Raw genomic sequence first — 56596 nt, 5'->3', positions numbered from 1 at the left:
TCGCCATCATCGGCGCGACGACCTGGGTGTAGAGGAGGACCCCGATCGCGGCCGTGATCAGGCCGTAGATCCATGCGCCGATCTTGTTGCGGCTCGTCAGAGAGAAGAGGAGGCCCACGACCGGTGCTCCCAGGCCGAGTATCGCGGCGGCGAAGGCGAAGACGACGGCCAGTTGGGCGTTCACCGGCTCGGCGCCCGCCAGCGAGAAGCCGAACCAGAACGCCACCATCGCCAGGAACGGCGTGCCCGCGAACCAGACGATGCCCAGGGCGGCGAGTTTTCCGCCGTTCCTTTGGTCGGCGCCGTCCCACGTCACGGTCAGCAGTATTCGTCCCCGATCGTCGGCGGTGAAGCACGGAAACTTCACGGTTCCAGGGATGCTCAGCGAACAGCGGGGGAGATCCACGAGGCGCAGGAGGGCTCCAACTGCCCGACGGTGAGATCCAGATGGCGGTGCCTCGCCGTTGGCCGCCCGATGCGATCGAACGCGGTCCGCATCGGGCGGGCGTCTCATGGGCGGTCGCCGCCACGCGCCCGGCCGGCGGGCAGCAGGTAGACCAGCAGTGTCGCCACGATCGCGGTGATGAGGGTGAAGATCGAGGACATCGCCAACGCGTGCGCGGCAGCCCCGACCTTGCCTTCCGCAGCGGGACGGAAGGAACTGAAGAACACGAGTCCGATGATCGCGACCCCGAGTGCGCCGCCGACCTGCTGGGAGGTGGAGAGCACCCCGGAGGCGAGGCCGACGTCGTCCGGGTCGATTCGGCTCAGGACCGCGTTGAGCGACGGCGTGATCAGCAGGCCGCCGCCGACGCTCTGCAGCATGAGGGTCGGGATGATCAGACCGGGTGTCAGTTGGAGCCCTGACGTCAGAACGATCACGGTCGACGCGTAGCCGACGGCGAGCACGATCGCCCCGATCTCCAGCACGCGGCGGCCGTACTTCGGCACCAGCCTGCTCGCGATCACGCTGAAGACGAAGAACGTCAGCGCCGCAGGGGTGTACACCAGGCCGGCCCCGAGCGCCGACATGTCCAACCCGTCTTGCAGTGCGATGGACAGCACGAGGTAGTACGAGGTGAGGACGGCGTAGATGGCGAGCACGAGGACGATGCCGACGGAGAAGGACCGCGTCGCGAAAAGGGAGAGCCTCAGGAGGGGATCGCCGCCTCGGTTGCCGATCCAGCGCTCGACGTGGGCGAAAACGGCGAAGGCCGCGACGCTCGCGGCGAGGCTGGCCCACGTCCACCACGGCCAGCCTGCCTCGTGACCCTGAATGAGCGGGAAGACGACCAGGAACAACGCGACGGTGAGAACCGTGACTCCCGGGATGTCGATGCCGCGTGCGCGCGTCGCCCGTGACTCGGGGACGTACCGCATCGCCAGCAGGATCGTGGCGAGCCCGATCGGGACGTTGATCCAGAACACCGGCCGCCAGCCGGAGCCGAAAAGGTCGGCGCCGATCAGCAGGCCGCCGATGAGCTGACCGCCGCTCGTCGCCAGTCCGATCACCATGCCGAGGACGCCGAAGGCACGGTGGCGGTCCTTCTCGGGGACCAGCAATGTGATGACGGCGAAGACCTGCGGCACCATCAGCGCGGCGCCCAATCCCTGTGCGAGCCGTGCCGCGATGAGAGCGATCGCCGTGCCGGACAGAGCGCAGGCGGTCGAGGACAGCGTGAAGAGCGCCATTCCCAGCGTGAAGATCCGTTTGCGCCCGTGCAGGTCGCCGAGGCGGCCTCCGGTGATGAGGCACACCGCGTAGGTGAGCTGGTAGCCCGCCATGATCCACTGCAGTTCGCCGCTGGACGCGCCGAGGTCGGCTTTGATGGCCGGCTCGGCGACGACGACGATGAACGAGTCCAGAATCGCCATGAACGTGCCGACCATCACGACGGACACGGCGCGCCACGGCGTGGGAGACGAGGTCGGCGGCGCGGCCCCTCGCGCTTGGAGGGATTCGTCGATGTCGGTCACGCGGGCGTCTCCCTTGTTCCGTTCGCCGCCGAGCACGCCGGGTGGCGCGGCGGCGGTCTCATGCCTTTCCACATCGCTCGGACGCTCGATCGCTTGTCACAGAACGCGTGCCGAGCACGCCCGCGAGTCCCTTGACCAGCTCGGACGCCATCACGGCCTGACCTGATGTCGAGAAGTGGACGCGGTCCGTACTCAAGAGGTTCGGCCGGGAATTGACGGGGTGGCTCCACATGTCGACGAGCACGGCGGCATGGGTGGCCGCCAGTTCGCGGGTGATGTCGTTGAGTGCGCGCACCCGGTCGTGCCAGTCCGGGAACCTCGGCACGACGAAGGCCGCGCCGAGGGTGAACGTCGTCAGCTGGGCGCCGGTCTCCGCGGCACGCGCGAATATCCGCCGCAGGTTCCGCCCGATCTCGACGAGGTCGGGATCCGGCTGCCAGATGTCGTTCGCGCCGCACGAGATGTGGATCAGGTCGGGGCCGAACTCGAGGACCGGGCCTACCTGGTTCTCCAACGTCTTGGTGGTCGTCGCCCCGATTTTCGCGGCGTTCAGGTACGCCAGGTCGGGGCGTGCCCGGCGAAGGATGTCGGCCAGCCGGTCGGGCCATCCCAGGTTCGCGTAGCCGGGGGTCGGGTCCCCGGTCCCGGCCGCGAGGCTGTCGCCCATCGACGCGAACCGTCGCCAGGGCGCGCCGGCCAGCAGCCGCGTGGCGCTCGCCGCCGACAGGCAGAAGGGGTCGGACTCCTCTGTGGGATACATGGTCACAAAGAAAACATACGGTCGGTCGTATGTATTTCGCAATGCGGGCTGTGGCAGGATGGAGTCGATGAACGAGCCGGCGCAGCGATCAGGGGCAGACGCGGGAACCCGCCCCGACGGAGCAGGCGTGGCGGTGTCCGACCAACGCCTCCTCCGCGGCGCGCGGGCCAGACGGACGATCACACGCCACGCCGTCGATGTGGCGTCGCTGGAAGGGCTCAACGGCCTCAGCTTCGGCCGGCTGGCCGCCGACCTCGGGCTCAGCAAGAGCGGCATCCAGACGTTGTTCGCGACCAAGGAGAATCTGCAGGTCGCCGCCGTCGAGGCCGCGCGTGAGGTGTTCACCGACACGGTCGTCCGCCCGACGCAGGCCGTGTCCCGCGGCGCCGCCCGGTTGCGGGCGCTGATCGAACGATGGATGGCCTACGCCGAGACGCCGCTGTTCCCGGGCGGCTGTTTCTGGGCGGCGAACCTCGCGGACTTCGACAGCAGGCCGGGGCAGGTCCATGACGCGCTCTTCCGGCACCAGCGAGACTGGCGCGGTCTCATCGCCGGCGAACTGCGATTCGCGGCCGACACCGGCGAGATCGCCGACCTGGACGCCGACCTCGCCGCCTTCCAGATCGATGCGGTGCTCTGCGCCGCCAACACCGCCTTGCGGCTCGGCGACAAGGACGCCGGGGACAAGGTCCGTCACGTGATCGAGGGGTTCCTCGCGCCTCCTCGGTGACCCGATCCCGCCGGGGATCGGCGCCACGAGGGTGCCGAATGTACATCCATGCGGGGCGGCGCCGGTGTGCGTCCCGGGCGCGTGCGTGATGCCGCGCTCAGCCTGTGACGTGCCGCCGCTGTTCTTGTGGGGCGCCGCATCAGGTCGGAGCCGGTGATCCGGGCGCCACGCTCTCCGACCGCTCGCGTACCCGCTGTGGGCTGTGGACGGCTCAGGTGCGCCGCAGCCCCGCGTCGAGTCGGGGGAACCGCACCATCTGGGGCCGGGACATGTTCGAAGAGCCCGTATGCAGCGGCCGTACCGACTGATCGGACGGCCGCTGCATACGACGCGAGGGTCAGAGGGAGAGGATGCCGCAGACGTTCGTCCAGAGGCCCAGTCCAAGACCGGCGTTGACGTTCGCGGTGGCGAGCGTCCCGAGGTCGGCGTTGACGTTCGCGGTGGCGAGTGTCCCGAGGTCGGCGTTGACGTTCGCGGTGGCGAGTGTCCCGAGGTCGGCGTTGACGCCCGCCGCGGCCGCGACGTCCGCGGAATGTCCAACAATGAGAGGTGCGGGCACCCATGCGGTAGTCACATTCGCGTCGAGGGAAAGCCCCGCGTTCGCCCCGATGGAAAGCCCGGCGATGCCGAGCCCGCAGGCGCACGTCGCACCGGTCGCCTCGACGCCCGTGGTGAGAGTCTCCGTGGAGACATTCTCGGTGGAGACGTTCTCGGTGTTCTCTGTGGAGACGTTCTCTGTGGAGACGTTCTCTGTGGTGACCGTCTCCGTGGTGCCTGTATTGGTGGTGGCCGTCTCCGTGGTGCCCGTATTGGTGGTGCCTGTATTGGTGGTGCCTGTATTGGTGGTGGCCGTCTCCGTGTTGCCCGTATTGGTGGTGCCTGTATTCGTGGTGCCCGTATTGGTGGTGACCCCGGTGGTCGGTGGGGTTTGAGTCACCGATGGCGTCGGCGTCGGCCTGGGCGTCGGAGTCGGTGTCGGCCTGGGCGGCACGGGGGGCGGTGGGGGCAGTGTCGGCCGAGTCGGCTCCGTACGGACCCGCGGCCTGTGCGGCGTCACGACGATGTTCCGCACCGTCTGGTCCTGATGCTGGCGCTCGTGCTGTCGCTCTCGCTGGTGCTGGCGGTTCCGATTGTGGTTCCGGTTGTGGTTCCGGTTGTGGTTCTTGTTCCTGCCGATGCCACAGGAAGGACAGGTGGAGCCTCGATGGTGGCTCGTGACCACGGGGACGGGGACGCCGTCCGCGAACGCGGGGGTGATCACGCCACCCGCGGCCAGGGCGCCCCCGACCGCCACAGTGCTGATCATGAGCACTCTGGCCAGCTTGCTGGACTTGAGCAACTTGGTTCTCCTTGGAAAGGTCTCGCGTCCCGGAGTAATAATTCTCGAATCGGTTGATGGTGGAAAATACCCAACCTTGATAACCGCTCGAGATTTTCTCTGAACGCCGCTTGGCCTCTCCCGTTCGGTGGCAATCTAAACGGAGGCGGGCAGCTCTTGCCGATTTCATTTTCGTTTTTTGGTGGACGCGAGTTACTTTGCGGGGCGGTTCTCCCGAATGCCGCCGATAGGTCGAAATATCACTGATATCGCTCCTATTTCGGAGCGCGTCGTACGTCGCCGTGGCAGGCCGTCGTCCATGGTGTGACGTGAGCGGGCACGCGCCTCGCCGACGCCGAAGAGGTCGTCGCTCCGGCTGCCATCCTCGGCTCGAAGGACTGGACCACAGCCTCTGGCCTGCGCGTTCCAGCGGTCGTCTTCCCTGTGTGGGCCTCGTTTGGCCGAACTCGCCGTATGCTGTACGGTACACCGTACGGAAGAGAAAGGGGCGCGGGCTTGTACGAGCCGAGCGATGAGGAACTGAAGAGCGTCGAAGACTGGTTCGGCCAGTACGATGCGCTGGCCGAACAGGGGGAGATCGAGAGGTTGGCCGATCTGGCGGTCTTCCCGATGAACCTGGCCACCGACGTGCCGGGCGCCTTCGCGGCGGTCCGGCAGTGGACGCGCGAGGAGTACATCGAGGCGATGAAGGACGCCATGGGCGGGGGCACGGCGGGCCTCGACCTGGAGTCCACGAGGACGCCGCGCTTCATCAGCCAGAATCTCGTGCTGGTGGAAACCACGGCGACGATGACGATCGAGGGCCGGCGGGAAAGCATGCACTACGCCGACCTGCTGGTGCGCACCGAGGACGGATGGGCATTCCAGACGATGGTGCAAGGCGGGTGGGGGCACGGCTGGCCGCCGGCGAAACGCGGCTGATCCCGTGCGGGCGTCCGTGGCAGCCGACTAGCCGGTGATCGCAGACCAGGGCTGGACGAGGGGCTGAAACCGCCCGGGCCGCGTCCCGTGGGGTTGCGGCCCGGGGTCGCCTGCGCGGACAAAGGCTATTTCTCCTGCGCGCTCGACCAGTTCCCCGCCGAGCGCGGCATCCGGCTGATCCGACCGCGACCGCACGCCCCACCCTGGTGAACCGCTGCTCACGTGCATCCGCCGGCTCATCGAGTCGGTCAACGACACTCTCGGAGGCCATCTCGACCGGGAACAGCACGGCGGACGCACCATCGACGGCGTAGGAGTCCGCATCGCGCAACGCCTTCTGGCCCTGAACGCCGCCATCCGGCACAACCGAGCCGCCGGCCAACCGATCACGCGTTCCCAGACCGCCTACGACTACGACCATTAACCCCGTGGGGAACTACTCGTCTAGGCTCGCGGGCATGCCGGACACACAGTACGAAGATCTGCTCCGCCACGTGCTCGACACAGGCGCCCACAAGGAGGACCGCACGGGCACGGGCACGCGGTCGATCTTCGGTCATCAGTTGCGCTACCGGCTGGCGGACGGCTTCCCGCTGATCACGACGAAGAAGGTCCACTTCCGCTCGATCGCGTATGAGCTGCTGTGGTTCCTGCGCGGCGACGCGAACGTCAAGTGGCTGCGGGAGAACGGCATCACGATTTGGGACGAGTGGGCGGCGCCGGACGGTGATCTCGGGCCGATCTACGGCGTGCAGTGGCGGTCGTGGCCGACCCCGGACGGCGGGCACGTCGACCAGATCAGCCAGGTGCTGCGCACGCTGCGCGAGAACCCCGACTCTCGGCGGATCATCGTGTCCGCGTGGAACGTCGCCGACATCCCCCGGATGGCGCTGCCGCCGTGCCACGCGTTCTTCCAGTTCTACGTCGCCGACGGCAAGCTCTCCTGCCAGCTGTACCAGCGCAGCGCGGACCTGTTCCTCGGCGTGCCGTTCAACATCGCGAGCTACGCGCTGCTGACGCACATGATCGCCGAACAGGTGGGCCTCGGCGTCGGTGACTTCATCTGGACCGGAGGCGACTGTCACATCTACGACAACCACGAGGACCAGGTCCGCACGCAGCTCGCACGCGAGGCGCGGCCGTTCCCCACGCTCAGCCTGAAGCCTGCGGACAGCCTGTTCGACTACACCTACGAGCACATCACGCTCGACGGCTACGACCCGCACCCCGGCATCAAGGCGCCGGTGGCGGTGTGATCGGGCTCGTCTGGGCGCAGTCGGCGAACGGCGTCATCGGCCGTGACGGCACCCTGCCATGGCACCTGCCGGAGGACCTGAAGCACTTCCGCTCCCTGACCGCGGGCGCGACCGTGCTCATGGGCCGCCGCACATGGGAGTCGCTGCCCCCGCGGTTCCGGCCGCTGCCGGGCAGGCGCAATCTCGTGCTGTCGCGTACGCCGCAGGAGGGCGTGGACACGTTCCCCGACCTGTCACAGGCGCTCGACGCGATGTCGGGGGACGTGTGGGTGATCGGGGGCGCGGCGGTGTATCGGGCGGCGCTGCCGTTCGCGGACCGGATCGTGGTCACCGAGATCCGGGAGTTCTTCGAAGGCGACACGTACGCGCCGGATGTGGGGCGCTCACCGGACTCGGTTGGGGCGTGGCAGGAGTCGTCAACTGGGCTGCACTACCGGTTTCTGACCTGGGACTGAGGTCAGCGACCGGCGGCGGTTGTCGCCGGACTGGTCGGGCACGTATCGAAACGCCCCAGACATCCCGACGGGCAGGAACCGCAGTGATGGTCGGCTCCGCGGGTAAGGAGGCCTCCGATCTGACCTCGCAGCCGGTGGGCACCTGCTGACGAACGAGCGCCCGCCGGTTCCTGACCCAGCTCGTACGCTGCTCGACCAACCAGGGGCGCACCGGAGCACGCCGGGTCTTGGCTCGATCGAACAGGCAGGAATTGGATCTCCCGACGGAGCCGCTTCATCGTCTAGGGTCATGCCGCTCAGATCGATTCCACCGCTAGGAGCCGGTAACGATGTCCTATCCGCCGCCGCGATATCTGAAGGATCACGGGATCGCCAGCGCAACCTTCCGGTCGGCCGACGTACCACCGGACCTCACGATCGGCGTCAAGTCCCGGGTCGGCTATCTGGCCACCGGAGCGAGCACGGATGGCCAATTCGGTCTCTACCGCTGGGACATGGCCGCGATCCCGAACGGGCCCGGCGCCCATTTCCACCGGACCATTTCCGAGTCGTTCTTCGTCCTGGAGGGCACCGTCTCGCTGTACAACGGCGAGCGGTGGCTGGACGCGACACCGGGCGACTTCCTGTACGTGCCGCCGGGCGGGGTCCACGCCTTCAGTAACAATTCCGATGCGCCTGCTTCCATGCTGGTGCTGTTCACGCCGGGTGCACCCCGGGAGGCGTACTTCCAGGAACTCGCCGAAATCGTCGCTTCCGGCCGCCGGCTCACCGAGGAGGAATGGACTGAGCTGTATGCCAAGCACGACCAGTACGCGGCACCCTGAATCACGCTTGAGTGATAATCCGGACGCCGCTATCGCTGTCCTGAACGGCAGCGCGACCTTGTTGGGGGCCGCAGGTCGCGGAAGAGCCCGGGGCGGGACGTCGGTTCGGTGAATGTGCCTTCGGCGGGCACGCGTCCGCCTTCCATGAAGGTGATCCGGTCGGCGACGATCGTGTTGGGGCGATCCACTCTGATCGCCCCGTCTTGGCGAACGCTTAAGCCTCGGATCGATGGAGCCGTCACCGCGGACCGGCGCGCGCGAGGTGGGCGCGCCGGGTGAGGCGGAGACGATCAGGAGACCTTCGTCGGCACTCTGATCTCGCCTTTCGCGATCTTCCTGGCGAACGCGTCGAGCGTGGCCTTGATGTCGTTGACCCGCCCGCCGGTGGTGGCGTAGCCCACGGCTCCGGCCTTCAGCCCGTACACGGTGACGCCATGCCTCGCCTCCTTGCGGAGGAAACGCTTGAGGAAGTCGTAAACCGCGACGTCGGCTTTCTTCACGGCTGAGGTGAGGATGACGTCCTTCACCCTGGCGTCGGCGCTCCTGGCCTGGTCGAAGTCGCAACCGATGGCCATGCCACCCGCCGCCTTGGCGGCCGCGAACACGCCCTGGCCCGAGCGCTCCGCAGCGTGGAACACCACGTCGGCGCCCTTGTCGAACAGGGCGCGGGCTTTCGATCTGCCTTGATCCGGGCTGTTGAAGCCGCTGAAGTCCGGGGGCATGGTGATGTAGCGCGCGTCTATCTGGATGTCGTGGTCGACCGCCCTCGCACCTGCCTGGAACCCCGCCTGATACCTCTGGATCAGCGGCACCTTCACGCCGCCCAGGAAGCCGATGTGGCGGGTGTCCGACTTCAACGCGGCAGCAGCGCCGGCCAGGAAGGCGGCCTCGTTCTCCGCGAAGACCAGGTTGGAGATGTTCGCCCGCCGGGGCGACTCGTCATCCACGATGGCGAAGGTCGTACGGGGATACTCCTCCGCGACCTTCAGCACCGCCAAGTCGTAGTAGAAGCCGACCGCGATGACGGGGTTGTGACCGCTGCGGGCGAGCTTGCGGAGCAGGTTCTCCAAATCCGCGTCGCTGTCACTGACGCTCGCCTCCAGCTCCTGGCTCGGGCCGAGCCTCAGCTTCCGCACGGCTCGGTCCAGACCCGCCGCCGCGCTGTCGTTGAGCGCCTGGTCGCCGCGGCCCCCGATGCCGTACGCGATGCCGACCTTGATTTTCCCGGCTGGGGTACCGGTGTTCCCGGCGGCATTCGCGCTCGCCGCGGCGCCGGCCGGTCCGGCGCACACGCTCATGGCGAAGGTGAGGAGGAGGGCGGCCCCGGTGTGCGAGACAACGCGGCGCTGAGAATCGTTCATGTGGGAATCCCCCTGTAGACGCCCCCGAACGCGATCAAGTCGCCCCGAATATAGATGGCATGTGCCGGTATGTGAATCGCTCGGGATCCGCAGACCGCCGACGTGCGGATCCAGCCAGGCCGCTCGTACGAGGGCGCGGGGGAGCGGCCGTCGAACCGGTGACCGACCGGCTCGGCGGCTACGGCATGAACCCCGAACGCCGGGCGACGATCACGGTCTCCATCCGGCTGTGGGTGCCGAGCTTGCGCATGATGGTGCGCAGGTAGCTCTTGACCGTCTCGGGGAGTATGCCGAGGCGGCGCCCCGTCTCGGCGTTTCCGCACCCCATCGCGACCAGGGCCAGCACGTCCAGCTCCCGCGGCGACAGCGGGTTCTCACGAAGGGGCCCGCCGTTGGAGCGCGCCAGCCGGTCGCAGGCGTCCTGGAGGCGCAGACGGAGCGCGGGATCGGCGATCTCCTGTGCGATCGACCGCAGCTGGGCGTGCACCTGGCGGACTTCCTCCCACTCCGGGGCGGTCGGCGCCTCACGCGCCGCGCGGATGATCGCGGCCGTCTCCAGTTCGACCATTCGGCGCTCGACCTCGCGCCGTACGGTCAGCTCGATGCCCATGCGGAGGGCGACCTGAGTCATGGCGTCCAGCACGCGGGTGCTGAGGGACAGCGACTCGCGGGTCCCGCCGTACAGGACCCCGAACACCGAGCCGTCGATCGTGACCGGCACGGCCGCGATCGCCCGCATCCCTTCGGCGATCACGGGCTTGTCGTACTCATGGCTGATCCGCACGTCGGTGGTGTAGTCGTCGACGCTGCCGGGGCGTCCGGTGACGAGCACCCGGCCGCCGAGTCCGTTGCCGGCGCCGATGACCAGGCCACGCAGGGCGCCGGTCAGCGTCCCGGTGAACTCCATGAGCCGTACGTCCCGCCGCGCGGCTGACACCGCACCGCCGAACGCGACGGGGAGTCCCGTCATCCGGCGCATCCGCGCCAGGGCGGTGTGCAGCGCCTCGCGTTCGTGTTCCGGGTTGCTGACCGGCGCGGGTGTTACGGCCATATCACCGGAATGTAATGAGATTTGCTGGTCGGAGCCATCCCCCGAACGGGGGTAGTGGACCGCGGCATTCATGCCGATGCTGCGTCCATGGGCGACTTACTTCTCTCGTACTCCTCCGGCACCTCGGACGTCCCTCTGCTCGGGGAGACGATCGGGGAGAACCTCGAACGCACCGTGGCGCGCTTCGGTGATCGCGAGGCGCTGGTGGACGTGGCGACCGGGCGCCGCTGGACGTACGCCGAGTTCGACGCCGCGGTGAACGAGGTCGCGCTCGGACTGATGGCCCGCGGCGTCGCCAAGGGCGACCGGGTCGGCATCTGGGCTCCCAACTGCGCCGAATGGGTGCTCCTGCAGTACGCCACCGCGAAGATCGGCGCGATCCTCGTCAACGTCAACCCGTCGTACCGCAGCCACGAGCTCGCCTACGTGGTGCGACAGTCCGGCATGCGGCTGCTGGTCAGCGCGGTCGCGCACCGGGGCAGCGACTACCGGGCGATGATCGCCGAGATCGGGTTCGCGGACGCCGTGTTCATCGGCGAGCACGGATGGGACGACCTGGTCGAGAGCGGCAGGCGCGGTGACCCCGCCCTCCTGCGGGAACGGGCGGCGACGCTGACCTTCGACGACCCGATCAACATCCAGTACACCTCGGGCACCACGGGCTTCCCCAAGGGAGCCACGCTGTCGCACCACAACATCCTGAACAACGGCTACTTCGTGGGCGAGCTGGTCGGCTACACCGAGGCCGACCGGGTCTGCCTGCCGGTCCCGCTGTATCACTGCTTCGGGATGGTCATGGGCAACCTGGCCGTGACCTCGCACGGCTCGTGCATCGTGCTTCCCGCACCCGGCTTCGACCCCGAGCTCACGCTGCGCGCCGTCGAGCAGGAGCGCTGCACCTCCCTGTACGGCGTGCCCACCATGTTCATCGCCGAGCTCGGTCACCCGGACTTCGCCGCCTTCGACCTGTCCGGCCTGCGTACGGGGATCATGGCCGGCTCGCCCTGCCCGGTCGAGGTGATGAAGCGCGTCGTCGCCGAGATGAACATGAGCGAGGTGGCGATCTGCTACGGCATGACGGAGACCTCTCCGGTGTCGACGATGACGCGGCGCGACGACGGCCTGGCCCGCCGTACCGAGACGGTCGGCCGCGCCATGCCGCACATCGAGGTCAAGGTGGTCGACCCCGCGTCGGGCCTGACGCTGCCGCGCGGTGAGACCGGGGAGCTGTGCACCCGGGGATACTCGGTCATGCTCGGATATTGGGAGCAGCCGGACGCCACGGCCGAGGCGATCGACACCGCCCGCTGGATGCACACCGGCGATCTGGCCGTCATGGACGCCGAGGGCTACGTCAACATCGTGGGCCGGATCAAGGACATGGTCATCCGCGGCGGCGAGAACATCTACCCGCGCGAGATCGAGGAGTTTCTCTACACCCATCCCGACATCGCCGACGTCCAGGTGATCGGTGTGCCGGACGAGAAGTACGGCGAGGAGCTCATGGCCTGGATCGTCATGCGGCCGGGGACCGAGCCGCTCACCGGCGCACATGTCAAGGAGTTCTGCGCGGGGCGGCTCACCCACTACAAGATCCCGCGCTACATCCATGTCGTGGACGCGTTCCCCATGACGGTCACGGGAAAGATCCGCAAGGTGGAGATGCGCGAGCGCGCCGTCGAGATCCTCGACCTGCACGACGCGGCCCGCGTCCGCAACGCGTGATCGCTCCGCCCCAACCGTGATGCGGCGGGCCTCACGCCAAGGAGCGCTCCGTCAGAGGTCCAACCCGATCACGACTCCGGCACCGGGATCATTGGGGCGGACATGTGCGTAGTGGAGTTGCTGGGGGGGCGGACGTGATCAACGTGCTGCTGGCCGAGGACATGCATCTCATCAGGGGGGCGTTGGCCGCGCTGATCGAGTTGGAGGACGACATGCGGGTCGTCGGAGAGGTGGCCACAGGGGAGGAGGCGGTCGCGCGCGGGCTCGAACTGCGTCCTGAGGTCGTGGTGCTGGACATCCAGATGCCGGGACGGCTGGACGGGATCGCGGCGGCGGAGGAGTTGCGGGCGCGGGCGCCGGAGTGTGCGCTCCTCATGCTGACCTCGGCAGGGAGGACGGAGACGCTCCGCAGGGCGCTGGCGGCCGGGGCGCGTGGCTTCATGCTGAAGGACGCGCCGCCCGCCCGGCTGGCCGAGGCGATCCGGCGGGTCGCCGCGGGCGAGTCCGTCATCGATCCGAGCCTGGCCGCCGCGGCCATCACCGAGCGGCCGAACCCGCTGACCCCGCGCGAGGCCGAGGTTCTGCGCCGGGCGGGTGAGGGCGCCGACCTGGCCGAGATCGCGGCCGGCCTGTTCCTGAGCAAGGGGACGGTGCGGAACTATCTCGGCGCGATCGTCACGAAGCTAGACGCGCGCAATCGGCTCGACGCCGTCCGCATCGCCGCCGAGAACGGCTGGATATAGGACGGTCAGCCGGTACTCGCCGCCGTCGCTCCCGGCGGTCAGCGTGCCGCCCGCGGCGGCGACGCGTGCGGTGAGGTTGGCCGTTCCGCTGCCGGTTCCCCGGACGGCGCGGGCGCCGTCGTTGACGACCCGCAGTCCGGCCGGGGTGATGTCGATGAGGCAGTACGTGGCGTCGCTGTGCCGCAGCACGTTGGTGACGGCCTCGCGCAGGACGATCGCGAGCAGCGCGTCGTCCCGCCCCGACTCCCGGCGTACGGTGACCTCGACGCCCGCCGCCTCGAGGACGGAGCGGGCCGAGTCCAGCTCGGCGGCCAGCGACAGCCGAGGGTCGGGATCGGCGGGGATGGCGCGCAGCGCGGCCAGGGATCGGCGGGCGATCGCGGCGATCTCCGCGAGCTGCTCTCCGGAGCCCTCCGGCCCCAGCCGCCCGGCCAGCTCGGCCTTGACCGTGATGGCGGAGAGCCCGTAGCCGAGGAGGTCGTGGACGTCGCGGGAGATGCGCCTGCGCTCGTCGGCCGCGGCGAGCGCCGCCAGTGCGCGCCGCGCCTCCCTCGCCTCGAATACCAGCGCGGTCTGCGTGGTCAGCCCGTAGAACATGGCCGCGATGGCGACGGCGTTGAACGTCCAGTACAGGTTCTCGGCGGGGGAGTAGCCGCGGACGGCGAGTACGGCCGGCAGCGACATGACGATCACTCCGGCCAGCGGCCACCAGGGCCGCCCGAAGATCAGGAAACCGGCCACGGCGAACCCGGCGAGCTGCGGATAGGGCTGCCCCGGATACAGGAGCGTGACGGCAGTGAGCAGGACCATCGCGGCGGACGTCCAGACGGCGTGCCGTGGCCGCGCGCCGGGCGGCCGCGGCAGCGCGTGGTGCAGCTGCAACCCGAGGATCGCCGCGGCCAGCAGTGAGAGCGCGGGACGCCCCTGGAGGTAGATCAGCGAGGTCGCGAGGTACCCGGCGTGCACCGCGACCAGGATCGGCAGCGCCAGCCGGGGTGTGAGATCCGGCTCGGGCACGGGTTCGCCCGCCGCGCTCGGTACGGCACGGGCTCGCGAGGCCGCCGACCGGGAGACCTCGGCGATCCGCGCCGTGTCACCGCGCCCGACGAGAGCGATGATCGTGGACAGGATCGTTCCGAGGGCGGCCTCCAGCTCGTGGGCGGCCCGTGACCGCTCGGCGGAGACCGCCCTGGCGGCGAACTGCGCGCGTGCCGCGTGGACGGCGGCGCGCGTGTCGCCGAGCCGGGTCACCCCGAACAGGACCAGCCCCTGGCACGCGGCGTTCAGCACCGCGAGCGCGATGCCGAACGGCGTCGCGGGCGCGAGAAGGGCCGCCGCGGCGACCACCGCCCCGAAGAGGCACCAGCGGGCCGCCCCGCGCAGGACGAGCAGCGCCGACGCCGCGACCATGCCCGCCGCGGCCGGCCCCGCCCACGGCAGGAGCAGGACCTGGGCCGCCAACGGCCAGCGGCTGCGCCACGGCGTCAGGCAGTACACCAATTGGAGTGCGAGAACGAGGGCGAACGGCGGGCTCGGCACCGGATGGAGCGGATCCACCGCGACGCCCAGGAGAACCACCAGAACGATCAGCACGTTACGCACCATATGTCCTGATCGTGCATTCTCCATGCCGGACCATGGCGCCAGACACTGTCGAGGGGCGAGGCCCGCGCAACACACTGACGGCCATGAAGAAAGCGGTCATCGCGGCCCTCGCCGTCCTCACCCTTCACGCCGCCCCTGCTCACGCCGACGACCTCGGAGCGACCGCGGCCCGCCCCGCCGCCGCGCACGGCGCCGCCGCGCACGGTGCCTCCGCGCACGGCGCCTCCGCGCACGGCGACGAGCTCGGCGCGACGATCGACCGGGCCGTCCCCGCCCTCCTCGCCGAAGACAAGATCCCGGGTGCGGCCGTCGTCGTCGTCGAGAACGGGAAGACGGTGTTCAGCAAGGGCTACGGGCTCGCGGACGTGGGATCGGGCCGGCCGGTCGACACCGCCACGCCGTTCCTCACCGGCTCGCTGGCCAAGGTGTTCACCGCCGAGGCCGTCCTGCGCCTGGTCCGGGAGGGCAAGCTCGATCTGAACACCGACGTCAACCGCTACCTCACGACTTTCAAGATCGAGGATACCTACCCGGGCCGTCCGGTGACCTTGGAGCACATGCTCACCTACACCGCGGGCTTCGACGACGACATCGTCGGCCTCGCCCGCGAGGATCCGGCGACGCTGCCCTCCCTCGCCGAGAGCGTCGAGGCTGCCCAGCCACGCCGGGTCCGGCCGCCCGGCACCCTGATCGCCTACGACAACTACGCCCTCGCCCTCGCGGGCTACCTCGTCGAAGTGGCGTCAGGCGAACCGTTCGCGCAGTACGTCGCCGAGCACGTCTTCGCCGCACACGGCATGACCGGCTCGAGCGCCGCCCTCCCGCACTCCGCCGCGATCGGGACACGGCTGGCCCACGGCTACCGCCCGGACGGCGACGGCTACGCCGAGCAGAAGGGCCAGTACAGCCCCTGGACGCCGTCCGGCACCGGTCCCGTCGTCACGCCCGCCGACATGGCCCGGTACATGATCGACCAGCTCAAGGGCGATCCCATCGCCCGGCAGATGCAGGAACGGCACTTCACCGCTGACCGGCGCATGCCCGGCATGGGCTACACCCTGGAGGAACGGCCGCGAAACGGCCGCCGGATCCTCTACAAGGACGGCGACGTCCCCGGCTATCACAACGCCATGGCCCTCATGCCGGACCAGAGGTTCGGCGTCTACGTCGCCTTCAACGGCGACGGCACATCCGGCGCCGCCGCCTGGGACGCGCAGAAGCTCCTCACCCAGATCATCGACCGGCGCTTCCCCGCGCCCGCCGCGCCCACCGCGTCCGCGCCCACGCCGCTCACCACGGACGTCTCCAGGTACGCCGGCTCCTACCGTTCCGCCCGTACCAGCCGCAGCAGCCTGATGAAGGCCTCGACCCTGTTCTTCGTCCCGACCGTCACGGCCAACCCCGACGGCACCCTCACCACGTCCGGCCTCTCCCCGGACCCCGACCGATCGACCCAGCACTGGATCCAGATCGCCCCGGGCCTCTTCCAGGAACGCGACGGCCAGGCCCGCATCTCCTTCCCCGGCGACGGGACCCTCGTCTCCTCCGCCCTCCCCTCGGAGGTCTACGAGGAAGTCCCCTGGTACGACGCCCCCACCCTGAACGTTCCGCTCTTCGCGGTCGGCGCCCTCGCCCTGCTCCTCGCCGCCCTCGGCCTGCCCCTGGCCGCCGCCGTCCGCCGTGTCCGCAGGGCTCGCTCACCGCTCCCGGCCCGCCTCGCCACCCTCACGGCCTGGATCGGCGGCGTCCTGGCCACCGTCTTCCTCGCCGGGTTCGCGCTCCTCATGGCCGACCCCAACGTCCTCATGGCGGCGCTGCCCCTGAACTCTCCGCTTCTCGCCGCCCTCCCCGTCCTGGCCACCCTCGCCCTGGCCTTCGCCGTCCCGATGGTCCCGGCCGTCGCCGTCGCGTGGCGCGCCCGCTGGTGGAGCCTGCCCTCCCGGATCGCGTACACCCTGCTCACGCTGGCGGCGGCCGCCTATTTCACGATCGCCTTCAACTACCACCTCCTGCTCTTCTGAGCCGATGGTGATCGAAGTCCCACACTCGCCACAGGCGGGGCTCAGTGCGGCCGCTGGTGGATGTACAGTTCCCGGCGGTCGGCCTGCTGGACGGCACGCTGGTCGGGCACCGGCAGCTCATAGCGGACTTCACGAAGATGATCTCCGTGCTGCCGGTCGGCGTTGTAGACGGAGGGGAACTTCCAGATCGCCCTGACGAAGTTGGTCTGCCCGCGCAGCAGGTTGCGGCCGATGATCCCCATGGTCTTGGCCGCGCCTGCCACGCCGAGGTGCTTGCGGTTCATCACCGCCTGGGCCCGCACCAGTTCCCGGTAGAACTCGCCGTGGACCAATAGGGTGCGCATCCACACTCCCTGTTCTGTTCGGCCCGGCCCCGACCGCGGCGCCACGGCATGCCATAGCAGCGTGCTACCCAGCCGATTCGTACCGTAATCGACCGATATGTCCGGAAAGGCGGGTCCGTTTCCCGCGGATTGTCAGGGGCACGCAGACGATGTGGAAGCGGGGGAGCCGGTCGTGCCCGGAGGCGTGTGCGGTGTCGACCTCGCGCACCGGGTCCTGGCCCATATATCCGTCGGGCGAGGGCCGGAGGCGGTCGTGGTCGACGCGGCCGCGCGGCGTGCCTTCGTCGCCTGTTCCCGCAGCAACACGGTGGTGGCGGTGGACCTCGACCGACGCCGGACGGCATGGCGGTCCCCGGTCGGTCGGGAGCCGATCCCCGTCATCTTCGACCTGCCGACCCGGCGGCTGTTCACCGCCGACGCCCGCACGGACACGGTCACCGTCGTGGACGCCGACAGCGGGACCCGTCTCGCACAGGTACCCGTTGGCGTTTATCCGGCAGGGCTGGGCCACCATCCCGGGCTGCGCCGGGTCTTCTCCGGAGATACCGCCGCCGGCACCGTCACGGCGCTCGACGCCGATCACATGCGCGTGATCGGGATCGTTCCCGCGGAACTCGGCGCCGGCAGCATCGCGGTGGACATCAGCCGCGACCGGGGTTACTGCGCCAACTTCATGTCCGCCTCGGTCACCGTCTTCGACGCGGCGACGCTTCGGCCGTTGGACCGGATCGCGGTGCCCGAGGGACCGTGCAAGGTCGTCGTCGACCCGGTCTCCGACCGGTTGTACGTGGCCGGCTCGCTGCACGGCACGATCGCGCGGATCAGCCTGCGCACAGGCGAGAACCTGGGTGAACTCGCGGTGGAGCGGGCCCCGGTGGGGATGTGCGTGTCGCCGGACGGCCGGTGGCTGTACGTCTGCAACCGCGGGGCCGGCACCGTCAGCGTGCTCGACACGCTTCGCGGGACGGAATCACATCGCATCGCGGTCGGCAACGGGCCCGGGGACTGCGCGCTGGACCCGGTTACGGGTCGGCTGCTGGTGTCCAACGCCGGCAGCGGCACGCTGACCATCGTGGACCGGCCGTGGCTGCCCGGGCCATCGGCGCGGGCCCTCCATCCGATGGTCGGCCGCTCGCTGCCCGAGTTCGCGCTGCCGGATCTACGGACCGGGCGGATCCGTACCACCCGGGAGTGGGCGGAGAAGAAGTACGTCATCAACTTCTTCGCCAGCTGGTGAGGCCCCTGCAACGCGGAGGCGCCGGTCCTTGAGGAACTGCGCCGCCGTACAGCCCGGTCGGGGCTGGACGTCATCATGATCAATGTATGGGAGAGCGTGGACGCCGCCACCGAAGCGCGCAACTTCGCGGCCGTCTGGGGCCTTGACGGCACCGTGCTCCTCGACGAGACCGGTGAATATGCGGCACAGCTCGGAATCCACGGAGTGCCCACCAATGTGTTCGTCGACGCGAACGGGGTAGTGCGCACAATGGGCGCGACCAGGCCGGACGAGCTGAACACGGCGGTCGATGCTCTCCTGCGGCAGTCGTGATCAGCGGCCGGACGCGAGTCGGTCACTCCGATCTCGTCCGCCGAGGCGGAAGTCTCCCTCTGCGTTGGGAGAGGGCCGCTGTGCGGCAACCTGGATATAGGACGTGAAACAACCGCCCTGCGCCGGACAGAGCCGGGGACCATGCTGGTTGAACTTGGAGTGAAGTCCTTGCCCGATGTCTGGGCATGTCGGACGCGATGACCGCGGCCCTTTCCGCAAGGCCGCGGACGCGCTGCTGCGCCGGTTGACGACCCTGGTGGGCGGCCGGGCCCGCGCCCAGGTGATCGTCATCCTCGCCTGCGTGCTCGCCCTCGACGCCGCTGACAAAGGAACGGTCGGAGCGCTGGCTCCAGGGCTTCAGAGGGATCTCGGCATCAGCGAAACCGAGGTGGGGGCCCTGGCCGCCGTGTCGTCCGGTGCCGGAGCGCTGGCGGCGCTGCCCGTGGGCCTGTTGACCGACAAGGTGAACCGGGTCCGGTTGCTGCTCGTGAGCATCGGCATGTGGGCCGCGGCCATGGCGGTAGGCGGCCTGTCGGGGTCGTTCGAGATGCTGTTGCTTTCGAGGGTGGCATTGGGAGCGGTGACCGCGACCAGTGGGCCGACCATCGCCTCGCTTGTCGGTGACTACTTCCCGGTCGCCGAGCGGGGCCGGATCTACGGGTTCATCCTCGCGGGCGAAATGCTCGGCGCCGGTTTCGGGTTGGTCGTGATCGGAGACCTCGGCGACCTGTTGTCGTGGCGTTACTCCTTCTGGTTCCTCGCCCTCATCGGGCTCGTCCTGCTCTGGACGGTCAAGCGCGGGCTCGCCGAGCCGGCGCGTGGCGGCCAGAGTCGCATGGAACCGGAAGAAGGACCGCAACAGCCGCACAGACAGAGCGACGACGCAGGAGAGGACGCCGGGCAAGAGGGCCGACAAGACGACCTCGCGCAGGAAGTCGTCAAGCAGCAGGAGATCGCCCCTGAACCGGCGCTGGTCCTGCGCCGGGACCCCGCGGGGATGTCGATGTGGCGCGCGGTCGTCTACACGCTGCGGATTCCGACCAACCGTGTGATGATCACCGCGTCCGCGGTCGGCTACTTCTTCTTCGCCGGCCTGCGCACGTTCGCGGTCCAGTTCGTCGGCGGGCATTACGGCTTGAGCAGGGTGGCGGTGAGCGGGCTGATCCCGATCGTCGGCCTCGGCGCCCTCCTGGGAGTGCTGAGCGGAGGACGCCTGGCGGACCGGCTCATGCGACACAGGCATCCGAACGCGCGCGTCCTCGTGCCCGCGTCGGCCTACATCATCTCGGTGGTGCTGTTTCTCCCCGCGATGGTGACCACGTCGCTGGTGATGGCGGTCCCCCTGTACACGGCCGCGGCGTTCGGGCTGGCGGCGGCCAACCCCCCGTTGGACGCCGCGCGCCTCGATGTGATGCACTTCCGGCTCTGGGGACGAGCGGAGAGCGCCCGCACACTCCTGCGGATGACCGCGGAAGCGGGCGCCCCGGTGGTGTTCGGGTTCGTCGTGGACATGCTCAGCGGCCCCGCGAGCCGGGCGACCGGCCTGGAATACACCTTCCTCATCATGCTGGCGCCACTGGTGGCCAACGGCGTCATCCTGCTGCGCGCGCGGCATACGTATCCGCGCGATGTCGCGACCGCCGTCGCCTCCGAAGAGAGCACCCGTTGAGACCGTTGATCACGCTGTCACGGAGATGCGTGAGCTCAACGGACTTCGGCCGGGGGACGGCGTGTGGCCTCGGCGGCCTCCGCCACCTCCTGCTTCACCTGCGACACCGCCCGCCTGGTGACGACCCCTGTCTCACGCAGTCGTCCCACCCCCAGCAGCGTGAGCGCGGCGCCCGCGGTCAGGTAGCCGGTGGCCAGCACGAGAGCGGCGCGTCGAGGAGGCATCACCGACTCGAGCGCCCGGAGCAGCGCGACCGAGCCCGCGTGCAGGGCCAGCAGGCCGAAGACGCCGCCTGCCGCCAGCAGGCCGCCGCCGACACCGGCACGCCGCATGTCTGTCGCCAATTCCGCGCGTAGCCGTGTGATCTCCTCGCGCACCAGCCCCGCCGCGTCAGCCGCCAGCCGACTCGCGGCGTCTTCCTCGGCCTGGGGAGTTTTGTTGTGGTTTGCCATGTTCGTCTCCTCCTGTCCCGCTAGCAGGCGGACGTCGTCGACGCTGACCGCCGGCGAGGTCACTGCCTGATCGGGCAGTACACGACGTGTGGCCTGCGAGATCGTCAGCCACTGGATCAGCGGAACGGGCAACCGCCACGGCGGCGAGCCCGTCGAGTCGAGTTCCTCTCCCCACCACGTGCCCGTTCGCCAAGGGGTGCACGCGCGACGAGTGGTGGCCGCTCATCTCGGGCGCGGTGGTGGCGGCCGGCTATCCGGTGGCTCAACAGGGTGAGAGCGTGCCGCAGGCCCGCTCTCGCTGGTACGTAGGTTGCGGCGGATCGGCAGCGCGCCGCACAGGGCCGACCCGCATCACGGTCCCGCCCGGAGTGAGCAGATCACACGCGAGGCGTGGCGGCGCCGAGGACGTAGAAGGAGAACGGGGTGCGCGCCCGCGGGAACAGGAAACGCTCGACGTCCCCCACGGTGAAACCGGCCTGCTCGATCTCGGCCAGGGTGTCGCGCCCGGTGTGGCAGCCGCCGGCCAGGCGCGGCCAGACGGTGGCGTCCAGCAGTGCCTGCACCCGGGCCAGGCCGCGTGTATCGGCGCGTCCACGCTCCAGGAAACGTACCTGTCCGTCCGGTTTGAGCACCCGCCTTGCCTCGGCCAGCGCCGTTCCGACGTCGGGCAGCGAGCACAGCACCAGGCAGAACACCACCGCGTCCACGCTGTGATCGGCCAGAGGAAGCCGGTCGGCCAAGCCGGGCACCACCTCGACGGCGACCGCGGCACCGGCCGCGGCTGTCCGGGCCTGCTCCCGCAGCCGCGGTTCCGGCTCCACTGCCAGCACGCGGGCCACCTCGGCCGGGTAGTGCGCGAAGTTGACGCCGTGCCCGGCTCCGACCTCGATCACCTCGCCGGTCAGGCCCGCCAGCAGCTCGCGGCGGCGCTCGGCCAGGCCGCCCTCGTCCATGGCGCGGGCCACCTTCGGATACATCCGGCCGAAGACCGGCCGCCGTGGGTTCGTCTTCGCCATCGCGGTCACCAGGTGACGGGCAGGGCGGTCAGGCCGCCGGCGAGCACGTGCCGGTTGAAGGTCAGCTCCTCCACCGCGCAGCCGAGTTTCAGGGTGGGGAAACGGGCGGCCAGCTGGGAGAAGACAGCTTTCAGCTCGATGCGGGCCAGTGGTGCGCCGATGCAGTAGCGCGCTCCGTGGCCGAAGGACAGGTGCGGCACAGCCGGGCGGGTGAGATCGAAGCGGTCGGGGTCGGCGAAGACGGCCTGGTCGTGGTTGGCGGCGCCGGTGTCCAGCAGCACCAGGTCGCCGGCCCGGACGTGGACTCCGCCGATCTCCAGGTCGGCACGGGCGTAGCGGGGGATGCCCCCGCCGCCCAGACGGGGCGCGCGCAGGATCTCCTCGACCGCTGCGTCGATCCGTGACGGGTCGTCCACCAGGGCCTGCCACTGCCCGGGGGTGGCCAGCAGCCACAGCGTGCCCATGCCGATCGCGGTGACCGTGGTCTCGTGGCCGGCGAAGAGCAGGAACATGCCCATCGCGGCGGCCTCGTCGTCACTGACTCCATCGGTGGCGGCCAGCCGGGAGATCACGTCGGCGTCCGGGTCCCCTTCGGCCCGCTTGCGCGCCACCAGCCGCTGCCCGTAGCCGAACAGCTCGGCCAACCCCTGCTCGGAGTGGGTGCGGTCGGTGGTGTCCGCCGCGGCCTGCGTCCATTCCCTGAACTGCGCGCGGTCGGCGTACGGGACACCGAGCAGCTCGCAGATGACGGCGATCGGCAGCGGCAGCGCCAGCGCGGCGTGCAGGTCGGCGGGCGGCCCTGCGGCGGCCAGCTCGTCCAGCAAGTTCGCGGTCAGCGTCTCGACGCGCTCGCGTAGCGCGCGCATGCGTTTCGGCGAGAAGTGCGGCTGCAGCAGCGAGCGCATCCTGCGGTGGTCGGCCTGCTCGGTGTCGAAGCCGCCCAGCGGGCCGCCGAACATCGCCGACTCCCCGGTACGGGAGGCACGTTCGGGATCGCGGTGGGCACGGCCGAGACGGTCGTCATCCAGTAGTCGGCGTACCTCCTCATATCCAAGGCCGACCTGTACCGGGCCGTGCTCGACCGCGCCTGCACCCGCCTGGCAGAGGCCGTCGGCACCGACGACTTCGACGGCGACGCCATCCCCGCCCTGCTGCGCGCCGCCGCGGTCGACCCCGACGGCTTCAAGCTGCTGTTCCGCTACGCCGCCCGCGAGCCCGACTTCCGCGACCTGATCGACTCCGTCACCGCCGCCTCCCGCGATGTCGCCCGCCGCAACCTCGCCCGCCGCATCCCCGCGGGCCCGTGGCTGGACTGGGCCGCCAACCTGATCCCCACCTTCACCCTGGAAGCCGTCATCGCATGGCTCGACGCCGGCCGACCCGATCCCGATCAGGCCGCTGAGCGCATCGGTCAGGCCGTGCGCGGGGTCATGGCCGCCGCTCTTCCCTCCCACCAAACGGAACTTTGACGGCCTGTTCCGTCGGTCGTGCTTCATGGCGACGCTCCTGACTGCCGGCATGTCGGCGTCCCCCGAGCGTGTGCTCTTCGGGTGCCCGTCGCGCACCGGTGAACCGGGATATGTAATATCCCCTTTGTGCGAATGGGTGAAGGAGTCGAGTGGGGCCTGCACTGCTGCCTGGTCCTGGCATGGCTGGACGATGAGGCGCCGGTGTCCACGGGCAGGCTGGCGGCCCTGTTCGAACTGCCGCCGGTCTATCTGAAGAAACGCCTGCAGGCACTGGTCCGCGCGGGCATCCTCACCTCGACGCCGGGCGTCCAGGGCGGTTTCCGGCTGGCCCGGCCGCCCGAGAAGATCACACTGATGGACGTCGTCGCGGCGGTCGAGGGGCGGGACGAGGCGTTCCGGTGCACCGAGATCCGCCGGCAGGGCGCGGGAGTCGAGGCCCCCGCCCGCGAGTTCGCACGTCCATGCGGCATCGCCACGGCCATGCGCCGCGCCGAGCTGGCCTGGCGCCGAGAACTGGCCGCACAGACGCTCGCCGACCTGATCGCCGACGCGCCGGCCGGGGCGCCCCGCCGGGCCCGCCGGTTCTACGAACGCCTCGGAAGCTGAACCACGGCCGACCGGCGGCTGATCGATCCCCCGGCGCCCCGCCGGGCTTCAACGGGAGGAGATTGGGGATGTCGAATATCCCGATTACGCCGCGCCGGGCGACGGAAGGAGAGCGGTCGAACCCTCCGACGGCGGGACCCGCGTCCGGCCACGACGAACCCCGGGCACGCGGCCTGCCCTCGACGGCCGTCCTGGCCGTGGGCACGTTCGCGGTCGGCACCGACGCCTTCGTGGTCGCGGGATTCCTGCCGGACATGGCCGCCTCATTGAACGTGACCCCGGCGACGGCCGGTCAGTCGGTCACGGTGTTCGCGGCCGCCTACGCCGTCGTGTCCCCGATCCTGGCCACCGTGACCGCGCGCATGCCACGGCGGGCCCTGCTCGTCGGCGCTCTCGTCCTGCTCGGACTGGCCAACCTGGGCTCGGCGCTGTCCCCGTCGTTCCCGGTGCTCATCGGCACCCGGATCCTCGCTGCCGCCGGGGCCGCCGCCTTCACACCCAACGCGGGCGCGGTCGCCGCGACTCTGGTCCGTCCCGAAGCGCGGGCCCGCGCCCTGGCCGTGGTGGTGGGCGGACTGACCGTCGCGACCGCCCTCGGCGTCCCGCTCGGCGACGTCATCGGCAGGTGGCTGGGCTGGCGCGGCGCTCTCGGCACGGTGGCCGCGATGTGTCTGCTCGTGGCCGCCGCTGTGGCCGTGACCATGCCGATGCTGCCGGGCGGCCCGCAAGTCGCGCTGCGCACCCGGCTGGCCGTACTGCGACGGCCCGCCGTCCTGACGGTGCTGCCCCTGACGGTGCTCGGCATGGCCGCCGCGTACAGCGCATACGCCTACATCGTGCCCGCCCTGCGCGCGATGGACATCGGCGAATCCTCCACGGTGTGGATGCTGTTCCTGTACGGAGCCGGCGCCGTGCTCGGCAACCTCGCCGCCGGGTACGCCACCGACCGCTGGGGTTCGGTCCGCGTCCTGAGCACCGGATACCTCACCATGGCCGCCGGGCTGGCGCTGCTGGCCTGGATGGCGGCCTCCGGGATCGCGCTTCCCGCAGTGGCGGGCCTGCTCGTGCTGGTCTGGGGCGGGAGCAGCTGGTGCCAGACGCCACCGCAGCAACACCGGCTCATCACCGCGGCACCGCAGGAAGCCCCGCTGGTCGTCTCGCTGAACTCCTCGGCGATCTACACCGGCATCGGTGCCGGCACTCTGCTGGGCGGGCTCACCCTGCCGCACGGGACGCCCCTCGTCTACCTGAGCGGCGCCGCGCTCGCCGCGGTGGCTCTGATCTTCCTCCTCGTCACCGCGCGCAAGGGCTCCCCGTCGTCCTGACCCACGCCGAGCAGGCGGCGCTACCGGTGTCGTCCGATGGCCGTGCTTCTCTTGATCGGCGCTGTCGACGAGTACGTCGACAGCGCCCATGCCCTGTGTGGACCGACCTGGCCCGCGCACTGACGATCGCCGCCTTCAGGGGCCGGATCTGAGGGGACGAGCGGCGCGGCGCCGTCGAAGGCGCGCCGTGGTCCTGGCCGGTCGTGTCCACGCGAGGCCCCCCGGGCCTCGCTCTGGCCGGTGCACCGCCTACCTCGATGGCCTGGAGGGAAGACGATCCCGGCTTGCGGCGAAGGGTGAGTGATCGTAACCACCGCTCGGAAGGCAGGCTTATGTCGGAGACAAGAACTTGATCGTCGACGTGTGCGAACAGGTGACCGACGCCGAACTCGTCGCCCGGTACCGGCGGAACCCTGACCTGTTCACCGCCGTGCACGACCGCTACTACCGCGACATCTACCTGTACGTGGCCGGCCGGCTGGACACGCAGATCGCCGAGGACATCACGGCCGAGACGTTCCTGCTGGCCTTCGACCGGCGCGACCGGTTCGACCCGGAACGGGGGAGCCTGCGGCCCTGGCTGTTCGGCATCGCCACCAACCTGATCGCCAGGCACCGGCGCAAGGAGGCACGCCACTACAGGGCGCTGGCCCGGCTGGCCCCGGAACCCGTCATGGAAGGCCACGAGAACCGGGTCGTCGCCTCTGTCGAGGCTCAGCGCATGCAGCCGCACCTCGCCAAGGCGCTCGCCGCGCTGTCCGGTGGTGAGCGCGACGCTCTGCTTCTCGTGGCCCTGGGCCAGCTCAGCTACCACGAGGTGGCCCAGGCGCTCGGCGTGTCCACCGGCACGGTGGGCTCCAGGCTCAGCCGGGCGCGCACGAAGATCCACGCCTTCATCGACAAGGAGACCGTCAATGGATGACCTGAACGCGCTCGCCACCCTGCTGGCCAAGCCGGAGCCGTCCACCGAGGCGATCAGCCGCAGCAGGGGTCGGCTCCAGGACAGGATGCGCGGCCGCGCGCGACGGCGGAACGGGTGGCTCATGCCGGCACTCAGCCTGGCCGCCGCCGCCGCGGCGGCCGTCGCCGTGCTCGCCACGGGCGTGACCGCGCCCGCCGGCGCACCGGCCTCGGGCAAGGAGATCTTGCTCATGGCCGCGGCCAGTGCGGAACGTACGCCCCAAGGTTCCGGGACCTATTGGCACGTCAAACGTTGGTGGCCGAATCTGGGCGAAGACATGGAGAGCTGGACCACGCGCGACGGCCGGCGCTGGACCACGGGCGAGTCCGACCGCACTCCCGGCGTCGTCGTGTCGGACTCGACCTCGTTCATGCTCAAGGGCGCCAAGGTGGACTTCGAGGATCTCGAAAGCCTGCCGACAGATCCAGAGACGTTGAAAGCGCGGATCGCCGAGCTTCAGGGGCGTGACAGCGACATGGCCGCATCTGAGCAGCGAGGTGACCCCACCCGCACCCTGGTCGCGCTGATCTCGGAGCTGCCGGCGCCGCCGGAGGTCCGTTCCGCGGCGTTCCGGGCACTCGCCGCGATGCCGGGAGTCGAGAGCGCGGGTGCGGTCGCAGGTGGGCAGGAACTGCTGTTCCCTGATCCTGACGGCGGGCCGGAGATCAAATTGGTCGTCGATCCCGAGACCGCTCAGGTGACTCGCACCAACTACCTCCAGACCAACGACGGAGGCGTGATCTGGAGCGGCCGTGACTTCATCTCCGTGACCGCCGACTGGACGGACCAGCCCCCTCAGTAGGGATCTGGTCGACGGCAGCCGAAGGCTCCCACCACGCCACGCGGAGACGGGTCGGCCGGCGGCTGTTCGACGTTACCCAACTGCTGGAATGGCGGTACGGCGACGCCGACAGAGGCGACATCCCGCTGATCACGCAGTCGGGCACGGGCCCGGCCCCTGCGCGCAGGGGTGTCCGGGGGCGGGTTCGCGCTGCCGGTCCACCACGTCGAACTGCTGCCGGAGCCGAAGGTCGCGCCTCCTGTACGTGGCCGGCCGGCTGACCCGCTCAGGCTCGGGCGGCGCGTTCGATCGCCACCCCCACCCCGTCGAGCAGGTGGTCCAGGCCGGCGCGGAAGTCGTCGTCCGGACCGGCCTCCGGGTGGGGGGCGAACACCCCGGCCTCGACGGCGCCGGCCAGCGCCGGGAACCGGCCGGGGTCGGCGAGCTCTGTAAGCAGGGCGGCGTACGCCCCGTCGGCCCCTTCCTCTGGTTCGGCGGTCATATACGTCAGGAGCTGGGCCGCGCCGCGCACGTAGTGCAGCACCAGCATGACCACCGAGAACCGGGCCCGCGGGTCCAGCGGCGTGCCGCCGAGGGAGCGCAGCGCGGCGTCCAGCCAGGCGAGCTGGCCGGGGTCCACCGGCGGGGAGTTCACCAGCTGGACGATCCACGGATGCCGCAGGTAGACGCCGAACAGCTCGACGGCCCACCGGGAGAGTGAGCCGCGCCAGTCGGCCGGCGCCGTGCCGAACTCCGGCGGCGGGCCGGGCGCGGCGGCCAGCATGAACAGCTGCAGGTCGTCCTTGCCGGCCACGTGCCGGTACAGCGACATGGGCGCGCAGCCGAGCCGTTCGGCGAGCCGGGCCATGGACAGCGCGGCCAGGCCCTCCTCGTCGGCGAGGGCGACGGCCGCCGCCACGATCCGCTCCAGGCTGAGCGCGGGCGTGCGTCCCCGCCCCTTCGGCTTGGCCCGCCCCCACAGCACGTTCAGCGCGTGCGGCAGCTCGTCTGCGATGTCGTCCGGCATTCCACGGAGCTTACCAGTTTGCGTATGGCCTACGCGTTGCGTATATAGTACGCAAAGAGCGTATGACATACGCATCCACTCGACCGCCCCCCTTGGAGTCGTCATGCACACGACGATCGACAGTCCTCCGCCGGTACCGGCCCGCCGGCGTCCGTGGTGGCGGCGCCGCTGGACGGTGCCGCTCGGCCTGGTCACGGCCGGGTTCCTCGCGTTCTCGCTGCCGCCGTACCTGACCGGGGACCCGTCGCTGTCCCGGGTGCCGCAGCCGGAGGGGTTCGGCCTGCACTATCCGCTGCTCGTGGCGCACGTGCTGTTCGCCTCGGTCGCCATGGTCACCGCGTTCTTCCAGGTGTGGCCGTGGTTCCGCCGGCGGCACCCGGTGTGGCACCGGCGCGCCGGGCGGGTCTACGTGTTCGCCGGGGTGCTGCCGGCCGGGCTGACCGGCCTGGTCATCGGGGCGCGCACCCCGTTCGGGCCGTTCCTCGCCGTCAGCGACGTGCTCCTCGCCCTGCTGTGGCTCGCCTTCACCGTGGCGGGCTGGCGCGCCGCCCGCGCCCGCCGGTACGCCGACCACCGGCGCTGGATGCTGCGCAGCGCCGTGCTGACCTACTCCATCATCACCAACCGGGTGTGGACCGGGATCATGATCATCGCCCTGCCCCCGCTGCAGGACACCGTCTTCCACGGCGACCCCGACCTGATGGCGTGGACGATCTCCGGGCTGTCCGGCTGGCTCGGCTGGACGATCCCGTTGCTGGCCGTGGAGTGGTACCTGGAGCGCGAGGTGGCCCGCCGCGGCCGCCGCACCGCGCTCGCGACCTGATCCCGGAGGCCGATCCCGGGCCGATCCCGGGCCGATCCCGGACCGCCCGCCCCGGAACCGCCGCCGCCGGTTCCGGGGTGTTCGCGTTTGCGGAGGGCCTGAACTGCGGCACCACCCCCGCCCGGCCGGCGGCGGAGAGTTCGGAGATCACTGCTTGGCGGTGAAGACGATCTCCACTCTCCGGTTCTTGGCGCGGTTCTCCTCGACAGGCCTGCCGTCGACGAGGTTGGGCAGCTTGGGCCTGCTCTTACCGAAGCCCCTGACCTGGAAGGTCACGCCGGACAACGTGCCCTGCAGAACCTGCCGTACGGCCTGGGCCCGCTTGAGCGACAGCACGTTGTTGTAGGCGTCGCTGCCCTGGTCGTCGGTGTGTCCCTCGATCCTGACGACCCCGCCGGCGGATTCGGCCTGAATTCTCCCGGCGATCTGGCGCAGGCGCGCCTTCGCCCTGGCCGTCAGCACGGCTTTGTCGAGCGCGAACAGCACGTCGCTGGTGAGCGCCACGGTGACCTGCTCGCCCTGCTTCGACTCGCTCTCGGCGCCGTCGAGCGACTCCACCTCGGCGATGACGTCCTCGACGGTCGCGATGACGTCCTCCACGTCGGCCGTGACGTCCACCGGATCCGCCCACGCGCCGCCCGCCGGACCGGCCACGGCTCCGGCTGTCAGCGCGACCGTGACCGCAAGGACCGCGAGACGTTCAGGAAATCGGGACATCGGTAAGCACACCCAGCACCTTGAGGTCCACGTTGATCTTCGTGACATCAGCCGGCGGGGCGGCGAACGTGGCGTGCAGTGGCAGCACCTCACCGGGCTCGGTGAACACGTCGTAGTCCGAGCACAGGCACTTGGCCTTGGGATAGGCTCCCGTGCGCGCGACGGTGTACCGCTTGCCGTTGACCGGATCGACCAGGCTGATCCCCGCCACGGTGAGGCCGAGACCGGCCGGGGTGTCGCCCAGGTCGCTGTGCATCTCCCAGCGCTTGTCGCCCTCGTTCGTGATCGTCCAGGTCAGCGTGGACAGCCGGCCCTGCCGCTTGAGCCCGTTGATCTCCACGGTCAGGTCGGTGCCGCTGACCTTGATCTTCTTGCCGGCGATCACTGTGTCCTGCTCGGCGGGCGCGCTCGTCTGCCCAGCGGGCTCGGCGCCGTCGCCGTCGCCAGTGGAGGCGGGCGCGGGGGAGTCGTCGGAACTCCCAAGGTCGACGGCCTGCCTCTCCTTTGCGACCGGTTGCTTCTCCTCACCACCGCCCTGCTGCCCGGGAAGCATCCCGCAGCCGGTGAGCAGGCCCGCCAGCACGGCCGTCAGCACATACCCGGACAGCGTCGGAGTGTCCCTTTTTCGCATCCCGTCTTTCACCCCAAGATGTCATTAATCGAACAGGCCTCGCAGGCGGGGCACCTTCGGCATCCGCATGGCGCGCCACGTCACACCCACGGTGCTATGGCCTCATTGCTGGACTCTTCGGTCAGCACGGCAATCGCCGCGCGCAATTCGTGCCATAACTACTCATCCGCCTCATCATGGCCGATCGCACGATCATTCGCATTTTCGATACCGGTAATTTGAGTACAGAGGCCACTGCGGAAGAGAAGAACGGGCAGGTCAAGGCCCGCATTCGGGAACCGGGTCGGAGCGGGAAATCCGCGCCGGATGGCGGAGTGTTTCGCCGACTCCGGGGCGACTCCCCGAGGATGAGTCGATCTCCCGCGAAGTGATCCACCGGGTGCCGTTTTCGGGTCAGTGGGGCTTGCGGGCGTCGACGCGTTCGATCGCGCCCATGGTCAGGCGCTCGGTCTCCTCGATGGTGACGCCGAGACCACGCAGGGTGGTGACGGGGCGGCGGGTGTAGTGCTCGCCCTGCAGAGGGACGCTGATCAGGTCCACGGCGTGCTGCAGCGCACGTAGTGGCCAGAAGGACGCCGCGACGTGGTCGGCGAGCAGCAGGCGTCCCCCTGGCCGCAGCACGCGGAGCGCCTCGATGAGAGTGGCGCGTTCGTCGGGGACGCAGCACAGGGCGAAGGTGCTGACGACGGTGTCGAACGTCGCCGCGGGGAAGGGCAGCGCGGTCGCGTCCGCTTGGTGGAGCCTGACGGCCCGGTGGACCCGGTCTGCCTGCCGGCGTGCGGCGTCGACCATGGCGGCGCTCCAGTCGATGCCGGTCAGGTCGACGTCCTCGGGGTAGTGACGGAGGTTGGCGCCGGTGCCGATGGCGAGCTCCAGAGTGGCGCCGCGGGCCCGGCCGCAGACCCAGCGGCGGCTATCCGCCAAGAACCGGCGTTCGACCCCGGCCGATCTCCTGTCGTAGGTGGCTGCTTGCCGGTCCCAGTAGCCGACGAGTTCGCCGGATGACCGGCTCATGGTGCTGCGACCTTCGGCGTTGGGGTGCCGCCGGCCTGGGACGCGTTGAGGATCTGAGCGAGCGCGGACTTGACGTCATGGAGGCGGTCGGGTCCGACGACGGCACCCCAGCGGGCCTCCATGTCGGCGAAGTAGGTGGCGCTGATCTCGGCGGCGCGTGTCCCACGATCGGCGTAGACGACGATGCGGCCCCGGCCGTCGGTCGGGTCGGGGACACGTCGCACGTAGTCGCGTTGTTCCAGGTAGCCCACGAGTTCGCTCATCGCCTGAGGCGTCATCCCGGCCCGGCGGGCCAGCGTGGTGGGCCGGGTGCCGTCACAGTCCATGAACCGGAACACGTTCAGGCAATGGGTGGGGCGTAGATCCTCGTGCCCGCTCTCGACAAGGCGCTGGTAGAGCTCGTCGAGGATCAGATTGAACGCCTGACCGATCAGCTGCGGCAGGAACGGCACCGCATTTGTAGATCCTTCGGGCACCTTATAACCTCACCTTCTTAGGCTCCCTTACTATTTTATGACGTAGCCGAAGGAGGCGCGCGCCATGCGCCGGCCCACCGAGCCCATGACGATCTCGGACCGGCGGCTCGTAGCCGGTCGTGGCCCTTCCAGGCGCGACGCCCATCACGGAACGACGTCCCGGCTCTCGCGGTCGTCGCGGCGATCTCCGGGGCCATCTTGTAGGGGACCTCGGGCGTGGTGTGGAGGGCGATCGCCGTCCACACGAAGTCGGCGTCGGCTTCCGAGAAGCCGCCGCCTGATGGGCATCCGTACGCTCGGTTGAACTGGGCCGTCTCTACACGTTCTCCCGCTTCCGCAGAGCGTCGACGAGAGAGTTCGCCAACGATCGTCACCTGCCGGCCAAGGAGCCGGAGCTCCTGCGGCGGCTCATCCGATCGGGTCGGAGACCAGGCCGAGGTGGCGGGCGACCTGGGCCGGATGGGTGAGTTGCGGGTAGTGCCCCGCGCCGGCGATCTCGGTCACCGGGTGGCCGACGCCCACGGTCAGCGGGTCGGCCGAGCCCACGAGGATCTCGACCGGAACGCTGACCCGCTCCAGCAGCGATCGTGACGTCTCGCGTTCGGCGAAGGCCGTGCGCATCGCCGCGATCACGCGGCGCGCCACCCCTGGACGGCGCAGGTCCGCAGCGGCGCTCGCCACCTCCGGCCCCTCGGGAACGCCGAGCGTGGCGGCCAGGCGAGCGGCGGACATGCGGCGCAGCAGGGGTACGGCCAGGGCTGAGCGGGTGAGCCGCGGGCTCGGAGCCTGCAGGAACGCGGGGGCGACGAGGACAAGCCTGCTGATGCGCCCGGGATGTTCGACGGCGAAGCGGAGCGCCGGCCCGCAGGCCAGCGAGTGCGCGACGAGCGCGGGGCGGGTCCGCACCGGGCGCATCAGGTCGGCGAGCCACGCGTCCATCGGCTGGGCGGTGGGAGCCGAACGTCCCAGGCCGGGCAGGTCGGGGGCCAGGATCGGGCCGGGCAGGTGCGCGGCGAGGGGCGCCCACAGGTCGGCGTTCATCGGCAGCCCGTGCAACAGGACGTGGGCGGGTCGGTGCGCGTCTCCCATCCTCCAGGTGCCGCCGCGGAAGCCGTACGGGCTCAACCATGGCGACGCGGCGCCGAAGCGGGCGGCCACCAGGTCGTCGGCCCACGCGCGCAGGGCGTCGGGGGCCGGGGGCATCTCCAGGCCGGCCGCTTCGGCGAGAGCGCGGGCGGAGGCCGTCGGGTAGCGGTCGGCCGACAGGAACGAGAGCGTCTCGGGGTCGGCGCCGGTGATCTTCCGTGGCAGGCGGCGTACGAGGCCGACGGGGATGGTACGGCGCGGCGCTCGCACGCCAATGTGGTCGGCGATCGTGCCGACCAGCTCAGGGAGGCGCGGCGTCGTGTCGTCGAGCACCCAGTGGTCCTGTCCCGCAGGCGAGGTGGGGAGCTCCGCCAGGAACCGCGAGAAGTAGTCGATAGTGACGATCGGCAGGAAGACGTCGGGGCCGCCCGGGAGCGCGGGGAGCCGCCCGTTCCACAGGTTCTCGACGAGAGAGGCCAGGCCGATGTGCTGGCCGGGGCCGATCACCGTGCTGGGATTGGCGACGGTCAGCGGGACCTCCAGCTCGCGGGCCCTGGCGCGCACCGCGAGATCGGCCTCGGCCTTCGACGCCTCGTACGCGCCCAGCCTGGCGTAGTCCGGGTGGGCGTTGCTCACCCGGTATCCGCTGATGTGCACGAGCCGCCGCAGTCCGGGCAGCGTGGCGGCCCATTCGAGCACGTTGAGCGCCCCGGTCACGTTGGTCGCCCGTGCCTCCTCCACGCCGAGGCCGAACGCGAAGCGCGCCGCGGTGTTGTAGACGTCGCGCACCTGGGGCAGTCCCGTGAGCGGCCGGGTGATGTCGGCGGTGACGACCGTCAGCCGGCTGGTGTCGACGTCCTGTGAGTCCAGCCAGGGGGTGAGAGTGTCGTTCCGCACGGCTGCCCCCACCCGCTGGCCCCTGCTGAGCAGCTCGGCGACGAGGGAACGTCCGATGAAACCGGTCGCGCCGAAGACGATCGCGTCCATGAGCACTCCTAAATAGATCGGTCTACATATTTTCGCGACTGAAAGAAGGCCCGCCTCGTGTGGCGGGCCCGGGTCAGCGCAGCAAGGCCCTGAGCTGGCCGGTGACACGATCCAGTGGCTCTCTGCTCCGGTGTGCCTTGGCCAGCAGCAGCGCCCCCTCGATCAGGGCCAGGATCGTGACCGCGAGGTCGTCGGCGTCCGGGCGTCCCTCAAGCCGCGCACGCAGAGCAGCCGCCCATGAGGTGTACACCTCCGAACAGGCCTGCTGCAGCGGGTCGCTGGCGCCGGCCATCTCGAGCGCCACGGTGGCCACCGGACACCCCTTCTGCCAGCCCGATTCCTCCAGCCGATCAGCCAGGTGCCGTAGCACTCCTTCGACGAACTCGGCCGCGGACGCGCTGGACTCGGCCAGGTCCGCGAAGGCGTCGCCCATCGCCTGGCCGGCACGCCGGATCGACTCGCCGACGAGCTGATCCTTGCCGTCGGGGAAGTGGAAATAGAGCGAGCCGCGGGGTGCGCCACTGGCCGCGATCACCTGATTGAGCCCGGCGCTGAAGTACCCCCCGGTCTCGACCAACTCCTGGGTCGCGGTCAGTATCCGGGCCCGCGTCGCCGTTCCCTTCTGTCCCATGGCGCGAAAATAGACCGGTCTGTAGATTTTTTCAACCTGTCTCGTACGTCTGCCAGCACTCACGCGCGCCGGCGCCTCGATCGTGCTGATCCGAGACGACCTCAACCAGCACCTGGCGATCGGCATCGGGCTTCGCCGTGGTCCTGCGCGAAGCCGCGTCACGTCCCCAAGGGCGACTGCTGATCCAGCCGGTTCCGGAGATCGCGCGGGACCGGCGATCCGCGTGGTCGACGCGGTCGGCTCGCATCCCAGGACATGACGGGATCGTAGGGGAGTAGGGACACTCGCCGACCATCACGCCTCCGATGCCGCTGCGTCCGGCACACCCGAAGGCGATCTACGGATGTGGCGCCGGATGGCCTTTTCCGTCCTTCAACGGCGAGCGGGCGGAACATTCAAAGCGGCAAGCGGCCGCCACGAGACGCGGACGGCCGTTTTCGGTCTATGCGTAACTCGGCCGACGAAGATCAACTCGTCCGGGTGTGGAGAGACATCCGCGTGAAAGTGCCGGCGAACGCATTCGATGGGATTGAACGTGGGTCCGTCGAGCACCGGCCGAGACAATCGCTCCCTGGTCGTTCGCACCAGGCGCCGGGGAAGCAACCGGCTGAACTGCTGAAACGCGACTTCGACGCGTCGGCATCGAACCGGCGGTTGGTTTGCCGACCTGACGTACGTGCCGACCGCGTTCGAGAGGGTGTACACCGCATTCAGAGTGAATTTATACTCGCGGATGATTCTTTCGGATGAGTGGCCAGGTAACCGATTGTGCGGGACGACCGCGGGGTGGACCTGGGAGGTGGCGTGCTCGTCAGCGACGTCATGACGGCGTTCCCGGCCTACATACGGCTCGGCGCGACCATTCGGCGGGCAGCTGAGTTGATCAGCGTGTCGGAGGTCGGCCAACTGATGGTCCTGGACCACGACGGCCGGTTCGTCGGGTCACTGTCCGAGGAGGACCTGGTGCGGGCCATGCTGCCCGGCTTCGACGACGTGACCGCCGCCGGCGGCACGCTCGCCGGAGCGTTCCAGATCTTCCTGGAGCGGGGCCGCGCTCTCGCCGACCGCGTCATCGACCCCCTCGTCGTGCGCGACGCGGTGACGGTCCGATCGGTCGACGAACTCGCCCGGGCGGCGATCGTGATGATCGACCGCGGGATCCGAAGGCTTCCCGTGGTCGACGACGGAACCCTCGTGGGCACACTGTCCCGGGCCGATCTGTGCCGGGCGGTGATCTACCATTCCTGAGCTCCGGTTGATCCTCACCGATCGGCACACTCACGAGTCCAGCGAGCGGGTGTGCACGCTGCCGGCCACTCTCGGCCGGGACAGCGGCGCGGCGGCGGTGGTGCTGGACGACGGCACCGTCTCCCGGCGCCACGCGCGGCTGGAGGCCGTCGACAACCAGCTGGTGCTCACCGATCTCGGCAGCTCCAACGGAACCTACGTGAACGACACGCGGGTGACGCGCCAGGTGCTCGCCCCCGGGGATCGGGTGCGCATCGGCCGATACGAGCTGACGTGGACGTTCCTCGACCCGGATGTGACGGCGCTCGTCGATCCGGGCCAGCTGACCGTGCTGCGGCCGGTCGGGCCGCCGCGCGTCGCCGCACGACGCGTGGTGGAGGCCGCCGAGGAGCACAACCGGCGGGTCGGGCACGAACTCGACGGATTCCTGTCGCTCGCGCACGGATTTCTGCCGGTCGAGCCGCCGCTGCTGGCCTTCCCGGAATCGCACCGAGCCTGGGACGAGATGACCGACCGGCTCCCCGAGCTGTTCCGCCGGCTGTCGCTGCGCCGGGCGTTCGACGCGATGCCGGTGCTCGACGCCCGGCCCGAGGCGTTGCCCGACCGATACCTGTTACGCGCCTCGACTCTGCTCGGCGTTTTCGCCCACGCCTACCAGTACATGGCGATCGATCCGCCGACCGCTCTGCCCGATTCGCTGCTGCGACCGTGGACCACGGTCTCGCGCCGGCTGGGCAAGAAGATCCCGGCCGTCTCCTACATCGATCTGTTCTTCTACAACTGGCGGCTGCGCGATCCCGCCGGGCCGCGGGCGCTGGACAACATGGACCTGCTCGTTCCGGCCTGGAACAACCCGGCGGAGCGGGTGTTCTACCTGGTCACCACCGAGTTCGCGATGGAGCTCACGCCCGTGCTGGGCGCCATGCTGGACGCTCAGGAGGCCGTTGTCGCGGACGATCCGGCCGCCTTGGAGAGCGCGCTACTGGTGATCCTCGACCGGCTGCAGCACGTCACCCAGGCCATCTATCCGCAGATCGATCCCAACCTCCGCGCCCGGCATCCGCTCGACCAGGTGCTGTGGGCCAAGACGGTCGGCACCGCGGGCGTCCCGATCTTCGACGGCGCACCCAGCCCGAGCGGCACCGCGCAACCGCAGATCCACGCGCTGGACGCGTTTCTCGAGCGCCGCGACTTCGGCTCGCTGGTCGGGCGGCAGAGCGTCTACCTCTCCGGATTCTTCCCGCGGCACTGGCAGGAGCTGGTGGCCGCGTTGCGTGAGGTGTCGGTGCGCCAGTACGTCGAGGACACCCGCAACAGGACCTTGCGCGGCATCTACAACGCCATGCTCGACGCCTATGTGGGCGACCGCGGCTGGATGGGCCTGCACCGCATCAAGACGTACGGCTTTCTGGAGGTGGCGTTCAAGGTCGGCCGCCAGGTGACGACCGGCGCCCGGTTCACCGGACTGTTCAAGGACCGGACCTGGGACAAGGTGGACGGCGAGCTGGCCGTCGCCCGTGACGAGCGCCGCCCGCCGGTGGGTCCGCCGGTGGTGTTCGGGACCGCCCGTCGGGGCCGTGTCGTCACCGGAGAGTCCGGCGCCTGGACCTGTTATCTGGAGCTCGACGTCACTGGGCATGGCGTCCACCACTTGCCCGGTGACCGGGTCGGCGTGCTGGCCGAGAACGACGACGAGTTGGTGCGCCGCACTGTCGCCGCCCTGCAGGCGACCGGCGACGAGCTGGTACGGCTCACCCCGAAGTGGCGCGCTGCGGTGGCCTGCCGGGCGGGCTACGGCGAGGTCGACGTGCTGCCCCTGCGGACATTGCTGCGCTTCGCCCGGCTCCGGCCGATGGGGCGGGAGGTGGCGAAACGGCTGGTGAAACTGACAGCCGTGGGCTCGTGGCAGCGAGTGGTGGACGCCCGTATGGAGGACCAGTGGGAGCTGTGGGACGTCCTGAACCTGTTGTACGCGGGCGGATATGACGTCACCCGGCTGTGGAAGGCCGATCCACGCGAGGACGACGCGTTCTGCGCGGTGATTCCGCCCGAGCCGTTCCGGCTGTATTCGATCGCCTCGGCGCCGCCGCCCGGCCAACCGGCCACCACGCTGCAGCTGGTGGTCGCCGGTCTCGACTACACCTCCGCCCGGACGCCGTGGTCGTACCCGCGGGAGCGACAAGGCACGGCATCGCATTTCCTGCGCCGGGCGAGCGTCGAGGGGCGGCACCGGCTGTCGCTGCAGATCGTCCCCACGCCGCGGTTCCGGCTGCCGGCCGATCCGGACCGGCCCGTCGTCATGTTCGCGGCGGGTTCCGGGATCGCCCCGTTCCTGGGGTTCGTCGCCGCGCGCACCGGGCCGGGCGAGAACCGGCTCTATCTGGGCATCCGGACGCCGGAGGAGTTCGTCGAGCACACCGGCCTGGACGCGGCGGCGGCCGCGGGCCGGCTGAAACTCTCCGTCGCGTTCTCCCGCGCCGACGCCGCGATCGGATTCGACGGCCGGCGTCACGTCGTCCAAACCGGACAGGGGCGCCGGGTGGACGACGTGATCCGCGCCGAGGCGGACGCACTCTGGGAGCTGTTGCGGTCCACCGACGACGGCGGGCGCGGCGCATTCGTCTACGTGTGCGGCAGCGCACGGTTCGCCGTCTCCGTACTCGAGGCGTTGACCGACATCGTGCCCGGCGACGGCCGCGAGTTCCTCCGCCGACTGGTGGCCGACGGACGTCTGGGCCAGGACGTCTTCACCACCTACATGGGTCACGCGCAGCAGGGTCCCCGCTTCGAGGTGTCGGATCTGGCACAGCACAACACCCCCGACGCGGGCTACTGGATGGCGATCGGCGGTGCGGTGTTCGACGTCGGCGAATTCCTGCACCTGCACATCGGCGGCCCGCACATCGTCCGCAATCACGTCGGGCTCGACGCGACCGCGGCGTATCGAAAGGTGCTGCACCACGCGCACGCCGAGATCGACGCCCAACTCGCGATGTACCAGATCGGCCACCTGCGCCGGCTGCAGTTCGGCGCCCGGTGGGGCGTGGTGCTCACCGAGGACGGTCTGCGCGCGCTGCCGCTGGAGGAACTGTTCCGGACCTGGGTGCGGTTCGTGTACCTGCTGGTCGGCATGGAAAACGCGTTGGCCGCCGACTACGGATTCACCACGTCGGTCACCACCTTGGGCGAAGACCCGCAGGAGCTGACGCCCTTCAAGGCGCAGTACGTCCTCGAGGCGCACCGGCGGTTCCTCGTCAGCTATCTGGACGGGCTGGTGCACGAGGACCTGCGCACCCTGTGGCAGCTCACCGTCGGCTTCTGCGACCCGCACCTGGACATCCGGTCCTTCGACACCGATCTCGCCGCCATGTCCGCGCGGCCGGATGTCGGGCTGGTCCGGCATTCCGTATCCGCCGTCAAGGAGCTCCTGCTCGCCGGGGACGACTTCCGGCGAGTCACGGCGATGTGCCGCACCTACGCGCACGTTGACGTCCAACTGCTGCGCGACCTGAAAACCGCTGTGCTGGAAGGAATCCGCGCGTTCGAGATCCACGAGGGCGACGTCGTCGAGCAGGCGGGAGCCACGCTGCTGACCGCGGTGCGCGAGGCGCTCGCCGCGGTCTCCACCTACTACCAGCGCCTCGCCGAGCAGACCCGCGGCCAGGGCATCACCGCCGACGGTGCGGCAGAGGAGGCGATCCCGGCCGACCGGGGCCTGCCCGGCCACGGCGGTCCACTACCGCTTCCCGACTGACGCTCGATCGCGACAAGGGATCGGCGGCGCCGATCCGCGGACCGGCGGCCGGAGCGGCGGGCCGGCTTTCGCCCCGCCGCTCCGGACCGGTCGCCGGGCTCAGCGGCCGATCGGGAAGTTGCTGCGGAAGATGTCGTGCGGATCGTGGTGGCGCTTGATGGCGCGCAGGCGCTCCAGTGCGGCGGGGGTGAAGGCGTCGGCCGCGGTCTCGCCGGGGTTGAGGAAGGTGAGGGGTTTGCGGCCGCTGACGGGGAGGGCGTCGGCGAGTTCCCGCTGCTTGGTCGCGATCGCGGCTGCGACGGCCGGGTCGGTGGGGACGCCGAACAGGTAGAGGGCGTAGGGCTCGGTCAGGGGGCCGTGCGGGGAGTCGGAGGGGTGGGTGAACGCGCCGCCCAGGTGCCGGATCTGCGCGCTCAGCAGCGGGGCGATCGGGTCGGCGAGCAGGGTCTTGACGGTGGTGTCGTCGAGTGCGGTGAGCAGTTCGGCGCGGGAGGAGCCGGGGCCGGGGTCGGTGGGTTCGGCGGTGATGGTGCCGAGTTCGGCGACCGTCATGGTCGCCCTGCCGTCGGACAGTGGGGCGGGCAGGCGGTCCAGCGGACGCAGCAGGTCGCGCGCCTCGTCTTCGTCGCCGAGGTAGGTGGCGTCGATGGCGACCATGGGGTCGGAGCCGGGGAAGTGCAGCAGGTCCAGCCAGAGGGTCAGTTCGTCGGTGGCGGTGGCGGTGATCTGCCGGTAGGCGTCCATCACGTCGGGGGCGTGCTCGGCCGTCCACAGCATGCGGCCGCCGTACAGGTGCGGGGCGGGGTGCAGGGCGAGTTCGAGGGCGGTGACGATGGCGAAGTCGCCGCCTCCGCCGCGCAGCGCCCAGAACAGGTCGGGGTCGGTGCCGGCGGTGATGTGCCGCGGGTGGCCGTCGGCGTCGATGATGTCGAGGGCGGTGACGTTGTCGGCGACCCAGCCGTGTTTGCGGCCGAACCAGCTCAGGCCGCCGCCGAGGGCGACGCCGGTGACGCTGACGATCGGGGAGCTGCCGGGCAGGCCGGTCAGGCCGTGCGGTGCGGCGGCGGCCTGCAGCCGGCCGGAGGCGACGCCTGCGCCGATGCGGGCGCGGCGCGTGGTGGGGTCGATGTGCAGGCTGTCCAGCCGTCGGGTGCGTAGCAGGACGGTGCCGTCGGTGTGGCCAGTGGCGCCGTGCCCGTTGGGCTGGGTGGCGATCCCCAGTCCGGCGGTGCGGGCGTGCCGGACGAGCGTGGCGACGTCGTCGGCGTCGGCGGCCTCGACCACGGCCGCCACGGGCTGCTCGACGGCCAGGTTCCAGGGACGGCGGGCGGAGTCGAAGCCGGGGTCGCCGGGCAGCAGGATCCGTCCTCGGACGGCGGACCGCAGGCTGTTCAGCTCATTCATTGATCTTCCTTGGGTTGGGAGCGGCAGGTCAGGCGGCGAACACGGCGATGCGCAGGCCGTCGGTGGTGGCGGCACGCAACGCCGGCAATGGAACACACCTCCGTGAAGAACTAAGAAAGATGAAACGGCGCGGCGTGTGATGACACACGCGCGAGATGACCGGGGATCCGCTCGGCCGGGGGATCGCGAGCGTCAGCCGAAGATCGCGGTCGGGTCGCCGAGGTACCAGGCGTTGTCGATGCGCATCCGGCGTACGACCCAGCGCCGCCCGTCGCGGACCAGTTCGACGTCGTACGGGTTCTTCAACAGGGCGAACGTGGAGTGGTCGGCGGTGAGCAGGTGCTGGGCCTCCACCAGGGCGGTCAGGCGGGCGGTGTCGCCGTCGATGGCGATGCGCGGGTTGGTGACCTGGTGCGTGGTGTCGACGCGGCCGGCGAACGTCCGCAGGATGGTGGTGACGATCGTGTCCCGTCCGGACAGCAGCGGCGGACGCCCGCCCCACTTGGCGGCCGCGGGGCGGAAATCCACCTCGGCGTCGGCGGCGAAGGCCGAGGCGAACAGCTCAGCGTCCTTGAGGTCCTGGCCGAGGCCGAACCGGTACAGCGCGTCCAGAATTTCGGTCCGGTCCCGCAGCTCCACGACGACGGCTTCAGTGTCGGCGGCCAAAGTGGACAACGCATGTTCATCGATAGTGCACATGGTGTGCTCCCGTGCAGATCAGAGGGGTTGACGAGCGCTTCCACCCTCTGCCCGGGCGACTGGCGGATCAATGCGACCCTGTGCAACGATCGTGAAGCGCGCCTTAACGATGGAGGGTCATGCTGGAGCGTCACGAAGTGGAGGTGTTTCTCACCCTCGCCGAGGAACTGCATTTCGGCCGGACGGCGCAACGGCTGCACGTGTCCACCGCCCGGATCAGCCAGACGATCGCCAAGCTGGAGCGCCGCACCGGGGTACCGCTGTTCAACCGCACCAGCCGCCGCGTGGAGCTGACCGCGGCCGGGCGGCGGTTGCACGAGGGCCTGCGCCCGGCCTGGGACCAGCTCACCGCCGCGTTCGAGCAGGCCATCGCCAGTGGCCGCGACGTGACCGGTCTGCTGCGGGTCGCCTTCGTCGGCGCCGCGGGCGGTCAACTGCTGGCCGGCGCCACCGAGCTGTTCCGCCGACGCCATCCCGACTGCGACGTCCAGCTACGTGAAGCGCAGATGATCGACCTGATGCCCTGGCTGCGCAACGGCGACGTCGACATAGCCCTGGGCACCTTCCCCATCGACGACCCCGGCATCGCCACCGGGCCGGTCCTGGTGTCGGAGGTGCGCATGCTCGCCGTCCCCGCCGTGCATCCCTTTGCACGCCGCACATCGGTCAGTCTGGAGGACCTCGCCCGAGTCACCCTGCTCCAACTTCCCGACACCCTGCCCGACTCCGTGCGCCGGGACCGCACCCCCAGCACCACCCCGTCCGGACAACCGATCGCCCCCGGCCCCTCGGCCTCCACCTTCAACGAGATGCTCACCCTCATCGGCGCCGGCCGCGGCGTCTTCCCCGTCGGCGCACACGCCAGGCGCTACTACGCCCGCCCCGACGTCGCCTACGTCCCCTTCGACGACGCCCCACGCCTGCAATGGGGCCTGCTGTGGCAAGCCGACAACACCACCGCCCGCGTCCGCGCCTTCACCAAGGCAGCCCACGACCTCCTCACCGACCAGACCTGATCCACATCGTCAACGCCTGTCTGTATTGACCCGCAGGGTCGCCAGAGGCTGTTCGGGGCAGGGATCATGAAGTTCGGCCATTTCCTCCTGCTCCTTCCTCTCTTGGCGCCGGTCGTCTGTAGCGGCTTGGGGGCCAGGTCTTTTCCGGTGCACGCGTGTCTTTCACGCTGTTCGAGTCGGGGCGGATTTTTCCGGATTCTGACAGACGTGACTCCCGCTGGTCGGATACAAATGACTGATGATCTTTACGACCATGCGCAGAGGTCTCAGGAATGCCATGGTGGCGCTGTGTGGTGCCACGCTCGCGGGATGCGGTCTGATCGGCGGCGTCTTCGGAGACGGCGTTCCCACGTTCAGTCTTCCGTTGGACGCCTACGAACTCGGCCCTGTCGATCGCGCACAGGTGTTGCGCGCCCGGTTCGCATTGATAACGGAATGCCTGCAGCAGTACCGGATCGATTTCCAGGCGCCCGCCGTCGAACCGGCGACCTATCCGAAGAACGCCGATTACCTGGGGTGGATGGACGATCGGCAGGTCAGACGGTACGGATATGCCGGGCCGCCCGGGCACGCGTCGATTATGGCGACGGACGGTTTCGAGCCGTACTCCGTCACCGATGAGCAGTTCTACGTGTTGACGGGAAAGATCAAACGCTTCCACGGCAAGGCGGTGCCGCCCGGCGGGTGCGAGGCCAAGGTGGACAGTGTGCTCAACCAGGGAGCCAAGGGCGTTCCCGCCACCGAGGTCACGAAGACGTTCAACCGGAAGGAGGTCCAAGGGCTGGCCGACAACGCGTCAGACGCGGCCTGGCAGGACGAGCGTGTCAAGGCGGCCGAGCGGTCCTGGAGCGACTGCATGAAGCGGGCGGGCTTCGACTACCGGACCCCGGTCGACGCGATGGGCGACCCGCGCTGGGCGACGACCGCCGCGAACGACGAGATAGAACCGCCACGCGGCACACCGGAGGAGATCCGCACCGCGCTCGCGGATTCCGCGTGCCGCCGGGAGGTCGACTACTACGGCATACGCGAGGCGGTGTACACCGAACACCAGAACAAGATCATCACAGATCACCGTGGCCGGCTGAACACGATCAGGCTGCTCAACGAGGCTCGCCTCGCCAACGCCATCAAGGTGCTCAATGGTGAGATCGCGGTTTCGTGGTAGCGCACGGACGTTGATCCCTGACCGGGAACGCCGGGATTGGGGCCATGCTCGGTAGGCGTTGGCGGCGCCGCCGTGCGGGCACTGCCAGGGAAGGCGCGCGCCCCTACAGGTGATCCGCAGCGCTCCACGGCACCCGGCCGCGTCGGCTCCCTCGGTCAGGGAGGGGCAGACTTGCCCGTGTGAAGCGCATCCTCATCATCGGCATCGGGGCCGGTGATCCCGACCACCTCACCCTGCAGGCGGTCAAGGCGATCGCCGCCACCGACGTGTTCTTCATCCTCGACAAGGGCGAGGTCAAACACGACCTCGTACGGCTGCGGCACGACCTCATCGAGGCTCACGCCCGGCAGCCGTACCGGATCGTCACGGTGGACGATCCCGAACGGGATCGCATCACCCCGGCCTACGCCGCCGCGGTGGAGGACTGGCGCTCGCGTCGCGCCGACATCTGCGAACGGCTCTTCCGTGACGAACTGGCGGACGACCAGGTAGGCGCGTTCCTCGTGTGGGGCGACCCTGGTCTGTACGACAGCACCCTGGCGATCGTCGAAGAGATCCACCGGCGGGGCTCGGTCCGGTTCGACCACGAGGTCATCCCCGGGGTCAGCAGCGTGTCCGCCCTCACCGCCCGGCACCGTACCGGCCTGACCCGCCTCACCCGGCCGGTGCACGTCACCACCGGCCGCCGCCTCGCCGAGGAGGGGCCGTCCGCCGACGATGTCGTGGTCATGCTGGACGCGCACTGCGCGTTCGCCGATCTGGGTGATGAGTACGACATCTACTGGGGCGCCTACCTGGGCACACCCGACGAGATCCTGGTCGCCGGGCCGGTGCCCGAGGTCGCCGACCGCATCCGCGAGGTGCGAGCCGAAGCCCGAGCACGCAAGGGGTGGATCATGGACACCTATCTGCTGCGCAAGACGTCCCGCTGAGCATCCGCCCTGTACCGCTTCGTACCTTGTGCCCGTGCGGTTCGACCTCTTTTGCCAGCGCGGGGCAGCGCGGGGGAGCGGGCCGGCGACGGAGGGGCAGCCCGTCGTCGCCTGTACGTGAGCCGGCGTCGCCCAGTCCATCGCCAGAGCCATCCCGCGTTGGAGAAAGGCACGCTCCTCGCTGGAGTTCAAGCACGTTGGCGGCATACCAGCCGGAGGCCTGCGGGGGTCAGAGCGCCTTTGGCGTCCAGTCGGTAGGGGGTGGTCGCATGACCGGAGAACCGGTGGCGGCCGGCCATCATCGCGGCGATGAGAATCATCTCGGTCGTGGCCAGCGCCGCTCCTCGGCAGATCTGCGGCCCTGCCCCGAAGGGCAGGTAGGCGGGGTTGTGATCGGCGTTATCCGGCCCGAGCCAGCGTTGCGGACGGAAATCGTCCGGGTCGGCGAAGTAGCGCCGATCGTGGTGCAGCAGGTAAGGCGAGACCAGGATGTTGTCGCCGGGAAGCAATCGGAATCCGCCGAGCTCGGTCGGTGCCGTGATCGAACGGGAGATCAGCCAGGTGGGCGGGTGGAGGCGCAGCGTCTCGCGGACGAACGCGTTGGTGAGACGGAGTCGGGCAAGATGCGTGGAGTCGGTCTCGGCCGGGTTCTCGGGGAGGCTCACCGCCTCAGCGGAGATGCGGTCGGCCCACTGGGGGTGGCGCGCCAGCTCCATCATGAGCCAGCCGGTCGCACGCGTGGGCATCTCCTGGGCGGCCACCATCAAGGTGGCCAAGCCGTAGGCGATGCGATTACCGGGGCGCATGCCGTCCTCTTGCGATGCCTGCATCGCGGCGGCGAGCAGATCTTGCTCACGGCGGCCCTCGGCCAGACGCTGATCGATGACTTCACGAATGCGCCCGGCGAGTCTCCTCTGACAGCGGTACACGCGCATCCGCGACGGTGAAGGGACCCACGACGGCAGATAAAGGTACCTGTGGGTGAGCTCTATGCGCAGGCGGGCAAGCTCTTCTTCTGCGTGCATCAGAGCTGGAGCGTCCGGGCCGAAACAGTAATAGGCCCCCATGCGCGAAATCGTGCGATTGACCTGAGGGAGTACATCCACCTCTTGGTCCAGCGGCCAATCAGTAGCCAAAGCGGCGGCCTCCGCCGCCAGCATGCCGGTCTTCTCATGGACCGCGGCGGGACGAAGTCCGCGCACCAGGGCCATGGCGGAGTGGCCGCCGACCTGTTGCCGGGCACGGCGCTCCACGGGCGGGGCCGCGAACGCTCCCTCAAGGACGTCGAAGCCCTTTCCCGTGCGGCGAAATACTTCTCTGGTCAGCTCCGACCCGGCTACTACGTAAACGCGTGGACGGATCGCCCATACATCGCCGTAACGCGCCGTGCCCTCGACGAGGAAAGATGTCGGGTCGGCCGCGAACGGCGCCACTCCCGGGATCTCCCCGTTTCGCGGCCCAGGCGGCCGATCCACGGACATCCTCCCCGCCACAACGGATCAGCTCCAGCTGGTGTAGGGCCTGAGCCGGGCCACCCGCCTCTTCGCCAGAAGGTTCTTGAGAGCCGTCATGGACTTCACCTCCTGCATGAAACGCAGTGCGTCTACATCCTTACCCGCGGGTAGGTTGCCGGGCCAGGCGTTCCGGTCAATTCGCAGTAGATAGCGAATCCCAACTAAAGCGAATTATTGTGAATGGCAACGTTGGGCAAGCGATCGCGAAGACTTTGACCTTTGGGAATCACCGATATTACTGGGTGATTCGATTGGAGGGATGCGACCTCGGCTGATCAGGGCGCCGATTCGCCGGCGCTCGCGCGATCCCAGAGGGAGTGCTTACGCGGGGATTCCTTTTAGGGTGTATATCCCCAAATCCGTCACTTTGGGGTGAATTGTCATCACGCTGGGTAGTCAACGTGGTGCCTGGCGCGAATGGCGGCCGGGCCGGTGCTCGAAGGGGGACGGCCGCCCGGGCGAGCGTTCGCCGCCCTTTCCCGGCCCCAGGAGTGCCATGTCGCCTACCACGGTTGACGTCCAGACCGCCTATGGTCCCGTGTCGGGGCTGATCGAGAACGGAATCGCTTCCTTCCGCGGCGTCCCCTACGCCGCCGCCCCCGTCGGGCCGAACAGGTTCGGCCCGCCCGTGCCGCCCAAGCCATGGAGCAAGGTGCTGGACGCCCACCAGTTCGGGCCGACCCCGCCGCAGCCGCGCCTCAAGGGGAAGCTCGGCGAGCTGTTCCGCAATCCGGTCATCCCGGGGGACGGCTACCTCAACCTGAACGTGTGGAGTCCAGACGTCCACGGTGGCGCACCGGTGCTGGTGTGGATCCACGGTGGCGCGTTCACCACTGGCTCTTCCGCGGTGACCGCCTACGACGGTGCCACGTTCGCCCGTGACGGCGTGGTCTGCGTCACCATCAACTACCGCCTCGGCGTGGACGGCTTCGCCTGCATCGACGACGCTCCCGCCCCGGCCAACCGCGGCCTGCTCGACCAGATCTTCGCCTTGCAATGGGTGAGGGACAACATCGCCAACTTCGGCGGAGACCCGAACAACGTCACCGTGGCCGGCGAGTCCGCCGGCGCGATGAGCGTGCTGACCCTGCTTTCCCTCGACCAGGGCCTGTTCCACAAGGCCATCGTTGAAAGCGGCAGCGCGCACATCGGTCAGACTCGCGAGGACGCCGCCCTCATCACCGCCGCCGTCGCCGCGCGACTGGGTGTCGAACCGACCGCCCGCGCCCTCGCCGCGGTGGACATCGCCGACCTGATCTCGGCACAGGGCGAAGTGAGCGATGACGTCACCACCACGGCCGACCCACAGCGGTACGGGGCGAGCACCATCGCCTCGTGCGGGATGTCGTTCATGCCGGTGATCGATGGCGATGTGGTGCCGCAACTGCCGATCGACGCCATCGCCGAGGGCCGGGGCGCTGATGTGCCGCTGCTGATCGGCACCGCCGTCGAGGAGTTCCGGCTTTTCATCGTCCCCACGCCCATGGTGGCCTGGCCCGGCGCGCGGCCGTTCAGGACCAGGACCGAGGTCTACGGTGTCCCGGCCGGGTTCTACGACCGCTATGCCGAGACCAACGTCGAGCCCTACGCCCGCAACGCCCCGTCCGGCATCGCCTCCGCGGCACTGACCGACCGGATGTTCCGCATCCCCACCTACCGCATCGCCGAAGCCCGCACCGGCATCGATGCGATCGCCACCACCCACGTGTTCGAGTTCGGCTGGCGCTCACCGACGGCACCCAACGCCCTGCGTGTCAAGCTCGGCGCCTGCCACAGCCTGCCGCTGCCCTTCGCCTGGGACACACTCGACAACCCCGACAGCGAAGAATTCACCGGCCCGAACCCGCCCCAAGACCTCGCAGACGCTCTGCACGGGCGCTGGGTCGAGTTCGTCAAGACCGGTGATCTCGCCGGATGGGCTCCCTACAACACCACCGAACGCCCGGTGATGACCTTCCATCGCGACAACAAGCCGGGCAACACCATCGTCTCCGACCCGCGCCGCGACGAGCGCGAGCTCTGGAAGAACGAGCTCAACCCGAGCTGACCAGTACGACAGCATGCTGCCGGCCCCGATGCGCGCAGTGCTCGCCGGGGCCGGCAGCGACGCAGAAACCACGCGCGACGGAGTACCCGGAATGATCCGAAGCGCTTTACCCGTCAGTCCGTGTACGGCCACCAGGACATGGAGGTGCCCGACTGCGCGCAGCCGCGGATCGCGGTCACCCTGGACGTTTCGTATGAGCGGCACATCGTGCACAACGACCCGGCCCGCGTCCTGAACGAACTGGCCGTCAAGCAGGACCGTCTGAAGTATCTGGCTCACGTGGTGGACGGGAGCCGGGGCGATGCGGGGAAGCGCGCCCAGGCCGAGCATCTGCTGCGTCTGGAGGCCGCCGCCTATGACTGGCACGAGGACTACCGCCCGGAGTGGCGCCCCTGACATCACTCGCCGAGACGGGCACGGCGTCGCACGAGCGTCGCCCGCGCCCGAGATGTACCATTTGGTACATGCGCTTTGAATCTTCGGTCAGGATCGCCGCCAGCCCGCAGCGTGTGTGGGAGGTGTTCAGCGACGTGGAACGCTGGCCCGAATGGGCCGAGTCGGTCACGTCGGTGGAACTCGCCGAGCCGGGGCCGTTGAAGGTCGGGTCGCGGGCGAAGGTCAAGCAGCCGAAGCTGCTGACGGCGGTCTGGGAAGTGACCGAGCTGGTGGAAGGCGAGTATTTCGCCTGGGCGAGCAGGAGCCCGGGCGTGCGGGTCATCGGAGGGCACTGGGTGGAGGCCGCCCCGGACGGCACGGTGTGCCGGTTCACCATCGACCAGGAGGGGCCGCTCGGTCCACTCATGGCACGGCTGACCGGCAAGCTCACCACCCGCTACCTCGCGGTGGAGGCCGCGGGCCTGAAGGCGCGCAGCGAGCAGGCGTGACGCCCAAGGAGAAGTGGCTGGCCAAGGCGATCGAGTACTTCGCCGCCCACGGGGTCGGGGATGCCAGCCTCCGTTCCATCGCGACCGGCCTCGGCACCAGTCACCGCATGCTGATTCACCACTTCGGCTCCCGGGAAGGGCTGCTGTCCGAGGTCGTGCGAGAGGTCGAGGCACGGCAGCGGGCGGCCCTCGCGGACCTGGCCGTGGACGACCTGCCCCTAAGGGAGAGCTGGCTGCGTTTCTGGGACAAACTGGTCGAAGCCACCCTGATCTACGGGCGTCTCTTCTTCGAATTCTCCGCGCACGCCATGCAGGACCGTCCATACGCCCAGGGCCTGCGGAACGATCTCATCGCTGTCTGGCTGCCCCCGCTGACCGAGATCTGCCGACAGAGCGGGATGGGCCCGGAGGAGGCCCGCGCGTACGCTCGGCTGAGCCTGGCCGCCACCCGCGGCCTCCTCTTCGACCTGCTGCTGACCGGCGACCGGAAGGGTGTGGACGAGGCGCTCCTGCTGCTCGACCGGCTCTTCCAGGAGCTGGTCGAGCACCCTGCGGACAGCTGACACCATTGATCGTGCGGGCCTCGACCCGGTGATCAGCAGGACTCGCAGGCAACCGCCGGCAGGGTGAGGAGATCAAGGCGTTCGTGCTGTCCAAGGGCGGCGCCGAGGTGATGTCTGCGGGGATCGATGCCTGGGCGAAGGAGCAGCTGGCCGCGTACAAGTACCGGCGCATCGTTGAGGTAGTGTCCGCCCTGCGGATGACCGCCACCGGGAAGGTCCTGAAGCGCGAGCTCGCCCAACCCGCCCCCCGACTCGACCTCAGAAGGCCGAACATGCCGAACTTCTCCGACTTCAACATGCACATCTACCTGGCCGGACTGAACGGCGAGAAGCCGGGGTACCCGGTGGCCTACAGCGATCTCGAGGCGCTCGCAGCGGAGAAGCTCGACCCGGTCCTCTACGACTACGTCGCCGGTGGCGCCGGCGACGAGGTGACCCAGCGCGGCAACGTCACCGCGTTCGAGCGCTGGGGGATCGTGCCGCGGATGCTCTCCGGCGCCGCCGAGCGCGACCTGTCCGTCGAGCTGTTCGGTCGCCGCTACCCGACGCCGCTGATGATGGCACCGATCGGAGTGGTCGGCATCATGCACGAGAGCCGGCACGGCGACCTCGAGGTGGCGAAGGCGGCGGCCGCGACCGGCGTCCCCATGGTCGCCTCGACGCTCACCCAGGACCCGATGGAGGACGTGGCAGCCGCCCTGGGCGACACCCCGGGCTTTTACCAGCTCTACACGCCCAACGACCGCGAGCTCGCGGAGAGCTTCGTGCGCCGGGCCGAGGCCGCCGGGTACGCCGGCATCGTGGTCACGCTCGACACCTGGTCCCTGGGCTGGCGCCCGCGGGACCTCCGGCACGCCACGATGCCCCAGCTGCAGGGACTGTGCCTGGCCAACTACTTCAGCGACCCCGTTTTCCGTAGCCGGCTGGAGAAGACACCCGAGAAGGACCCCGCCGCCGCGACGTTCGCCTGGGCCCTCACGTTCGGCAACCCGGCCCTGTCCTGGGACGACCTGGCCTGGCTGCGCGGCCTCACCAGCCTGCCGCTGCTCCTCAAGGGCATCTGCCACCCCGACGACGTACGTCGGGCGCGCGACGGCGGCGTCGACGGCGTCTACTGCTCCAACCACGGCGGCCGGCAGGCGGCCAGCGCTCCAGCGCTCGACTTCCTGCCCGCCGTCGTCGCCGCGGCGGAGGGCATGCCGGTCATCTTCGACTCAGGCGTGCGCACGGGTGTCGACGTGGTCAAGGCCCTCGCACTGGGTGCCACCGCGGTCGCGGTCGGCCGCCCCTACGGCTGGGGCATCACGCTGGGAGGCGCCGCGGGCGCGGAGCACGTGCTGCGCTGCCTGCTCGCCGAGGCGGACCTGACGATGGGACTCAACGGCTACCGGTCGATCAGTGACCTGGGCCCCGACGTACTGGTGCGGGTGCCCTGACCGAGCAGCCCGCGTCCGGGAGCGTGTACGAAGAGGAGCCTGGAGCCGCCTTTGCGCAGGTTCGCGGGGCGAGGGGTCGCCGGCGTTTGACCTGTGGCTCGACCTTGAGACAGCGGCTCAGGGAAGATCGTTCTCTTGTGCCTCTCCGACTCTGAGCGGCCACCGGTCATGGCGAGTGGACTGTCGTACCGCTGGAAGGTCGGATCAAGCGTCGGAAGGTACTCGGTGGGCCGATCAACGAGTACCACCGAGCCGGGTGGATGTTCGAAGAACGTGCAGCTCAAACCTTATGCGATGGGCTTTGGTGCGGTATAGGGGCATATGTAGCGACCAGTCGGGCAAAGGGACGTTACTACTCCTTCTGGACGAATCGGAGGGCTCAATGATTGTTCTCGGAATCATCCTCCTCATCATCGGGTTCGTGTTCGGCATCTCCATCTTGTGGGCTATCGGGATAGCGCTGCTGGTGATCGGCGCTGTCCTGTGGCTCCTTGGAGCACTCGGACACGCGGTCGGAGGACGACGCCACTATTGGTGATCCTCAGCGGTCCTTTCCGCAGTTGGACCGCGGATTCACTCATCGCGATCGGCCGCTCCCTTGGCCGGTCCTTCTTTGCCTGTGATCGCGCCGGCCGGCCCGTTCGGCGGAAGCCTGAGACCCCCAGTCAGTGATGGGCACCGTCCGGACCGGCCTGCCGGTGGATCTGCAGGACAAGGACGTTGCGGGCACTGTTCGAACCAGGCGGTCCCCGAGGATCTGATCGCGGACAACCGGCGCCGGGATACGGCTTCTTTCGTCACCGCGTCCGGTGGCGTGGACGGCACGTCGAGAGGCGGCGTGGCGGGGAGCCTCCGTTGGTCGCGGTGTGGACCGTCGAGCCGCCGGCCGGAGTTCACCCCGAGAGGGCGGGACGGCGTTGCAGCCGAGCCATCTCACTCACCGCGTCCATGAGTTGGTGCGGGCGAGGGGTCTGCCGGCGGTGAGGTGGCATGACCTGCGGCACGGTGCGGCGACGTTGGCGCTGGCCCCGAGTAGCAGTGAGTCGCGTAGCCGTTCCAGAGAACTCCCCAGTTCAAGCCCTATGCGATGAGTTCTGAAGCGGTACAGGCGCGGCGGCACTGGCCGGCCGCTCCTGCTCCTCGTGCGCGTGGAATGCGTTCCCGTTGGGACCCACTCGCTTCGAGTTAGCTGTCTGACTAACTATGGACACAGGCCTGTCCGGCACGTTATGGTCATCCGCGTTAAGTCAGTCAGCTAACTAACTCGAGCTTAGTTCCATGATCGTCGTAACCGGTGCCACCGGCAAAGTCGGGCACGAGTTGGTCCGCCTGCTTGGCGAGGCGGGGGAGCGGGTGACCGGGCTCTCCCGGCAGTCGGCACCGCTTCCTGAGGGGGTCCGGCACAGCGTGGCCGACCTCGCCGAGCCCGCCGGCCTGAAGGCGGCCTTCGACGGGGCCGACGCGTTGTTCCTGCTTGTCGCGGGGCAGGATCCGCAGGCCATCCTCGACATGGCCAAGGCGGGCGGGATACGGCGAGTGGTGCTGCTGTCCTCCCAGGGTGCGGGGACCCGGCCGCAGGCCTACCGCCACGCCGCCGCCTTCGAGGACGCCGTCCGCGGCTCGGGGCTGGACTGGACGATCCTGCGGCCCGGCGGTTTCGACTCCAATGCCTTCGCCTGGGCGGAGCAGATTCGCGCGGACCGTACGGTCGCCGCCCCCTTCGGCGATGTCGGGCTGCCGGCCATCGATCCGGCCGACATCGCCGAGGTCGCGGCCGTGATCCTGCGGGAAGCCGGGCACGCCGGACGTACGTACGAGCTCACCGGCCCGGCGCTGGTCACCCCGCGCGAGCGCGCCGCGACGATCGGGGAGGCGTTGGGCACGGCGGTGCGCTTCGTCGAGCAGACTCGCGAGGAGGCCCGCGCGCAGATGCTGCAGTTCATGCCCGAACCGATCGTGGAGGGCACCCTGGCCATCCTGGGCGAGCCGACCGCCGCCGAGCAGAAGGTCAGCCCGGACGTGCAGCGAATCCTCGGCCGAACGCCGCGCACCTTCGCCGACTGGGCGGCGCGAAACAACGCCGCCTTCCGATGAGCGATCCGCCGAGCTCGGCGGAGGCGTTCCTGGCCGAGCCGCACGCGGCCGCCTTGACCACGTTGCGACCGGACGGCTCCCCGCACCTGGTGGTGGTGCGCTTCACCTGGGACCGCGCCGCGGCTCTGGTCCGAGTCCTGACCGTCGCCTCCTCGCGCAAGGCCCGCAACGTGGCCGTCCGCCCAGGCGGACGTGCCGCGCTCTGCCAAGCCGAGGGATTTCGCTGGGTCACCCTCGAAGGCGCCGCCACGGTGTCCAGTGATCCGCGGAGGGTGGCCGAGCCGCTCCCGCCTCCGGGTTGTGGCTGGTGATGGTCGTCGTCAGGTTGCCGGTTGTGGCCGGACCGGACTCGTTGGTTCGAGGTACGGGCCGAGGAGCAGGGTCAGTTGCTCACGGACGTGTTCGGCTGGGCTGCCGTCACCCGACAGGCCCCAGGCGATGAGTGCTCCGTTGTAGGCGGCGTGAACCGCCCGCGACAGTCGGCTGAGATCACCTTTGATGAGCTCACCGGCGGCTTGGCCCGCGGCCAGGACGTCTGCGATCGCACGTTCGACGGCGGCGGCGTAGTCGCGGCTGATCCGTTGGAACTGCGGGTCGGCCATGTCCAGCAACAGGAACGCCAGGTGGTTGGCGAACTCCTCGGAGTCGCGGATGGTGCCGGCCGCCGCGGCGAGGATCTCGATCAGGGTCGCGGCGGGGGCGCTCGCATCCTTGGCGGCGGCCACCTGACGGGGCAAGGCGTCGACTCCGTGAGCGGCCACCGCCAGCAGGACGCCACGTTTGGAGCCGAACCGCTGCACCAAGGTAGCCGCGGACAATCCGACCTCACGGCCGACCTCGGCCAGCGTCAGGCGTGCGGGACCCATACGTGCGATCACGCGTGCGGCACCGGCGAGAACCTGTTCGTCGCTGACTGTTCTGGGCCGTCCTAGCGTCATCGGTACATAGTAAACGAATCTTCGTTTACTATGTACCGACCCCGTCGCAGGGGAGACCATGGCCCCTAGCGTCGCCCGCCGCATCGTCGGCGGCGACTGGAGCGTCCGCCGCAGAGCCGAACGCCCACACCGCCGACGCCCGATGGGCCAGGCGATACCGCCCCGCACGGCGCGGCGGGGATGTCCGACTGCTCCAGCCGGGCACCCCTTAGCCGCGTCACCAACCTGCCTGGGAAGTACCGCTCACGGTCGGCCGACATCCGTCCGGCAGCAGGCAAGCCGCCCTCGGTCGACCCCGTTTCAACGCAGTAGGGATCTGGCGGAAGGGGTGAGCCGCAACCGCTGCAGCACCATCGGCTCCAGGACGGGAGCCACGTGGTCCCGCCAGCGGTCCGAGTCGTTCAGCCGGGTCAGATGCTCGTCGAGGTGAGCCTGGCTGGGAAAACGCGCGAACCACATGAAGACGTTTTCGCCCGTACGTACCGGAAGCGCGGGGAAGGTGTTCTCGGCGTACTCCGTGTGCAGATACGCCAGCGGCGACGCTCCGGTCGCGGTCAGCAGCGGGCGGACCTCGCGATCGAAGAAGCCGGTGAACGCCTCGTCGAACGGCCTGTCGCGCCGGTAGATCGTCGCCAGAACGAGCGACGGAGGTGGCGCGGCGCCGCCGATCGGGGGCCGTATGGCCGTCGTGGCGGGGAAGCCGGAACTCGTCGTCGCCGGACGCAGGAGCAGTACGTTGTCGGAGTCGATCATCGTGGCGTTGGCCGCGGGACCGTGCGCCTTCCACGCCGGACCGCCGTAGAAGCGGGCCAGCGCCTCGGCGCGAGACGGCATGTCGCTGAATCCTCGTAGCCAGACGAACCGGTCCGGGTCATCGAGATCACGGAACTGCCCCAAGATTCTCATGCCGACGGCTTCCTGGCTTTCGACGAATTCCCGGTCGAACAGATCGATCAGGATGTCCCGCCGGCCAGGGTGCAACGTGTACTGCCTCAGCTCGGTGATCGGATACTCGCCGATCGGCGCCATGTCGCCTGCCTCTCTCAGAACAATTCTTGTTACAACTGAGTGCGTGCTGTAGGTACGGTCGGCTCTGAGCGTGGATCACCTACTCCTGGAGAGTCCGCTTCAGCACATCGGCGATCGAGGTGCGCTGCAACTCGTGACGTAGGGCCTGCTCGACGCCGTCGTAGACGTGACCCAACGCTGGGCGGATGCCCTTCCCGACGGGGCACTCGAGGTTGGGGTCGGTGTGATGCATCGCGAACAGCGGGTGCTGCTCGACCGCGTTGTAGACGTCGAGCAAGGTGATCTCCTCCGGCGTGCGGGCCAGGATCCAGCCCGCCCCCGCGCCCCGGCGTACCTCCACGAGGCCCGCTCGGCGGAGGTCGCCCAGGCTGCGCCGGATGATCACAGGGTTGGTGTTCACGCTGGCGGCCACCTGCTCGGAGGTCAACAGGTCCTGCCCGCGCCGGCGAGCAAGCGCCATCCACGTCAGCACATGTGTTGCGATCGTCAGCCGACTGTTCTCCGCCATCTCGCCTCCCGTTTGAAACAAACCTTGTTACAACAAGGCGAGATCGTCAAGCGCGTCCTTGCCGCCAAGGAGCTGCGGCATGAACGTGACAGGGTGGGGCGGCGGCCCGTCCGTCCTTGGGGTGGGCTGCTTTGGCGTACGTCTAATTTGACATGTCTCTAATCAGTGCGGCATGCTCGAATTACTTCGACACGCTTCTAATCAGAGGGTGTGGGTTCTGTCTGACCGTGCTCACACCGCCGACCTGATGCTTCGCCGACAATCGAGGAGACAGCCGCCATGGGTGGATGCTGCAGCACAGAGACCGTGGAGATCGAGCAGTTCACGCCGCGCGCCGGCCTTCCGGTCGTGGTGATCGGCGCCGGCCCCGTGGGCTTGGCCGCCGCCGCCCATCTGACTGAGCGCGGCCTGGACTTCCAGGTCATCGAGGCGGGCGAGCAGGCGGGCGCGTCCATCACGCAGTGGGGCCACGTACGGGTGTTCAGTCCGTGGCGCTACAACATCGACCCCGCCGCCCGTCGCCTGCTGGAGGCCCGTGGGTGGACCGCGCCCGATCCCGAGTGGCTGCCGACCGGTGCTGAGATCGTCTCCGGCTACCTCGCTCCGCTGGCCGACGCCATCGGGGACCGGCTGCGCACCGGAGTCAAGGTGATCGCGATCAGCCGCCTCGGCTACGACCGGGTCCGCACCAAGGGACGCGAGGAGGCCCCCTTCCTGGTACGGCTCGACAGCGGCGAGGAGATCCAGGCCAGGGCCGTCATCGACGCCTCCGGCACATGGACCACGCCGAACGTGCTCGGTGCGAGCGGCCTGCCCGCCTTCGGCGAAACCGATGCCGCCGACGTCATCGACCACGCTCTGCCCGACGTGCTGGGTGCCGACCGCGCGACCTACGCGGGCAAGCACACGCTCGTGGTCGGCGCGGGACACTCGGCCGCCACCACACTGATCGCCCTGGCCCAGCTTGAGGACGCCCAGATCACCTGGGCCATCAGAGCCGGGTCTGCCACCCGTACCTACGGCGGGGGCG

The 56596-nt window shown here is 69.5% G+C and carries 53 protein-coding genes and 3 pseudogenes (1 of these 56 only partly in view); 32 read left to right on the top strand and 24 right to left on the bottom strand.

Annotated features, from left to right (window positions below):
- From AWQ68_RS16955 to AWQ68_RS16945, 3 genes are all read right to left on the bottom strand, one after another.
- A protein-coding gene (locus AWQ68_RS16955) for a hypothetical protein (protein ID WP_157545379.1) crosses the window boundary here: on the bottom strand, positions 1-316 show its 5' portion. It extends 77 nt beyond the left edge of the window; 316 of the gene's 393 nt are visible here — the first part of the coding sequence; the start codon lies at positions 314-316; its stop codon lies off the left edge, out of view.
- A 194-nt stretch (positions 317-510) separates the two neighbouring features.
- Complete coding sequence (locus AWQ68_RS16950) at positions 511-2049, bottom strand: MFS transporter (protein WP_218006903.1); 1539 nt, start codon at positions 2047-2049, stop codon at positions 511-513.
- The gene (locus AWQ68_RS16945; RefSeq protein ID WP_066941711.1) at positions 2036-2737 is read right to left on the bottom strand and encodes an SGNH/GDSL hydrolase family protein; all 702 of its coding nucleotides are present in this window, start codon (positions 2735-2737) and stop codon (positions 2036-2038) included. The genes AWQ68_RS16950 and AWQ68_RS16945 overlap by 14 nt, the downstream gene beginning before the upstream one ends.
- Before the next feature lie 127 nt (positions 2738-2864).
- Between AWQ68_RS16945 and AWQ68_RS16940 the strand changes: the two genes are divergently transcribed.
- Entirely contained in the window at positions 2865-3467 is a 603-nt protein-coding gene (locus tag AWQ68_RS16940) for a TetR/AcrR family transcriptional regulator (RefSeq protein WP_066941441.1), read from the top strand.
- A gap of 337 nt (positions 3468-3804) precedes the next feature.
- Here the strand turns inward: AWQ68_RS16940 and AWQ68_RS43975 are convergent, their stop codons facing one another.
- On the bottom strand, positions 3805-4404 hold the full coding sequence (locus AWQ68_RS43975) for a hypothetical protein (RefSeq protein ID WP_157545377.1): 600 nt from the start codon (positions 4402-4404) through the stop codon (positions 3805-3807).
- An 897-nt stretch (positions 4405-5301) separates the two neighbouring features.
- On the opposite strand from AWQ68_RS43975, the gene AWQ68_RS16925 reads away from it, so the two are divergent.
- The 5 genes and pseudogenes from AWQ68_RS16925 to AWQ68_RS16910 all read left to right on the top strand — a co-directional run bounded on the left by AWQ68_RS16925 (position 5302) and on the right by AWQ68_RS16910 (position 8262).
- The gene (locus AWQ68_RS16925) at positions 5302-5727 is read left to right on the top strand and encodes a hypothetical protein (RefSeq protein WP_084464092.1); all 426 of its coding nucleotides are present in this window, start codon (positions 5302-5304) and stop codon (positions 5725-5727) included.
- A 96-nt stretch (positions 5728-5823) separates the two neighbouring features.
- Positions 5824-6151 (top strand): annotated as a pseudogene (locus AWQ68_RS46360) (IS982 family transposase); the annotation flags it as partial.
- Between the two features lie 34 nt (positions 6152-6185).
- Positions 6186-6983, top strand: coding sequence for a thymidylate synthase (locus AWQ68_RS16920; RefSeq protein WP_066941435.1), 798 nt, complete (start codon positions 6186-6188; stop codon positions 6981-6983).
- Positions 6980-7438: a dihydrofolate reductase gene (locus AWQ68_RS16915; RefSeq protein WP_066941433.1), complete on the top strand. Its 459-nt coding sequence runs from the start codon at positions 6980-6982 to the stop codon at positions 7436-7438. Before AWQ68_RS16920 ends, AWQ68_RS16915 begins: the two co-directional genes overlap by 4 nt.
- Before the next feature lie 329 nt (positions 7439-7767).
- Entirely contained in the window at positions 7768-8262 is a 495-nt protein-coding gene (locus tag AWQ68_RS16910; RefSeq protein WP_066941431.1) for a cupin domain-containing protein, read from the top strand.
- Positions 8263-8552: 290 nt separating this feature from the next.
- Here AWQ68_RS16910 and AWQ68_RS16905 read toward each other — a convergent pair whose 3' ends face one another.
- A complete protein-coding gene (locus tag AWQ68_RS16905) occupies positions 8553-9623 on the bottom strand; it encodes a BMP family lipoprotein (RefSeq protein WP_066941430.1) in 1071 nt (356 codons plus the stop codon).
- Between the two features lie 178 nt (positions 9624-9801).
- Entirely contained in the window at positions 9802-10674 is an 873-nt protein-coding gene (locus AWQ68_RS16900) for a LuxR C-terminal-related transcriptional regulator (RefSeq protein WP_066941428.1), read from the bottom strand.
- 87 nt (positions 10675-10761) lie between these two features.
- Between AWQ68_RS16900 and AWQ68_RS16895 the strand changes: the two genes are divergently transcribed.
- Both AWQ68_RS16895 and AWQ68_RS16890 read left to right on the top strand, forming a co-directional pair.
- Positions 10762-12399, top strand: a complete 1638-nt coding sequence (locus AWQ68_RS16895) for an AMP-binding protein (protein ID WP_066941427.1) — start codon at positions 10762-10764, stop codon at positions 12397-12399.
- 134 nt (positions 12400-12533) lie between these two features.
- Positions 12534-13142, top strand: a complete 609-nt coding sequence (locus AWQ68_RS16890) for a response regulator transcription factor (RefSeq protein WP_066941425.1) — start codon at positions 12534-12536, stop codon at positions 13140-13142.
- Here the strand turns inward: AWQ68_RS16890 and AWQ68_RS16885 are convergent.
- The gene (locus AWQ68_RS16885; protein ID WP_157545375.1) at positions 13083-14735 is read right to left on the bottom strand and encodes a sensor histidine kinase; all 1653 of its coding nucleotides are present in this window, start codon (positions 14733-14735) and stop codon (positions 13083-13085) included. The genes AWQ68_RS16890 and AWQ68_RS16885 overlap by 60 nt on opposite strands.
- A gap of 95 nt (positions 14736-14830) precedes the next feature.
- Here AWQ68_RS16885 and AWQ68_RS16880 point away from each other — a divergent pair, with 95 nt between their 5' ends.
- Positions 14831-16768: a serine hydrolase domain-containing protein gene (locus AWQ68_RS16880; RefSeq protein WP_066941421.1), complete on the top strand. Its 1938-nt coding sequence runs from the start codon at positions 14831-14833 to the stop codon at positions 16766-16768.
- 41 nt (positions 16769-16809) lie between these two features.
- Here AWQ68_RS16880 and AWQ68_RS16875 read toward each other — a convergent pair whose 3' ends face one another.
- Positions 16810-17112: a hypothetical protein gene (locus tag AWQ68_RS16875; RefSeq protein WP_157545373.1), complete on the bottom strand. Its 303-nt coding sequence runs from the start codon at positions 17110-17112 to the stop codon at positions 16810-16812.
- A 172-nt stretch (positions 17113-17284) separates the two neighbouring features.
- On the opposite strand from AWQ68_RS16875, the gene AWQ68_RS16870 reads away from it, so the two are divergent.
- The 3 genes and pseudogenes from AWQ68_RS16870 to AWQ68_RS16860 all read left to right on the top strand — a co-directional run bounded on the left by AWQ68_RS16870 (position 17285) and on the right by AWQ68_RS16860 (position 20330).
- A complete protein-coding gene (locus AWQ68_RS16870) occupies positions 17285-18349 on the top strand; it encodes a beta-propeller fold lactonase family protein (protein ID WP_169808934.1) in 1065 nt (354 codons plus the stop codon).
- A 12-nt stretch (positions 18350-18361) separates the two neighbouring features.
- Positions 18362-18661, top strand: a pseudogene (locus tag AWQ68_RS16865) (TlpA family protein disulfide reductase); the annotation flags it as partial.
- 175 nt (positions 18662-18836) lie between these two features.
- Positions 18837-20330 carry an MFS transporter gene (locus tag AWQ68_RS16860; protein WP_084464089.1) on the top strand — a complete coding sequence of 498 codons (1494 nt, stop codon included), beginning with the start codon at positions 18837-18839 and terminating at the stop codon, positions 20328-20330.
- Between the two features lie 35 nt (positions 20331-20365).
- Here the strand turns inward: AWQ68_RS16860 and AWQ68_RS16855 are convergent, their stop codons facing one another.
- The 3 genes from AWQ68_RS16855 to AWQ68_RS45005 form a co-directional block, all read right to left on the bottom strand.
- Positions 20366-20782 carry a phage holin family protein gene (locus AWQ68_RS16855; RefSeq protein WP_157545369.1) on the bottom strand — a complete coding sequence of 139 codons (417 nt, stop codon included), beginning with the start codon at positions 20780-20782 and terminating at the stop codon, positions 20366-20368.
- 377 nt (positions 20783-21159) lie between these two features.
- On the bottom strand, positions 21160-21798 hold the full coding sequence (locus tag AWQ68_RS16850; RefSeq protein WP_066941707.1) for a class I SAM-dependent methyltransferase: 639 nt from the start codon (positions 21796-21798) through the stop codon (positions 21160-21162).
- Between the two features lie 5 nt (positions 21799-21803).
- Entirely contained in the window at positions 21804-22757 is a 954-nt protein-coding gene (locus tag AWQ68_RS45005) for a cytochrome P450 (protein ID WP_245655957.1), read from the bottom strand.
- A gap of 114 nt (positions 22758-22871) precedes the next feature.
- Between AWQ68_RS45005 and AWQ68_RS45000 the strand changes: the two genes are divergently transcribed.
- The 5 genes from AWQ68_RS45000 to AWQ68_RS16825 all read left to right on the top strand — a co-directional run bounded on the left by AWQ68_RS45000 (position 22872) and on the right by AWQ68_RS16825 (position 26961).
- Positions 22872-23267, top strand: a complete 396-nt coding sequence (locus tag AWQ68_RS45000; RefSeq protein WP_245655956.1) for a hypothetical protein — start codon at positions 22872-22874, stop codon at positions 23265-23267.
- Positions 23268-23399: 132 nt separating this feature from the next.
- Positions 23400-23873, top strand: coding sequence for an RrF2 family transcriptional regulator (locus tag AWQ68_RS16840; RefSeq protein ID WP_218006902.1), 474 nt, complete (start codon positions 23400-23402; stop codon positions 23871-23873).
- A 68-nt stretch (positions 23874-23941) separates the two neighbouring features.
- Positions 23942-25198 carry an MFS transporter gene (locus tag AWQ68_RS16835; protein WP_084464087.1) on the top strand — a complete coding sequence of 419 codons (1257 nt, stop codon included), beginning with the start codon at positions 23942-23944 and terminating at the stop codon, positions 25196-25198.
- 349 nt (positions 25199-25547) lie between these two features.
- Entirely contained in the window at positions 25548-26120 is a 573-nt protein-coding gene (locus AWQ68_RS16830) for an RNA polymerase sigma factor (protein ID WP_084464086.1), read from the top strand.
- Positions 26113-26961, top strand: coding sequence for a CU044_5270 family protein (locus AWQ68_RS16825; protein WP_066941412.1), 849 nt, complete (start codon positions 26113-26115; stop codon positions 26959-26961). The genes AWQ68_RS16830 and AWQ68_RS16825 overlap by 8 nt, the downstream gene beginning before the upstream one ends.
- 265 nt (positions 26962-27226) lie before the next feature.
- On the opposite strand, the gene AWQ68_RS16820 is transcribed toward AWQ68_RS16825, so the two are convergent.
- Positions 27227-27967 carry a TetR/AcrR family transcriptional regulator gene (locus tag AWQ68_RS16820; RefSeq protein WP_066941410.1) on the bottom strand — a complete coding sequence of 247 codons (741 nt, stop codon included), beginning with the start codon at positions 27965-27967 and terminating at the stop codon, positions 27227-27229.
- A gap of 103 nt (positions 27968-28070) precedes the next feature.
- On the opposite strand from AWQ68_RS16820, the gene AWQ68_RS16815 reads away from it, so the two are divergent.
- A complete protein-coding gene (locus tag AWQ68_RS16815) occupies positions 28071-28790 on the top strand; it encodes a DUF2306 domain-containing protein (protein WP_066941409.1) in 720 nt (239 codons plus the stop codon).
- Between the two features lie 147 nt (positions 28791-28937).
- On the opposite strand, the gene AWQ68_RS16810 is transcribed toward AWQ68_RS16815, so the two are convergent.
- The 6 genes from AWQ68_RS16810 to AWQ68_RS16785 all read right to left on the bottom strand — a co-directional run bounded on the left by AWQ68_RS16810 (position 28938) and on the right by AWQ68_RS16785 (position 34332).
- Entirely contained in the window at positions 28938-29507 is a 570-nt protein-coding gene (locus AWQ68_RS16810; protein WP_066941407.1) for an OmpA family protein, read from the bottom strand.
- A complete protein-coding gene (locus AWQ68_RS16805; RefSeq protein ID WP_066941405.1) occupies positions 29491-30138 on the bottom strand; it encodes a hypothetical protein in 648 nt (215 codons plus the stop codon). The genes AWQ68_RS16810 and AWQ68_RS16805 overlap by 17 nt, the downstream gene beginning before the upstream one ends.
- A gap of 393 nt (positions 30139-30531) precedes the next feature.
- A complete protein-coding gene (locus tag AWQ68_RS16800; protein ID WP_066941404.1) occupies positions 30532-31152 on the bottom strand; it encodes a class I SAM-dependent methyltransferase in 621 nt (206 codons plus the stop codon).
- Entirely contained in the window at positions 31149-31604 is a 456-nt protein-coding gene (locus AWQ68_RS16795; RefSeq protein WP_084464085.1) for a MarR family winged helix-turn-helix transcriptional regulator, read from the bottom strand. The genes AWQ68_RS16800 and AWQ68_RS16795 overlap by 4 nt, the downstream gene beginning before the upstream one ends.
- 432 nt (positions 31605-32036) lie before the next feature.
- On the bottom strand, positions 32037-33701 hold the full coding sequence (locus AWQ68_RS16790) for an alpha/beta fold hydrolase (protein WP_066941400.1): 1665 nt from the start codon (positions 33699-33701) through the stop codon (positions 32037-32039).
- Positions 33702-33774: 73 nt separating this feature from the next.
- The gene (locus AWQ68_RS16785; RefSeq protein ID WP_066941398.1) at positions 33775-34332 is read right to left on the bottom strand and encodes a TetR/AcrR family transcriptional regulator; all 558 of its coding nucleotides are present in this window, start codon (positions 34330-34332) and stop codon (positions 33775-33777) included.
- A gap of 768 nt (positions 34333-35100) precedes the next feature.
- On the opposite strand from AWQ68_RS16785, the gene AWQ68_RS16780 reads away from it, so the two are divergent.
- Together AWQ68_RS16780 and AWQ68_RS16775 are read left to right on the top strand one after the other, a co-directional pair.
- Complete coding sequence (locus AWQ68_RS16780; RefSeq protein WP_066941397.1) at positions 35101-35580, top strand: CBS domain-containing protein; 480 nt, start codon at positions 35101-35103, stop codon at positions 35578-35580.
- 7 nt (positions 35581-35587) lie between these two features.
- Complete coding sequence (locus tag AWQ68_RS16775) at positions 35588-39334, top strand: FHA domain-containing protein (RefSeq protein WP_066941396.1); 3747 nt, start codon at positions 35588-35590, stop codon at positions 39332-39334.
- Positions 39335-39433: 99 nt separating this feature from the next.
- Here the strand turns inward: AWQ68_RS16775 and AWQ68_RS16770 are convergent, their stop codons facing one another.
- Both AWQ68_RS16770 and AWQ68_RS16765 read right to left on the bottom strand, forming a co-directional pair.
- On the bottom strand, positions 39434-40738 hold the full coding sequence (locus AWQ68_RS16770) for an FAD-binding oxidoreductase (RefSeq protein ID WP_066941394.1): 1305 nt from the start codon (positions 40736-40738) through the stop codon (positions 39434-39436).
- Between the two features lie 192 nt (positions 40739-40930).
- Positions 40931-41437, bottom strand: a complete 507-nt coding sequence (locus AWQ68_RS16765; RefSeq protein ID WP_066941392.1) for a nuclear transport factor 2 family protein — start codon at positions 41435-41437, stop codon at positions 40931-40933.
- 119 nt (positions 41438-41556) lie between these two features.
- Here AWQ68_RS16765 and AWQ68_RS16760 point away from each other — a divergent pair, with 119 nt between their 5' ends.
- The 3 genes from AWQ68_RS16760 (at position 41557) to cobF (ending at position 44553) form a co-directional block, all read left to right on the top strand.
- A complete protein-coding gene (locus tag AWQ68_RS16760) occupies positions 41557-42453 on the top strand; it encodes a LysR family transcriptional regulator (RefSeq protein WP_066941391.1) in 897 nt (298 codons plus the stop codon).
- A 253-nt stretch (positions 42454-42706) separates the two neighbouring features.
- Positions 42707-43621, top strand: a complete 915-nt coding sequence (locus AWQ68_RS16755) for a hypothetical protein (protein ID WP_218006901.1) — start codon at positions 42707-42709, stop codon at positions 43619-43621.
- A gap of 179 nt (positions 43622-43800) precedes the next feature.
- Positions 43801-44553 (top strand): precorrin-6A synthase (deacetylating), encoded by a 753-nt coding sequence (gene cobF, locus AWQ68_RS16750; RefSeq protein ID WP_066941388.1) that lies wholly within the window; start codon positions 43801-43803, stop codon positions 44551-44553.
- A gap of 188 nt (positions 44554-44741) precedes the next feature.
- On the opposite strand, the gene AWQ68_RS16745 is transcribed toward cobF, so the two are convergent.
- Complete coding sequence (locus AWQ68_RS16745; protein ID WP_169808933.1) at positions 44742-45986, bottom strand: cytochrome P450; 1245 nt, start codon at positions 45984-45986, stop codon at positions 44742-44744.
- A 577-nt stretch (positions 45987-46563) separates the two neighbouring features.
- On the opposite strand from AWQ68_RS16745, the gene AWQ68_RS16740 reads away from it, so the two are divergent.
- The 8 genes and pseudogenes from AWQ68_RS16740 to AWQ68_RS16710 all read left to right on the top strand — a co-directional run bounded on the left by AWQ68_RS16740 (position 46564) and on the right by AWQ68_RS16710 (position 53402).
- Entirely contained in the window at positions 46564-48114 is a 1551-nt protein-coding gene (locus tag AWQ68_RS16740) for a carboxylesterase/lipase family protein (RefSeq protein WP_066941386.1), read from the top strand.
- A 42-nt stretch (positions 48115-48156) separates the two neighbouring features.
- Positions 48157-48510, top strand: a pseudogene (locus tag AWQ68_RS16735) (DUF6221 family protein); the annotation flags it as partial.
- Between the two features lie 68 nt (positions 48511-48578).
- Positions 48579-48998, top strand: coding sequence for an SRPBCC family protein (locus AWQ68_RS16730; protein WP_066941383.1), 420 nt, complete (start codon positions 48579-48581; stop codon positions 48996-48998).
- The gene (locus AWQ68_RS16725) at positions 48995-49561 is read left to right on the top strand and encodes a TetR/AcrR family transcriptional regulator (RefSeq protein WP_066941381.1); all 567 of its coding nucleotides are present in this window, start codon (positions 48995-48997) and stop codon (positions 49559-49561) included. Before AWQ68_RS16730 ends, AWQ68_RS16725 begins: the two co-directional genes overlap by 4 nt.
- 272 nt (positions 49562-49833) lie before the next feature.
- Positions 49834-50997, top strand: coding sequence for an alpha-hydroxy-acid oxidizing protein (locus AWQ68_RS16720; protein ID WP_066941699.1), 1164 nt, complete (start codon positions 49834-49836; stop codon positions 50995-50997).
- Between the two features lie 289 nt (positions 50998-51286).
- Complete coding sequence (locus AWQ68_RS45970; protein ID WP_306306806.1) at positions 51287-51535, top strand: DUF6131 family protein; 249 nt, start codon at positions 51287-51289, stop codon at positions 51533-51535.
- 740 nt (positions 51536-52275) lie between these two features.
- On the top strand, positions 52276-53091 hold the full coding sequence (locus tag AWQ68_RS16715) for an SDR family oxidoreductase (RefSeq protein ID WP_066941379.1): 816 nt from the start codon (positions 52276-52278) through the stop codon (positions 53089-53091).
- A complete protein-coding gene (locus AWQ68_RS16710; RefSeq protein ID WP_084464082.1) occupies positions 53088-53402 on the top strand; it encodes a pyridoxamine 5'-phosphate oxidase family protein in 315 nt (104 codons plus the stop codon). The genes AWQ68_RS16715 and AWQ68_RS16710 overlap by 4 nt, the downstream gene beginning before the upstream one ends.
- 9 nt (positions 53403-53411) lie before the next feature.
- Here the strand turns inward: AWQ68_RS16710 and AWQ68_RS16705 are convergent, their stop codons facing one another.
- The 3 genes from AWQ68_RS16705 to AWQ68_RS16695 all read right to left on the bottom strand — a co-directional run bounded on the left by AWQ68_RS16705 (position 53412) and on the right by AWQ68_RS16695 (position 55566).
- A complete protein-coding gene (locus tag AWQ68_RS16705) occupies positions 53412-54029 on the bottom strand; it encodes a TetR/AcrR family transcriptional regulator (RefSeq protein WP_066941377.1) in 618 nt (205 codons plus the stop codon).
- Between the two features lie 300 nt (positions 54030-54329).
- Positions 54330-55058, bottom strand: a complete 729-nt coding sequence (locus AWQ68_RS16700) for an NIPSNAP family protein (protein ID WP_066941376.1) — start codon at positions 55056-55058, stop codon at positions 54330-54332.
- Positions 55059-55137: 79 nt separating this feature from the next.
- The gene (locus AWQ68_RS16695) at positions 55138-55566 is read right to left on the bottom strand and encodes an Rrf2 family transcriptional regulator (protein ID WP_066941375.1); all 429 of its coding nucleotides are present in this window, start codon (positions 55564-55566) and stop codon (positions 55138-55140) included.
- A gap of 279 nt (positions 55567-55845) precedes the next feature.
- On the opposite strand from AWQ68_RS16695, the gene AWQ68_RS16690 reads away from it, so the two are divergent.
- Positions 55846-56596, top strand: a 751-nt coding sequence (locus AWQ68_RS16690; protein WP_157545397.1) for an FAD-dependent oxidoreductase, incomplete at its 3' end; no start/stop codon positions are given.

This window comes from Microtetraspora fusca (assembly GCF_001570365.1).
Lineage (GTDB): Bacteria > Actinomycetota > Actinomycetes > Streptosporangiales > Streptosporangiaceae > Microtetraspora > Microtetraspora fusca.
Note: the sequence above shows the minus strand (reverse complement) of the source record. Positions and strands in the feature narration are given on the sequence as shown.

Bases quoted from the DNA above. Each gene is read 5' to 3' on its own strand.
- AWQ68_RS16945 (WP_066941711.1), bottom strand. From the start codon at position 2,737: ATGTATCCCACAGAGGAGTCCGACCCCTTCTGCCTGTCGGCGGCGAGC.
- AWQ68_RS16920 (WP_066941435.1), top strand. From the start codon at position 6,186: ATGCCGGACACACAGTACGAAGATCTGCTCCGCCACGTGCTCGACACA.
- AWQ68_RS16910 (WP_066941431.1), top strand. From the start codon at position 7,768: ATGTCCTATCCGCCGCCGCGATATCTGAAGGATCACGGGATCGCCAGC.
- AWQ68_RS16905 (WP_066941430.1), bottom strand. From the start codon at position 9,623: ATGAACGATTCTCAGCGCCGCGTTGTCTCGCACACCGGGGCCGCCCTC.
- AWQ68_RS16900 (WP_066941428.1), bottom strand. From the start codon at position 10,674: ATGGCCGTAACACCCGCGCCGGTCAGCAACCCGGAACACGAACGCGAG.
- AWQ68_RS16895 (WP_066941427.1), top strand. From the start codon at position 10,762: ATGGGCGACTTACTTCTCTCGTACTCCTCCGGCACCTCGGACGTCCCT.
- AWQ68_RS16880 (WP_066941421.1), top strand. From the start codon at position 14,831: ATGAAGAAAGCGGTCATCGCGGCCCTCGCCGTCCTCACCCTTCACGCC.
- AWQ68_RS16875 (WP_157545373.1), bottom strand. From the start codon at position 17,112: ATGCGCACCCTATTGGTCCACGGCGAGTTCTACCGGGAACTGGTGCGG.
- AWQ68_RS16860 (WP_084464089.1), top strand. From the start codon at position 18,837: ATGTCTGGGCATGTCGGACGCGATGACCGCGGCCCTTTCCGCAAGGCC.
- AWQ68_RS16855 (WP_157545369.1), bottom strand. From the start codon at position 20,782: ATGGCAAACCACAACAAAACTCCCCAGGCCGAGGAAGACGCCGCGAGT.
- AWQ68_RS16850 (WP_066941707.1), bottom strand. From the start codon at position 21,798: ATGGCGAAGACGAACCCACGGCGGCCGGTCTTCGGCCGGATGTATCCG.
- AWQ68_RS45005 (WP_245655957.1), bottom strand. From the start codon at position 22,757: ATGTTCGGCGGCCCGCTGGGCGGCTTCGACACCGAGCAGGCCGACCAC.
- AWQ68_RS16840 (WP_218006902.1), top strand. From the start codon at position 23,400: ATGGGTGAAGGAGTCGAGTGGGGCCTGCACTGCTGCCTGGTCCTGGCA.
- AWQ68_RS16835 (WP_084464087.1), top strand. From the start codon at position 23,942: ATGTCGAATATCCCGATTACGCCGCGCCGGGCGACGGAAGGAGAGCGG.
- AWQ68_RS16825 (WP_066941412.1), top strand. From the start codon at position 26,113: ATGGATGACCTGAACGCGCTCGCCACCCTGCTGGCCAAGCCGGAGCCG.
- AWQ68_RS16820 (WP_066941410.1), bottom strand. From the start codon at position 27,967: ATGCCGGACGACATCGCAGACGAGCTGCCGCACGCGCTGAACGTGCTG.
- AWQ68_RS16815 (WP_066941409.1), top strand. From the start codon at position 28,071: ATGCACACGACGATCGACAGTCCTCCGCCGGTACCGGCCCGCCGGCGT.
- AWQ68_RS16810 (WP_066941407.1), bottom strand. From the start codon at position 29,507: ATGTCCCGATTTCCTGAACGTCTCGCGGTCCTTGCGGTCACGGTCGCG.
- AWQ68_RS16805 (WP_066941405.1), bottom strand. From the start codon at position 30,138: ATGCGAAAAAGGGACACTCCGACGCTGTCCGGGTATGTGCTGACGGCC.
- AWQ68_RS16800 (WP_066941404.1), bottom strand. From the start codon at position 31,152: ATGAGCCGGTCATCCGGCGAACTCGTCGGCTACTGGGACCGGCAAGCA.
- AWQ68_RS16790 (WP_066941400.1), bottom strand. From the start codon at position 33,701: ATGGACGCGATCGTCTTCGGCGCGACCGGTTTCATCGGACGTTCCCTC.
- AWQ68_RS16785 (WP_066941398.1), bottom strand. From the start codon at position 34,332: ATGGGACAGAAGGGAACGGCGACGCGGGCCCGGATACTGACCGCGACC.
- AWQ68_RS16770 (WP_066941394.1), bottom strand. From the start codon at position 40,738: ATGAATGAGCTGAACAGCCTGCGGTCCGCCGTCCGAGGACGGATCCTG.
- AWQ68_RS16765 (WP_066941392.1), bottom strand. From the start codon at position 41,437: ATGTGCACTATCGATGAACATGCGTTGTCCACTTTGGCCGCCGACACT.
- AWQ68_RS16760 (WP_066941391.1), top strand. From the start codon at position 41,557: ATGCTGGAGCGTCACGAAGTGGAGGTGTTTCTCACCCTCGCCGAGGAA.
- AWQ68_RS16755 (WP_218006901.1), top strand. From the start codon at position 42,707: ATGCGCAGAGGTCTCAGGAATGCCATGGTGGCGCTGTGTGGTGCCACG.
- AWQ68_RS16740 (WP_066941386.1), top strand. From the start codon at position 46,564: ATGTCGCCTACCACGGTTGACGTCCAGACCGCCTATGGTCCCGTGTCG.
- AWQ68_RS16730 (WP_066941383.1), top strand. From the start codon at position 48,579: ATGCGCTTTGAATCTTCGGTCAGGATCGCCGCCAGCCCGCAGCGTGTG.
- AWQ68_RS16720 (WP_066941699.1), top strand. From the start codon at position 49,834: ATGCCGAACTTCTCCGACTTCAACATGCACATCTACCTGGCCGGACTG.
- AWQ68_RS45970 (WP_306306806.1), top strand. From the start codon at position 51,287: ATGCGATGGGCTTTGGTGCGGTATAGGGGCATATGTAGCGACCAGTCG.
- AWQ68_RS16715 (WP_066941379.1), top strand. From the start codon at position 52,276: ATGATCGTCGTAACCGGTGCCACCGGCAAAGTCGGGCACGAGTTGGTC.
- AWQ68_RS16710 (WP_084464082.1), top strand. From the start codon at position 53,088: ATGAGCGATCCGCCGAGCTCGGCGGAGGCGTTCCTGGCCGAGCCGCAC.
- AWQ68_RS16705 (WP_066941377.1), bottom strand. From the start codon at position 54,029: ATGACGCTAGGACGGCCCAGAACAGTCAGCGACGAACAGGTTCTCGCC.
- AWQ68_RS16700 (WP_066941376.1), bottom strand. From the start codon at position 55,058: ATGGCGCCGATCGGCGAGTATCCGATCACCGAGCTGAGGCAGTACACG.
- AWQ68_RS16695 (WP_066941375.1), bottom strand. From the start codon at position 55,566: ATGGCGGAGAACAGTCGGCTGACGATCGCAACACATGTGCTGACGTGG.